Source organism: Billgrantia pellis (assembly GCF_008297955.1).
Classification (GTDB): Bacteria; Pseudomonadota; Gammaproteobacteria; order Pseudomonadales; family Halomonadaceae; genus Halomonas; species Halomonas pellis.
The window spans coordinates 454,660-500,604 of sequence record NZ_VTPY01000002.1 but is presented as its reverse complement, the minus strand read 5'-3'; the positions used below and the strand labels follow the sequence as shown (position 1 = coordinate 500,604).

Annotated in this window: 49 protein-coding genes and 1 riboswitch (1 of these 50 only partly in view); of the genes, 20 read left to right on the top strand and 29 right to left on the bottom strand. The window is 62.5% G+C overall.

Annotated features, from left to right (window positions below; genetic code table 11):
- The 11 genes from F0A17_RS05900 to F0A17_RS05850 form a co-directional block, all read right to left on the bottom strand.
- On the bottom strand, positions 1 to 750 hold a 750-nt coding region (locus tag F0A17_RS05900; RefSeq protein WP_149327411.1), incomplete at its 3' end, for an aldehyde dehydrogenase family protein.
- A 35-nt stretch (positions 751 to 785) separates the two neighbouring features.
- Entirely contained in the window at positions 786 to 1,514 is a 729-nt protein-coding gene (locus F0A17_RS05895) for a FadR/GntR family transcriptional regulator (RefSeq protein ID WP_149327410.1), read from the bottom strand.
- Positions 1,511 to 3,052, bottom strand: a complete 1,542-nt coding sequence (locus tag F0A17_RS05890; RefSeq protein WP_149327409.1) for a tripartite tricarboxylate transporter permease — start codon at positions 3,050 to 3,052, stop codon at positions 1,511 to 1,513. Before F0A17_RS05890 ends, F0A17_RS05895 begins: the two co-directional genes overlap by 4 nt.
- A gap of 2 nt (positions 3,053 to 3,054) precedes the next feature.
- Positions 3,055 to 3,531 carry a tripartite tricarboxylate transporter TctB family protein gene (locus F0A17_RS05885; protein WP_149327408.1) on the bottom strand — a complete coding sequence of 159 codons (477 nt, stop codon included), beginning with the start codon at positions 3,529 to 3,531 and terminating at the stop codon, positions 3,055 to 3,057.
- A gap of 50 nt (positions 3,532 to 3,581) precedes the next feature.
- Positions 3,582 to 4,547, bottom strand: a complete 966-nt coding sequence (locus tag F0A17_RS05880; protein ID WP_149327407.1) for a Bug family tripartite tricarboxylate transporter substrate binding protein — start codon at positions 4,545 to 4,547, stop codon at positions 3,582 to 3,584.
- 44 nt (positions 4,548 to 4,591) lie between these two features.
- The gene (locus F0A17_RS05875) at positions 4,592 to 5,509 is read right to left on the bottom strand and encodes a dihydrodipicolinate synthase family protein (RefSeq protein WP_149327406.1); all 918 of its coding nucleotides are present in this window, start codon (positions 5,507 to 5,509) and stop codon (positions 4,592 to 4,594) included.
- Between the two features lie 193 nt (positions 5,510 to 5,702).
- Entirely contained in the window at positions 5,703 to 6,620 is a 918-nt protein-coding gene (locus tag F0A17_RS05870; protein WP_149327405.1) for an N-acetylmuramoyl-L-alanine amidase, read from the bottom strand.
- 2 nt (positions 6,621 to 6,622) lie between these two features.
- On the bottom strand, positions 6,623 to 7,381 hold the full coding sequence (locus tag F0A17_RS05865) for a DUF3307 domain-containing protein (RefSeq protein ID WP_149327404.1): 759 nt from the start codon (positions 7,379 to 7,381) through the stop codon (positions 6,623 to 6,625).
- The gene (locus F0A17_RS05860; protein ID WP_228716823.1) at positions 7,381 to 8,034 is read right to left on the bottom strand and encodes a hypothetical protein; all 654 of its coding nucleotides are present in this window, start codon (positions 8,032 to 8,034) and stop codon (positions 7,381 to 7,383) included. Before F0A17_RS05860 ends, F0A17_RS05865 begins: the two co-directional genes overlap by 1 nt.
- Before the next feature lie 213 nt (positions 8,035 to 8,247).
- Positions 8,248 to 9,426: a vWA domain-containing protein gene (locus F0A17_RS05855; protein ID WP_149327403.1), complete on the bottom strand. Its 1,179-nt coding sequence runs from the start codon at positions 9,424 to 9,426 to the stop codon at positions 8,248 to 8,250.
- A gap of 3 nt (positions 9,427 to 9,429) precedes the next feature.
- Positions 9,430 to 10,284: an AAA family ATPase gene (locus F0A17_RS05850; protein ID WP_149327402.1), complete on the bottom strand. Its 855-nt coding sequence runs from the start codon at positions 10,282 to 10,284 to the stop codon at positions 9,430 to 9,432.
- Positions 10,285 to 10,430: 146 nt separating this feature from the next.
- Between F0A17_RS05850 and F0A17_RS05845 the strand changes: the two genes are divergently transcribed.
- A complete protein-coding gene (locus F0A17_RS05845) occupies positions 10,431 to 11,276 on the top strand; it encodes a sterol desaturase family protein (protein WP_149327401.1) in 846 nt (281 codons plus the stop codon).
- Here F0A17_RS05845 and F0A17_RS05840 read toward each other — a convergent pair.
- Both F0A17_RS05840 and F0A17_RS05835 read right to left on the bottom strand, forming a co-directional pair.
- Positions 11,273 to 12,157: an NAD(P)-dependent oxidoreductase gene (locus F0A17_RS05840; protein ID WP_149327400.1), complete on the bottom strand. Its 885-nt coding sequence runs from the start codon at positions 12,155 to 12,157 to the stop codon at positions 11,273 to 11,275. The two genes, F0A17_RS05845 and F0A17_RS05840, sit on opposite strands and share 4 nt — an antisense overlap.
- A 118-nt stretch (positions 12,158 to 12,275) precedes the next feature.
- On the bottom strand, positions 12,276 to 13,094 hold the full coding sequence (locus tag F0A17_RS05835; RefSeq protein ID WP_149327399.1) for a DUF1206 domain-containing protein: 819 nt from the start codon (positions 13,092 to 13,094) through the stop codon (positions 12,276 to 12,278).
- 183 nt (positions 13,095 to 13,277) lie between these two features.
- Between F0A17_RS05835 and F0A17_RS05830 the strand changes: the two genes are divergently transcribed.
- The gene (locus F0A17_RS05830) at positions 13,278 to 13,751 is read left to right on the top strand and encodes an SRPBCC family protein (RefSeq protein ID WP_149327398.1); all 474 of its coding nucleotides are present in this window, start codon (positions 13,278 to 13,280) and stop codon (positions 13,749 to 13,751) included.
- Positions 13,752 to 13,888: 137 nt separating this feature from the next.
- Here the strand turns inward: F0A17_RS05830 and F0A17_RS05825 are convergent, their stop codons facing one another.
- Entirely contained in the window at positions 13,889 to 14,464 is a 576-nt protein-coding gene (locus F0A17_RS05825; RefSeq protein WP_149327397.1) for a hemerythrin domain-containing protein, read from the bottom strand.
- 162 nt (positions 14,465 to 14,626) lie between these two features.
- On the opposite strand from F0A17_RS05825, the gene F0A17_RS05820 reads away from it, so the two are divergent.
- Positions 14,627 to 15,391 (top strand): metallophosphoesterase, encoded by a 765-nt coding sequence (locus tag F0A17_RS05820; protein WP_149327396.1) that lies wholly within the window; start codon positions 14,627 to 14,629, stop codon positions 15,389 to 15,391.
- A 172-nt stretch (positions 15,392 to 15,563) separates the two neighbouring features.
- Here F0A17_RS05820 and F0A17_RS05815 read toward each other — a convergent pair whose 3' ends face one another.
- Entirely contained in the window at positions 15,564 to 16,046 is a 483-nt protein-coding gene (locus tag F0A17_RS05815) for a 6,7-dimethyl-8-ribityllumazine synthase (RefSeq protein WP_149327395.1), read from the bottom strand.
- Between the two features lie 103 nt (positions 16,047 to 16,149).
- Positions 16,150 to 16,321, bottom strand: a riboswitch (FMN riboswitch).
- Between the two features lie 111 nt (positions 16,322 to 16,432).
- Positions 16,433 to 17,914 carry a sodium:proton antiporter NhaD gene (nhaD, locus tag F0A17_RS05810; protein WP_149327394.1) on the bottom strand — a complete coding sequence of 494 codons (1,482 nt, stop codon included), beginning with the start codon at positions 17,912 to 17,914 and terminating at the stop codon, positions 16,433 to 16,435.
- 231 nt (positions 17,915 to 18,145) lie between these two features.
- On the opposite strand from nhaD, the gene F0A17_RS05805 reads away from it, so the two are divergent.
- Complete coding sequence (locus F0A17_RS05805) at positions 18,146 to 18,427, top strand: DUF503 domain-containing protein (RefSeq protein ID WP_149327393.1); 282 nt, start codon at positions 18,146 to 18,148, stop codon at positions 18,425 to 18,427.
- A gap of 540 nt (positions 18,428 to 18,967) precedes the next feature.
- Entirely contained in the window at positions 18,968 to 19,927 is a 960-nt protein-coding gene (locus F0A17_RS05800) for a patatin-like phospholipase family protein (protein WP_149327392.1), read from the top strand.
- A gap of 229 nt (positions 19,928 to 20,156) precedes the next feature.
- On the opposite strand, the gene F0A17_RS20990 is transcribed toward F0A17_RS05800, so the two are convergent.
- Positions 20,157 to 20,582 carry a con-10 family general stress protein gene (locus F0A17_RS20990; RefSeq protein ID WP_149327391.1) on the bottom strand — a complete coding sequence of 142 codons (426 nt, stop codon included), beginning with the start codon at positions 20,580 to 20,582 and terminating at the stop codon, positions 20,157 to 20,159.
- 304 nt (positions 20,583 to 20,886) lie between these two features.
- Here F0A17_RS20990 and F0A17_RS05790 point away from each other — a divergent pair, with 304 nt between their 5' ends.
- Positions 20,887 to 21,906: a potassium channel family protein gene (locus F0A17_RS05790; protein ID WP_149327390.1), complete on the top strand. Its 1,020-nt coding sequence runs from the start codon at positions 20,887 to 20,889 to the stop codon at positions 21,904 to 21,906.
- 21 nt (positions 21,907 to 21,927) lie between these two features.
- Here the strand turns inward: F0A17_RS05790 and F0A17_RS05785 are convergent, their stop codons facing one another.
- The gene (locus F0A17_RS05785) at positions 21,928 to 23,703 is read right to left on the bottom strand and encodes an ABC transporter transmembrane domain-containing protein (RefSeq protein WP_149327389.1); all 1,776 of its coding nucleotides are present in this window, start codon (positions 23,701 to 23,703) and stop codon (positions 21,928 to 21,930) included.
- Between the two features lie 98 nt (positions 23,704 to 23,801).
- Positions 23,802 to 26,276: an NAD-dependent epimerase/dehydratase family protein gene (locus tag F0A17_RS05780; protein ID WP_149327388.1), complete on the bottom strand. Its 2,475-nt coding sequence runs from the start codon at positions 26,274 to 26,276 to the stop codon at positions 23,802 to 23,804.
- Positions 26,277 to 26,539: 263 nt separating this feature from the next.
- Here F0A17_RS05780 and F0A17_RS05775 point away from each other — a divergent pair, with 263 nt between their 5' ends.
- Positions 26,540 to 27,265, top strand: a complete 726-nt coding sequence (locus tag F0A17_RS05775; RefSeq protein ID WP_149327387.1) for a glutamine amidotransferase — start codon at positions 26,540 to 26,542, stop codon at positions 27,263 to 27,265.
- An 8-nt stretch (positions 27,266 to 27,273) separates the two neighbouring features.
- Here F0A17_RS05775 and yejK read toward each other — a convergent pair whose 3' ends face one another.
- The 7 genes from yejK to F0A17_RS05740 form a co-directional block, all read right to left on the bottom strand.
- The gene (yejK, locus tag F0A17_RS05770; protein ID WP_149327386.1) at positions 27,274 to 28,284 is read right to left on the bottom strand and encodes a nucleoid-associated protein YejK; all 1,011 of its coding nucleotides are present in this window, start codon (positions 28,282 to 28,284) and stop codon (positions 27,274 to 27,276) included.
- 101 nt (positions 28,285 to 28,385) lie between these two features.
- Complete coding sequence (locus tag F0A17_RS05765; protein ID WP_149327385.1) at positions 28,386 to 29,603, bottom strand: GGDEF domain-containing protein; 1,218 nt, start codon at positions 29,601 to 29,603, stop codon at positions 28,386 to 28,388.
- A 234-nt stretch (positions 29,604 to 29,837) separates the two neighbouring features.
- The gene (locus tag F0A17_RS05760) at positions 29,838 to 30,599 is read right to left on the bottom strand and encodes an ABC transporter permease (RefSeq protein ID WP_149327384.1); all 762 of its coding nucleotides are present in this window, start codon (positions 30,597 to 30,599) and stop codon (positions 29,838 to 29,840) included.
- Positions 30,596 to 31,594 (bottom strand): ABC transporter ATP-binding protein, encoded by a 999-nt coding sequence (locus tag F0A17_RS05755; RefSeq protein ID WP_228716822.1) that lies wholly within the window; start codon positions 31,592 to 31,594, stop codon positions 30,596 to 30,598. Before F0A17_RS05755 ends, F0A17_RS05760 begins: the two co-directional genes overlap by 4 nt.
- A 223-nt stretch (positions 31,595 to 31,817) precedes the next feature.
- Positions 31,818 to 32,096, bottom strand: a complete 279-nt coding sequence (locus tag F0A17_RS05750; protein ID WP_149327383.1) for a peptidylprolyl isomerase — start codon at positions 32,094 to 32,096, stop codon at positions 31,818 to 31,820.
- Positions 32,097 to 32,165: 69 nt separating this feature from the next.
- On the bottom strand, positions 32,166 to 32,486 hold the full coding sequence (locus F0A17_RS05745) for a hypothetical protein (protein ID WP_149327382.1): 321 nt from the start codon (positions 32,484 to 32,486) through the stop codon (positions 32,166 to 32,168).
- 44 nt (positions 32,487 to 32,530) lie between these two features.
- Positions 32,531 to 33,163 (bottom strand): glutathione S-transferase N-terminal domain-containing protein, encoded by a 633-nt coding sequence (locus F0A17_RS05740; protein ID WP_149327381.1) that lies wholly within the window; start codon positions 33,161 to 33,163, stop codon positions 32,531 to 32,533.
- A gap of 179 nt (positions 33,164 to 33,342) precedes the next feature.
- Between F0A17_RS05740 and trxC the strand changes: the two genes are divergently transcribed.
- The 4 genes from trxC (at position 33,343) to F0A17_RS05720 (ending at position 36,102) form a co-directional block, all read left to right on the top strand.
- Positions 33,343 to 33,783 carry a thioredoxin TrxC gene (gene trxC / locus F0A17_RS05735; protein WP_149327380.1) on the top strand — a complete coding sequence of 147 codons (441 nt, stop codon included), beginning with the start codon at positions 33,343 to 33,345 and terminating at the stop codon, positions 33,781 to 33,783.
- A gap of 64 nt (positions 33,784 to 33,847) precedes the next feature.
- On the top strand, positions 33,848 to 34,318 hold the full coding sequence (locus F0A17_RS05730) for a GFA family protein (protein WP_149327379.1): 471 nt from the start codon (positions 33,848 to 33,850) through the stop codon (positions 34,316 to 34,318).
- A gap of 37 nt (positions 34,319 to 34,355) precedes the next feature.
- Entirely contained in the window at positions 34,356 to 34,919 is a 564-nt protein-coding gene (locus F0A17_RS05725; RefSeq protein ID WP_149327378.1) for a hypothetical protein, read from the top strand.
- Positions 34,891 to 36,102, top strand: a complete 1,212-nt coding sequence (locus F0A17_RS05720) for a methyltransferase (RefSeq protein WP_149327377.1) — start codon at positions 34,891 to 34,893, stop codon at positions 36,100 to 36,102. The genes F0A17_RS05725 and F0A17_RS05720 overlap by 29 nt, the downstream gene beginning before the upstream one ends.
- 137 nt (positions 36,103 to 36,239) lie before the next feature.
- Here the strand turns inward: F0A17_RS05720 and F0A17_RS05715 are convergent, their stop codons facing one another.
- The gene (locus tag F0A17_RS05715) at positions 36,240 to 36,461 is read right to left on the bottom strand and encodes a zinc metalloprotease (RefSeq protein WP_187774631.1); all 222 of its coding nucleotides are present in this window, start codon (positions 36,459 to 36,461) and stop codon (positions 36,240 to 36,242) included.
- Between the two features lie 185 nt (positions 36,462 to 36,646).
- Between F0A17_RS05715 and F0A17_RS05710 the strand changes: the two genes are divergently transcribed.
- The 9 genes from F0A17_RS05710 (at position 36,647) to F0A17_RS05670 (ending at position 45,160) form a co-directional block, all read left to right on the top strand.
- Positions 36,647 to 36,964 (top strand): hypothetical protein, encoded by a 318-nt coding sequence (locus tag F0A17_RS05710; RefSeq protein ID WP_149327376.1) that lies wholly within the window; start codon positions 36,647 to 36,649, stop codon positions 36,962 to 36,964.
- A gap of 162 nt (positions 36,965 to 37,126) precedes the next feature.
- Positions 37,127 to 38,230 carry a heparan-alpha-glucosaminide N-acetyltransferase domain-containing protein gene (locus F0A17_RS05705; RefSeq protein WP_149327439.1) on the top strand — a complete coding sequence of 368 codons (1,104 nt, stop codon included), beginning with the start codon at positions 37,127 to 37,129 and terminating at the stop codon, positions 38,228 to 38,230.
- Positions 38,231 to 38,259: 29 nt separating this feature from the next.
- Positions 38,260 to 39,396: a serine hydrolase gene (locus tag F0A17_RS05700; protein ID WP_187774630.1), complete on the top strand. Its 1,137-nt coding sequence runs from the start codon at positions 38,260 to 38,262 to the stop codon at positions 39,394 to 39,396.
- A 186-nt stretch (positions 39,397 to 39,582) separates the two neighbouring features.
- Positions 39,583 to 40,659 carry a TRAP transporter substrate-binding protein gene (locus F0A17_RS05695; protein WP_149327374.1) on the top strand — a complete coding sequence of 359 codons (1,077 nt, stop codon included), beginning with the start codon at positions 39,583 to 39,585 and terminating at the stop codon, positions 40,657 to 40,659.
- 61 nt (positions 40,660 to 40,720) lie between these two features.
- Positions 40,721 to 41,311: a TRAP transporter small permease gene (locus tag F0A17_RS05690; RefSeq protein WP_149327373.1), complete on the top strand. Its 591-nt coding sequence runs from the start codon at positions 40,721 to 40,723 to the stop codon at positions 41,309 to 41,311.
- Positions 41,312 to 41,314: 3 nt separating this feature from the next.
- Positions 41,315 to 42,598 (top strand): TRAP transporter large permease, encoded by a 1,284-nt coding sequence (locus F0A17_RS05685; RefSeq protein WP_149327372.1) that lies wholly within the window; start codon positions 41,315 to 41,317, stop codon positions 42,596 to 42,598.
- A gap of 14 nt (positions 42,599 to 42,612) precedes the next feature.
- A complete protein-coding gene (locus F0A17_RS05680) occupies positions 42,613 to 43,125 on the top strand; it encodes a gluconokinase (RefSeq protein ID WP_228716821.1) in 513 nt (170 codons plus the stop codon).
- 114 nt (positions 43,126 to 43,239) lie between these two features.
- On the top strand, positions 43,240 to 44,235 hold the full coding sequence (gntR, locus tag F0A17_RS05675; RefSeq protein ID WP_149327371.1) for a gluconate operon transcriptional repressor GntR: 996 nt from the start codon (positions 43,240 to 43,242) through the stop codon (positions 44,233 to 44,235).
- Between the two features lie 19 nt (positions 44,236 to 44,254).
- A complete protein-coding gene (locus F0A17_RS05670; RefSeq protein ID WP_149327370.1) occupies positions 44,255 to 45,160 on the top strand; it encodes a DMT family transporter in 906 nt (301 codons plus the stop codon).
- Here F0A17_RS05670 and F0A17_RS05665 read toward each other — a convergent pair.
- On the bottom strand, positions 45,138 to 45,887 hold the full coding sequence (locus F0A17_RS05665; RefSeq protein ID WP_149327369.1) for an ABC transporter ATP-binding protein: 750 nt from the start codon (positions 45,885 to 45,887) through the stop codon (positions 45,138 to 45,140). The genes F0A17_RS05670 and F0A17_RS05665 overlap by 23 nt on opposite strands.
- Positions 45,881 to 45,945, bottom strand: partial view of a FecCD family ABC transporter permease gene (locus F0A17_RS05660; RefSeq protein WP_149327368.1) — the 3' end only. 1,006 nt of this gene lie beyond the right edge of the window; only the last 65 of its 1,071 coding nucleotides appear in the window; the start codon falls outside the window, past its right edge; its stop codon occupies positions 45,881 to 45,883. The genes F0A17_RS05665 and F0A17_RS05660 overlap by 7 nt, the downstream gene beginning before the upstream one ends.

Here is a 45,945-nt window from a genome sequence, read left to right as displayed (position 1 = left end):
CATCAGCGCCGTGCCGCCGCCGCGCGAGCCGGTGAAGCCGACGGCTTGAATGCGCGGGTCACTGACCAAGGCCTGGCCGATCTCGCTGCCCGAACCGAACAGCAGCGAGAAGGTGCCTTCCGGCAGGCCGCGCGTCTCGACCGCGCGCTGCACCGCACGCCCCACCAGCTCGGAGGTGCCGGGGTGGGCGGAGTGGCCCTTGACGATCACCGGGCAGCCGGCGGCCAGCGCCGAGGCGGTGTCGCCGCCGGCCACGCTGAAGGCCAGCGGGAAGTTGCTGGCACCGAACACCGCGACGGGGCCGAGCGGAATATGGCGCTGGCGCAGGTCGGCGCGGGGCATCGGCTGACGCTCCGGCAGGGCCGGGTCGATGCGCACGTCGAGCCACTCGCCGGCGCGCACCACGGCAGCGAACAGGCGCAGCTGGCCGCAGGTGCGGCCGCGCTCGCCCTCCAGGCGCGCCCGGGGCAGGCCGGTCTCGGCGATGGCGCGCTCGATCAGTTCGTCGCCGATCGCCTCGATCTCGCTGGCGATCGTCTCGAGAAAGGCGGCGCGCTCTTCGAGCGACGTTTCGCGGTAGGTGGCGAAGGCCGCCTCGGCGAGTTCGCAGGCACGCTCGACCTCGGCCTTGCCACCGCCCACGTAGGTGGGCTCGAGGGTCTCGCCGGTGGCGGGATTGACGGCGTGGATGGGCTGGGAACTGCCGCTAACGGCGTCGCGGCCGATCAGCATCTGGCCATTGATTGGCATTTCATTTGCTCCTTATGTCCAGGGCTGTAACCGGGTCAGGTATCGCTCAAATTGTCAGTGACACGCTTTCGGACTCGATTGATATGGTGTCGCATGGCGAGGCGGGCACCTTCGGCATCGTTCTGCTCGATCGATTCATAGATCATGCGGTGCTCGCCCAGTACCCGATCTATACGTTCCTGACTCGCGCTTTTGGTAATGCTTAGTGCCATGGTCATGGCTTTCTCGATATCAATATGTATCGACTCGAGAATTTGAGGGAACATGTCATTGCCAGTGGCTTCGGCGATTACCCTATGAAAGTTGAAGTCCGCCTGGCTGGCGATGCGGCCGCGGGTGAAATCTTCCTTCATGCCCTCCAGAGCCTGACGCAGTTGGGCGAGCTGTTCCTCGCTGCGCCGCACTGCGGCCAGGGCGCAAGCCTCGCACTCTATGGCCATGCGCACTTCGTAGCTCTTCAGCAGCATTGCAATATCGGATGCGTCGGCATACTGGGTTAGGCCTGCTGGTGGGATGCGCTGGATATAGCTACCGGACCCTTGGCGAGAAACGACAATGCCATCCGCCTGCAGCCGCATGAGCGCTTCTCGTACTACCGGTCGCGATACTGAGTAGTGCTCGCAGATACGATGCTCTGACGGCAGCTTCTCGCCTTTCTTGAAGTTACCGTTGATGATGGCCTGCATAAGCTTGCCGTAAAGCTGATCGGCAAGCTTTTCCTTTCTGGGAGAAGGTTCCAGGACCTTGTTCTTGTTGCGATTCATTTGGCTATCCGACCCGACTCGCCAATTGCCCCAGGCTGAATGGGCTTTCTGATGGCAAGGAAATAAACGAAGAAGACAGTCAATAGGATGAAGAAGAGACTGTCCAGGCTAGTGATGAATACCAACGGGTTGCCGTTGGAGAGTGCCAGGGCCCGGCGCAGAAATTCTTCCAGGTTCGGTCCAAGAATGAAGCCGAGCAGTAGGGCGACGACGGGATAGCCATAGTGACGCAGGAAATAAGCGAGTATGCCCAGAGCTAGGGTCAGGCCCATTTGGTAAGCCGAATAGGTAGCAACGTAGCTGCCGACGACAGCAAGCAGGGCGATGGCGCCGTAAAGCATGTCCTTGCGGATCGAGACGATACGAATGAAATAGGGGCCGATCAGGAAAAGCGTCAACGGTATCAGCACCAGTGCGCTGAACAGCAGCGAAGCTAGCATGGGAGCTATCAGGCCGGCCTGATCGGTCATAAGTTGCGGTCCCGGCTGGATACCATTGATGATCAATACGCCCAGTACGATAGCCGTGATCGGATCCCCCGGAATGCCGAAGGTAAGCATGGGCACCAGCGCACCGCCGCAGACGGCATTATTGGCGCTCTCCGAAGCGGCAATGCCCTCAGGATTGCCTTTGCCGAAGCGCTCGGGGCACTTGGAGGTACGCACGGCTTCTGCATAAGCCAGAAAACTGCCCATAGAGCCGCCCGCCCCAGGCAGGGTGCCTACCGAGTAGCCGATCAGAGAGGACTTGAGGTAGCACCACAGACCAATCCCTCGTATCGCCGAGAGCGGCGGAAGGAAGTCGCGACGACGTATGGTCTGCGATTGTTGAAGCTCTTGGCGCAGGCGGCGATGCTCAGCGATCGAACTGGCCTGTATCAGCAGCTCACTGATAGCAAAGGTACCGATGATGACTGGCATCAGGTCGATGCCCGCCGTCAACCCCTCCATACCGAAGGTGAAACGTGCTACCGGCAGCATGGTATCAAGTCCGATGGTAGCGAGCATTAGCCCCAGGCAGGCTGCCATGGCGGATTTGACGATTCGATCTCGCTGGGCGATGACGATGACGATCAGAGCAAAGGCGATCAACGAAAACTTGCCCGCCGTTTGCACCAGCAGCGAAGCCTTGGCCACGAACGGGGCCAACACTATCAGTAGGATAGCGCCTATACCGCCGCCGACCATGGAGGCAAAGGAGGCGTGACCCAAGGCCAGGGCACCTTGGCCGCGCTGCTGCATGGGATAGCCCTCCAGCGCAGTCATCATCGACGAGGGGGCGCCGGGAATGTTGATCGTGGTAGCGGTTATACTGCCGCCGCACATGCCGGCCATATAGATGCTGGCGCAGGCCATCAGCGCGGTGGTGACGTCCAAGGTATAAGTAAGGGGAAGTAATAAGGCCAGAGCCAGGGTGGCGGTCAAACCAGGAATCGCAGCGAAAACGGTGCCGATGAGGAAGCCGGCCACCACATATAAGAGGGTGACGGGATCAAGCAATAGCGTGAAGCTGGCGAGAACCAGAGCGGTGAAGTCCATGATCATCCCCAGAGTGTCGGGAGGCGCACACGGAAGATCTGCTCGAATAGCAGGTAGCCGAGCAGTGTGAGGGAGACGGCAATCATTATCTTGCCGAGCAGCCGACTGAAGTCGGAAAACAGCAGAATGATGGCGAGCACATATAATACTGAAGCCAGGAAGTAGCCGAGCGTCGTGAATGCAAGGATATAAGCCAGCGTGGCGACCATGACCAGTATGGGGCGGAACCGAGCGCGCGATAGATTATTCGTTTGGTGGACCTCGCTAGATGCTGACAGGGCACGGACCAGTAGTGTGACCGCTAGCGCCAGTGACACACTGCCCACTACGAGAGGAAAGAATGAGGCGCTCGGGCGGCCATTACTGATAGGTGAGTCAAGTAGCATGGCAGAAATTAAATAGATGATGGATACGCTGCACAGGAGCAAGGGGAACGCCGAGGAAGCGCCTTGTCCTTTCAAGCTGTTATGCGTCGACATGTAAAGTTACCTCGAATGGGCCCTCGGCATACCGAGGGCCGTATCTATGGTCAGAGGTCCAGTTCGTCCATAAGCGCAAAGGTTTCCGCCTGCCTGGCTTCTATCCACTCATCCACCTCCTCGGAGCCGAGCCAGCTCGGAGTGACGCCGACCTGCGCTACCCATTCCTGGAACTCATCGCTAGCGAAGGCTTCGTGATAAGCGGTTTCAAGGGTTTGGATGGCTTCATCGGGCGTGTTCGCCGGGGCGACTAGTATGATGAAACTACCTGATTCGAGATTCATGCCCAGGTCGCTAATGGGAGGCACACCTGGGTAGGAGGGGTTCTGCTCTGACGAGAACTCCACCACGCCAAGAAGATCGCCAGAGTCGATCAGACCGGCAAAATCACCCAAGCTGGCGATAGCCGCATCTATTTCGCCGGATAGCAGGGCTTCTGATTCGGCTGCCGCGGCACCCGGGTAGGTAATGATATTGAAGCTGGCTCCGGTCATTTCCTCGAGGCGACGCGCGGCTAGGTAGGGGCCTGAGCCCTCCGGCATCACGCCGATTCGCACCGAGCCCGGTTTGGCCTTGGCCGTTTTGATTAACTCCTCGAAGCTGGTGACGCCGGAACGCTTCGAGACCACAATAGCATCGGCTTCCTGGGTAATGCGGGCGATCGGTTTCATCTTGTCGAGCGAATAGCCCGGGACCAATTGGGAGCGCGGCACGGTGATGACGCTGTCATAAGTTAGTACACTCAAGGTATGCCCATCGGGACGCGCCCGCATCATCTGAGTCAAGCCGGTAGCGCTAACCGCGCCGCTGATATTCTCGGCATAGATCGAGACCGGAAGTTGTTCTTCGGCAAGGTTGCTGATCTTGCGCGATATACCATCGGTACCTCCACCTGCTGACCATGGCACGATCAGGCGGATGTCACGGGTGGGAAAGTCCTCGGCAGCCACGGAGGAGGCTAGCGTCAGTGCGGCCAGGGTGCTGATGAGACCTTTCTTGATGGTATGAGTTGGCATGGGATTTCTCCACTTTTGTTGTAGTGCAGTGATGACTGCTGAATTCAGTGTTGTTGCTTCCATTCTTCAAGAATGCTTGCCAGGCGCTCCACCTGGGGCGTATTCAGTCGATCGACGCCGGGCGAGCGCACGAATCCGACATCCTGTCCGACCAGTCGCATGGCCTCCTTGACGACAGTGACATTGGTTCCGTTCTGCTCAAGGGTGCGCATGTCTTCGAAATCTGCGATGGCGGCGACCAACTGCCTGGCTTGTTTCCAGTCGCTATTCTCCAACGCCTGATGAAAGCGCATGGAAAGGGCGGCGTTGATATTTACCAGACCTGAAGTGAAGCCGCGGGCACCATAGGCGTAGAAGGGGAGAGCCCAGCTTTCTGCCAAGCCGCATATCCATTTCATAGAGGAGCCCTGTGTGGCCCGCATGCATTCAGCCATGCGAAGCGGGTCGGGAACTGCGTACTTGATGGCCACCACGCTCTCGATCTCGGCCAGACGAGCAAAATCGGATGGCGTCAGCCCGGCATTACGGGCGTAGGCGATAATCGGTAGGCCGGTCACGCTACTGATGTCACGAACGTACTGGACAAGCATGCGTGGAGAGGCAAAGGGATCTGGCGGCTGGTGAATCATGATGGCATCAACGCCTGCCTTCTCGGCTGCTTGGGCCATCTTCATCGCTTCATGAAGACTGCGCCCTACACCGGCGGTGATCAGGCTGCGCCCTGCGGCGGCGTCCACGGCAATTTGATAAGCATGCGTAATTTCGTCAGGCGTGAGGGAGTAGAACTCGCCGGTATTGCCTCCGCTGACGATATTATGAACACCTGCATTTGCAATATTGTTCACGACCTGACGTAGCAGATCGTCATTGATGCGACCGTTGGGCAGATATGGGGTCACATGGACACCCGAAACCCCTTCGAGGGCTTGCTCGACCCGTGAACGGGACGCTGTGGTGATCATCGTTGTTTGCTCCTTCCTGTAGGTGCGGTGAGTCACTCGGGATACAGGAAGACTATTGTTCGATTTGCAATGTTGTCAAACAAATTTTAATTAAGTTATGGGAATTTGAAAATAAAAAGCACTTAAAATCAGCGTATTAAGAAAGTAGATTGGCCTTTAGTCTTATTACATGTTTACAAATTTGGCTGACATGTCAGCAAGGTGGATGATCAGCAGAGAGCCAGGGGCGCTGCTCGGGGCGATACGTTTCCAGCAGCGCCCAGAGGATGGCGGCGGTTTCAGCGTCGGGTAGGCCGCGGTAGTCGGCGGGACGGAAGCGCATCTGGAAGGCGCGCAGCACCGCGCGGGTCTGCCGATCGAGCTCGCCGGTGATGTCGACCGGATAGCCCCAAGCCTCGAGCGCTTCCTGCAGTTCCGCCATCGGCAAAGGGCTTGCTTTGAAATGTGTCTCGAGCGCCGCCACCCGTTCTTCGTCGGGCCACACGCCGATACCCGCTTCATGGAGCTTACGCCAGGGAAACCGAGGCCCGGGATCGATCTTGCGCGTCGGCGCGATGTCGGAATGCGCCACCACATCGGTGGGGTGGATGCCGTGGCGCTCGATGATATCTCGCGACAGTGCGATCAGCGCATCGATCTGCTCCTCTGGGTAAGGCGCCCAGTCCACCGCCACCGCAGCCTCGGGGTGCGCTTCCAGTAGTCGCTCCACCTCGGCGTAGGGCCGGTCGGGCCCGGAATTGACGATTTCGATGCCGATCGAGGTGTCGTTGACGTTGGTTCGGTCTTTCCAGGCGCTGGCGCCGGCATGCCAGGCGCGGCGATTCTCATCGACGAGCTGATAGACCAGCGGTCGTCCGTGCCGCTCTCGCGCCGGTAGCGGCAGCACGTAGTGGGCGCTGACATGGGGCCCGGTGAGCGCGGCCAGCGATTCGGCCTCGTTCACGTCGGTATAGTGCAGTACCAGATGGCGTACGCGGCTGTTATGCGAGGGCGAGGTGAAGCGATGCTCGACGCCATATCCCTGGCGCGCCTCGAACGTGGGTGAGGCGCAACCGGCCAGCCATGCGCCCGTGAACGCTATGCTCGTCACGGCGGTCCAGCAACGGGACATGCTCAGCCCCCCTCCGCCACGAGCCGTATCAGCAAGCCGAGCACCATCGCAGTCGAGACGCTGAGCAAGGTACCCATGAGCACGTACTCGGTCAGTTTGCGGTCCTGCGCGCCACGCAGTTCACCGAAGCGCAACACCGACTTGGCGGCCAGCAGGAAGCCGATGGCCGTCAACTGGTCGAGCAGCACCAGGGTCAACACCAGCACGCGCTCGGCCATGCCGATGCGTGCCCCGGCGGCGATGAGTGTGCCGGGGTTATCGATTTCGGCACTCCAGCGCTGTATGACCAGGGCGATGACGATCGACAGCGGTCGGGTGACGACCAGATACGCGACGATGATGCCGAGCACCGACGGAGTGAACAACCATTGCCAGAACGCGATCAACGGCCGCCAGTCGCCTAGCCAGGCCAGCCAGACCCCCAACAACACCAGCAGATGCAGTGCCTGGTCGAGCATGAACCAGCGCAACCTTCCCGGAGACAAATAGGCCTTTCCTAGGTCGATCAACGTATGGCTCACGGCGACGGCAAGCGCGCCACCCAACACCATGGCCCAGGAACTGCCCGATGAGTGGGTGAGGGTAGCCGCGCCCAGCACCGCAAGAGCCAATCCGCCATGTAGCGCAGCGTGTAGGTAGAGTTGTGGGGACCGGACTTTACGCCTATAGCGGGCTTCGACCCAGCGGCGTGGCTGCAGGGCGAAGTCGCCGAGCAGATGGACCAGCACTAGCCCCAGCAATAGCGAGAGATCGGCGTTCATTACGGGTCGTCCTTGAATCGTTGGCCGAGGTAGCGGAGGTATTCGTCGAGCAGCGACCAACGGGCGGCACGCAACCGTTTGTGCACACTGGGTTGGCTGATGCCGAGCCGCTTGGCGAGTGCTTGCTGGGATTCCTCGTGCCACAGGCTCAGGTAGACGGTCTCGGCCGAATAGCGCGACCAGCCGTCGATCAGGTCATCGACGAAGCGGGTCAGCAGGGCTAGGCATTCGTTCCCGGACGCCTCGGCCAGGCTGAGGCAGAGGTGGGAGGAACCTGCGCTCATGGCATCCAACGCCTGGCCGGAGCGTACGAACACTTCGCCGTTGGCTTCGGTCACCCGCTGTTCGGGTTGCCAGCGATCCTCGCCGATGGCGACAGCGATACGCGCATCCCAGCGCTGATGTTCCTCCGAATGGCGAACCAGTGCCGCACGTAATAGCACCGCAGCGGGTAGGGCAGCCACTGGGTCGGGCAAGGCGATTTGAAAGCCATCGCCACGGTATCGCTCGCCTTGGCCGCCGAAGCGATCGCAGATCGCCTCCAGAGCGGTATCGAGTACCTGGAAGAGTCGCTTCGGGTCGCTGGCCTTGCGCGAATCGACAAGGTCACCCGTGAGTACGGCAATACGCTGCGCCATAGGCTTGTTCTGCATGAAGGTCTTGCCAGGATAATAACCTCTGGGGGTTATTTTTCAATTTAATAGCCATAAAAGGCTATAGCGACCTGTTCGCTATCGTCGTTGCCTCGGATCATGCGGACGACATGACGTGTCGCACGAAAGCTGTATTAATATACAGTATAGAGAGCCGCCTCAGTATGAGCAAGTGATCTCAGGGTGTAGCGAAACCCTATCCCGGCATTTCCCTCAGCGTGCCAGTTCGCGCATGGCGTTCTCCAGCCCCTCCAGGGTCAAGGGATACATGCGGTCGTCGATCAACTGACGAATCAGCTGGGTGGAGTGAGTGTATTCCCAGGTTCGTGGCGGCATGGGGTTGAGCCAGGCCAGGCGGGGGAACGTGTCGGCCAGGCGCTTCAGCCACACCGCGCCGGCCTCGTCGTTGAAGTGTTCCACGCTACCGCCGGGGTGGGTCACCTCATAGGGCGACATGGCGGCATCGCCGACGATCACTACCTGATAGTCACGCCCGTAGGTGTGCAGCACGTCCAAGGTGGGGATGCGTTCGCTGGTGCGGCGATAATTGTCGCGCCAGAGACCTTCGTACAAGCAGTTGTGAAAATAGTAGTGCTCCAGGTGCTTGAACTCAGAGCGGGCGGCGGAGAACAGCTCCTCGCACACTCGGATGTGATCGTCCATGGAGCCGCCCACATCGAGGAATAGCAACACCTTCACCGCATTGTGGCGCTCGGGGCGCATGCGCACGTTGAGCAGGCCGGCATCGCGGGCAGTGTCGCGAATGGTGGCGTCGACGTCGAATTCTTCGGCCGCCCCCTGGCGAGCGAACTTGCGCAGCCGGCGCAGCGCCATCTTGATGTTGCGAGTGCCGAGTTCGAGCGAGTCGTCATAGTCGCGGAAGCGGCGCTCATCCCACACCTTGATGGCTCGGCGATGGCGCGAGCCCTCCTGGCCGATGCGGATGCCTTCGGGGTTGTAGCCGTAGGCGCCGAAGGGGCTGGTGCCGCCGGTGCCGATCCACTTGTTGCCGCCGGCGTGGCGCTCCTTCTGCTCTTCCAGGCGCTTCTTGAATGTCTCGATCAGCTTCTCGAGCCCGCCCAGCGATTCGATCTGGGCCTTCTCTTCCTCAGAGAGCCGCTTCTCGAACTCGCGGCGCAGCCAATCGTCGGGTATCAGCGCCTCGATGGCGGCGTCGAGGTTCTCCAGACCGTCGAACCAGGCAGCGAAGGCGCGATCGAAGCGGTCGAAGTGACGTTCGTCCTTGACCAGCACGGTGCGCGCCACCCGGTAGAACGCCTCCATGTCGGCGAACACCACGCCGCGCTCGACCACCGCGTGCAGATCGAGCAGTTCGCGCAACGATACCGGCACGCCGGCACGCTTGAGGGTTTCGAACAGGCCGATGAACATGGCTCAGCGCCTCTGGTTGCCTTGGCGACGCATCATGAAAGCCAGCCGTTCGAGCAGTTGGGTATCCTGCTCGTTCTTCACCAAGGCGCCTGCCAATGGGGGGATCGCCTTCACCGGGTCTCGGTGGTAGAGCGCCTCGCGGGCCAGCTCGTCGGCCATCAGCAGTTTCAGCCAGTCGACCAGTTCCGAGGTGGAGGGCTTCTTCTTCAGCCCTGGTGCTTGGCGCAGATCGAAGAACACTTCCAGCGCTTCGCTGACCAGCTTCGGCGCGATGTCGGGGAAGTGCACATCGACGATGGCCTGCATGGTTTCGCGGTCGGGGAACTCGATGTAGTGGAAGAAGCAGCGGCGCAGAAAGGCGTCGGGCAGCTCCTTCTCGTTATTCGAGGTGATGACGATGATCGGCCGGTGGCGGGCGGCGATGGTCTCACCGGTCTCGTAGACATGGAATTCCATGCGATCCAGCTCCTGGAGCAGATCGTTGGGGAACTCGATGTCGGCCTTGTCGATCTCGTCGATCAAGAGCACCGCACGCTCGTCGGCGGTGAAGGCCTCCCACAGCTTGCCGGGCTTGATGTAGTTCTCGACGTTCTCCACGCCTTCGACGCCGAGCTGGGAGTCGCGCAAGCGGCTCACCGCGTCGTACTCGTAGAGTCCCTGCGCCGCCTTGGTGGTGGACTTGATGTGCCAGGTGATCAGCCGCGTGTTCAACGAGCTCGCCAGCTCCTCGGCCAGCAGGGTCTTGCCGGTGCCCGGTTCACCCTTGATCAGCAGCGGGCGCTCCAGCGTCACGGCGGCGTTTACCGCCTGCTTCAAGGCATCGGTAGCCACATAGGTAGAGGTCGAATCGAAAGCCATGGTCGTGCCTCGGCGATTAGCGTCTGGGGAAGTCAAACAAGTGTACGGAAGGGTGGGGCAGGGGACAAATCCCGCTCGAAAGCGATACCATCGGAAAAGGCAATCGGCTGATCTGCCGCTGGCATGCCGGCAGGGGAGCCACGAATATGCACGAGACACTTCAAACTCACGAACCGCTGATCCGCCTCGGCATCTTCCTGCTGGTACTGGCGGGGATGGCGCTGTGGGAAATGCTCGCCGCGCGTCGTCAGCAGCGAATCCGGCGCTGGCAGCGCTGGCCGGGAAACCTGTTGATCGTAGCACTGGATACCCTGGCGGTTCGCCTGGCCTTCCCCCTGGCGGCGGTGGGGGCCGCCCTGGTGGCCGCCGAGCGCGGCTGGGGGCTGTTCCATCTGCTTTCGGCACCGCTGTGGCTGGCGCTGCCGCTCTCCGTGCTGCTGCTGGACGCGGCAATCTACTTCCAGCATCGGCTGTTTCATGCCGTGCCCTGGCTATGGCGCCTGCATCGCATGCACCACGCGGACCTGGAATTCGACGTGACCACCGGGCTGCGCTTTCATCCGCTGGAAATCCTGATCTCGATGGGTATCAAGATCGCCGTGGTCATGCTACTGGGGGCGCCGGCCGTGGCGGTGCTGATCTTCGAAGTCCTGCTGAATGCCACCTCCATGTTCAATCACGGCAATGTGCGCCTCTCCGAGCGGGTCGACCGCCGGCTGCGCCTGCTGGTGGTGACGCCGGACATGCACCGTGTTCACCACTCCATCGTGCACCGCGAAACCGACAGTAACTTCGGCTTCAACCTGCCCTGGTGGGACCGGCTGTTCGGCACCTATCGCGATCAGCCCGGTGCCGGCCACCATGGCATGACGCTCGGCATCGAGGCGTTCCGCGAGCCCCGTGAGCTGAGGCTGCACCGCATGCTGATCCAGCCTTTGTTGAATCCCAAGCCCCACGCTGGGCAGATTCGCGAGCAGGAGTCGCAGGGTTAGTCCTCCTTTCGGCGATACGCTTCCACCAGCGTCGCCGGGTCGTGCTCGGCGTGGCCATGGCTGGCGTGAGCGCGCATCAACTGGGCCGCAAGGCCGCTCATGGGCGTGGCGCTGCCGGTGCGTTGGCTCTGGGCCATCGCCATGTCGAGGTCCTTGAGCAGGGTGCGCAAATGCCAGGCCGGGCTGGCGTATTCGCTGGCCGCCATGCGCGGGGTGAGAATCTGGAACGGCTTGGAATCGGCGAAGCCGCCGGCCAGTGCCTCAGTCAGGCGGCTGGCCTCTACGCCGCTGGCCTCTGCCAGGGCTACCATCTCGGCGATCACCGCCGTCTGGCAGCCGACGATCATTTGGTTACACACCTTGGTCACCTGGCCCGCGCCCACCGGCCCCATGTGCGTCACTCGCGCCGAGAGCGGGGCGAGCAAGGGGCGTACTGCCTTGACGTCCGCTTCCGTGCCGCCACACATGATCGCCAGGCTGCCGGTCTCGGCTCCCGCCACGCCACCGGAAACCGGCGCATCCGTCCAGCTCATGCCGCAGGACTGCTGCAGGCGCTCGGCGAATTGCCGCGTGGCGGCCGGGTCGCTGCTGGAGAGATCGACCAAACGCTGACCCGCACGGCCATGCGCCGCCACGCCGCCTTCGCCGAAAACCACGCCCTCCACCGCCGCCGTATTGGCCAGGCACAGCATCACCACGTTCACGGTTTCCACCAGCTCGCCGATGGAATCGGCGACGCTCACGCCGGCTTCACGCAGTGCATCCGCCTTCTCGTGAGTGCGATTCCATACCGTGACCGGAAAACCAGCGGCCCGAAGGCGACGTGTCATGGGGGCGCCCATCAGGCCGATGCCGATGAAGCCGAGACGAGGCTGTGTCATACCGTTGACTCCGGTGAGCGGGTAGGGAGGCGAAAGGCTTCTAGCATGCTCCATGGAAGGGTTTTCCATCAACACCGGTATTCGCGAACCCGCACATAAGCGCGAGCTATCGACATGGCTAGGATGGCGGATCCACGCGACGGTAGACGGCCTCCAAGAGACTGTAGAGGCCGAAAGCGAACAAGCCGAACGCAACGAACGCCAAAAGCCATTGGCCGAACCATTGACGACGCAGTGTGTTGAACACTTCGGCAAGGCCGCCGGCTTGATCGGGGTTCATCCGATAAGCGGCGATGAGGAAGAACGCACCGATGAGCAGGAATACCAGACCACGAATCACCAGGCCGAAGCGGCAGATGGGGTAAGCCCAGCGCTGGGTTCGAGGTGGCATGTCGAAGTGGCGATGGAATTTCGTTTTCCAGCCCTTGATGCCATGCGCGACCCCGGCGCCGATGATGGCCAAGCCCACGGCACCTGTCAGCCAGCGCCCGTAAGGTTGTTGCATCAGCCAGCCGGCCAGGCCCTCCGAACCGCCACCGGAATCGCCGGCACTGCCGCCTGGTGCGAAGAGCAGGCTGGCGGCAAAGAACGCCAGCAGCGTATGCGTGACCGCGCTCACCAGCAGGCCCGCCCGAATGGCCACACCCTTGGCATCGTTGCCGTGGCGGTCGGTGTCCTTGATGGCCTGGACACAGCGCCAGATGGCGTAGCCCACGAGACCCACACAGATGACACCAAGAAGCATGTCGCCCCACGGAGCAGTCATTAGCCGCTCCAGCGCGCCGCGGCTGTCCGTGGTTTCGCCGCCTTGGCCAAGCGCCGCCAGCGCGGCCAGGCCGCCGACCAGGAGATACACGATGCCGCGAGCCGCATAGCCCCAGCGCGCAAGCAGGGCGAGAGCATTCCCACGATCGGGGAGGGTGGTCCTGTCCGTCATGAGCTCCTCCTGGCGGAGCATGGTATCCGTGGCGTTTTCTCAATGACCACTCTAGCAGCTCGGCCATGGCATTTAGCGAGAGGCTTGCGCGGCTTGGCATGAAAGAGCAGGGGAGGAGGAGTTGCCGCAACTGGCTTCGGTGTGGCTACGCTTCAAGGCAGCCGCAGGAAAAGGGAGTCCGCCATGATAGTATCGAGCGATTCGGCCGCGCACGAGATCGTCCTTCCCCTGGCCCGGGATCGAGCCTTCCTATTGTTCGTCGAACACTTCGCCGACTGGTGGCCGGCGGAATACACTTGGTCCCAAGAGGGACTGCAAACGATTGGCATCGAGCCCCGGCAGGGCGGACGCTGTACCGAAGTGGGGCCGCATGGTTTTCAGCTCGACTGGGGGCGCGTTCTGGCGTGGGAACCGCCCGGGCGCTTGATCATCACCTGGCAGATCGGCCCGAGCCGAGTGCCTCAACCCGACCCCAAGCATGCCAGTACGGTAACGTTTCTTTTCCACGAGGACGGGCCGGATACAGCTCGCCTCGAACTCGAACACCGAGACTTTCGGCGTCATGGCGACGGTGCCGAGGAGTATCGCGCTGCCATGTCCTCCGAGTACGGCTGGCCTTACATTCTAGGGTGCTATCGTAGGTTGATCTTGAGCTAGGCGAAGAGAAAGAATGTTCGGCTTAATCATGAACTCGCCTGCGTCTCTTAGCCCTGGCGCTTCAGCCGGACTTGATGGAACGAGTGTCCAGGCGCCATAGCGAACCGGCGCCTGGGCAAAGCCACGGTTCTGTGGAATCAGCCCGTCATCCGTCCACTGAGCTTGTCGCGAAGGCGATCGATCATGCCGACGCCGGGACCGACCGTCTTATGGAAAAGTTCGGAGTGGGGGGCGCTGGGGTGGGGGCGGGTCGGGGCCAACTGCTTGGCGGTCTCGACCTTCCTGCCCATGTCGACGAGCTGCTCGCCGGGAATGTGCGACCGAAGCTTCGGGAACTGTTCGCCTTCCTCGTCACTGGCATGGTGGCGTAGAAGGCCATCCAGCTTGCGAACGTGATCCATGAAGGTCGGGTCGGAAGTATCGGCATCCTCCAACTGCTTCATCACCTGCACGATCTCGTCATGCTCCTGCTTGTCGTGCTGCACATCGTCGGTGCCGTTCGGCACGTACTTCTCGATCACCGGGTAGACGTGCATTTCCTCGGCGACGGCATGACGCATCACTTCGGCTATCAGCGTATCGGCCAGCTCGCGTCGCTGGTCGGGTTCCGGCGTGTGCTGGATTCGGCCGAGCAGTTCCTCCATCTGGCGATGGTCGATGGTGAGAATGTCGACCACATCCGCCACCGTTCCGTTCCGGGGATGTTCGCTCATGAGACTCCCTCCTTTGAGTCGTTGCGCCTTTGGCAACAAGCTCTCTCAACATAGTCGTGAGTGAGGACATCGGCCAAACTTGGCGAAGCCCATATCACCCGCTCCGCTCGGGTGATCGTCAAGGCGGCGCCTGCCAATGCGTCACGAAACGAGGAGATGGCCATGCGACTCAGGGTGCTTTCCGACCTGCACCTGGAACACTTCGATGGGGACCGCGTGCTGCCTGAGGTGGCGGCGGACGCGGTAATCCTCGCCGGCGACATCCACCGCCAGACGGAGGGGCTGGCCTGGGCGGCCGAGCGCTTTGCCGGCCTGCCGATCCTCTACGTGCCGGGCAATCACGAATTCTACGGTACCAGCATGCCGGCGCTGCGCCGTGAGCTGGCCGCTGAAGCCGAGCGATTCGGCATCGACTTGCTCGATAACCGTTCACTGACGTTGGGTGGCGTCCGGTTTCATGGCACCACGCTATGGACCGATTTCGCTCTCTACGCTGACGCTCCCGACCACGACGACGCGCTCACCGAACGCAAGGCGCTCGGGCTGATGCCGGATTTCAGTATCATCGAGCAGCCGTCAGGAGAGATCTTCACCCCCTCGGCGAGCCGGCGGCTGCATGCCGAGGCCTTGGCCTGGCTTGCCGTGGAGCTGGCTGAGCCCTTCGCCGGACCGCGGGTGGTGATCAGCCACCACGCGCCGCTGGCCGACTGCATTCCGCCGCGTTACCGAGGCGATGCGTTGTCGCCGGCTTTTGCCTCGCATCTGCCGGCCATGATGGGGCGCATGGACCTGTGGATTCACGGTCACGTACACGAGCCGGTGGACCTCGAGTTCGCCGGCACACGCGTGTTGGCCAATCCCGGCGGCTATCCGGGGGAATTCGAGCCACCGCTGTTCGCGCCGGACTTCATCATCGACGTTCGATAGGGCCCGACATGATCGAACTGCCTCGAAAGTTGGACCTCTATCCAACCTTCGGGCCGTTCAGCGTTGATGCGACAGCTGGGCGAGAAGTCCTGGTTCGCCCAAGCGGTATCGTGCCTACCGAGGCGCGGAAGGCAACTGCTTGGATAATGCTGCGAGGGAGAGTTTCTTCGGCTCAGTCCGCGTACAGCTTGCGCGCCTCGCGGTGGTTCTCTAGGGTCATGGCACAGGCATCGGCCGCTTCGCGCCCCTTTTCCACGAAGTGCTCGCGGAAGAAGTCGCTGTGCGTGGCATGTTCGTGGAAGTGGTGTGGCGTCAGCACCACGGAGAGCACTGGCACTTCGGTGTCCAGTTGGACCCGCATCATGCCGTCGATCACTGCCTGGGCGACGAAGTCGTGACGATAGATACCGCCGTCGATCACGAAACCGGCACCCACGATGGCAGCATAGCGGCCACTATTGGCCAGTAGTTTGGCCTGTAGCGGGATCTCATAGGCGCCGGCGACGCTGAAGACGTCGACTCGAGAGGCCTCGATGCCATGCTTCTCGGTGAGAGTGGTCATAAAGGCTTCCCTGGCCTGAGCGACGATCTCGCGATGCCAACTGGCCTGGACAAAGGCAATACGGGGGGATTGATTCATCTTGGGCTGATTCATGGTCTTCCTCGAAAAAGTTACCAGAATCAGGGCATGCGGAACCCATGCCGAGACGTCGAGGCGAGCGGCGCTGACTGCGAGCACACGTTTGTCTCGTCTAAGGTGCCGTTCTCTTCCATCCGGACTATCACCGTCGGCTTCGGAATCTCACCGAATCTGCTGACCCCGGTCGTGGCTAAGATGCCATCGAGACCGAGCGCTCGCGGGCTTGGACCGCTCCTTCGAGGAGGGCGCTCACCGCCGGTGGGGACTTTCACCCCGCCCTGAGAACAGTGGCCATGTCATGGCCGAAGCCTATTTTATGTGCCCCCTTGGCAGGCGCCAAGGCGGAGTTCGAAATAAAAGGGCACGACCGTCCCACTATTGTCAGATGCCGGGCCCCCGAGTTAGCCGAACGCGCGAAAGCTGTCGGCATTCAGCCATAGGTGGGCGGCGATGCTGGCGGCATAGCCGAGTGCTATCACCGGTGTCCAGCGCAGATGCCCCACGAAGGTATAGTAGCCGCGGGCCTGGCCCATCAGCGCCACGCCGGCGGCGGAACCGATGGAGAGCAGGCTGCCGCCGACACCGGCAGTGAGCGTGATCAGCAACCAATGTCCATGGGACATTTCCGGCTGCATGGTCAGCACCGCGAACATGACGGGAATGTTATCGACCACCGCAGAAACCAGGCCCAGTGCAATGTTGGCCCAGGTCGCGTCCCAGCCCTGGTAGAGCGTGTCGGATAGCAGACCGAGATAGCCCATGAAGCCCAGTCCACCGACGCACATCACCACACCGTAGAAGAACAACAGGGTATCCCATTCCGACCGCGCAATGCGATTGAACACATCGAAAGGCACCACGCCACCCAACTGGGCCAGTCGGCGCTCGTCGCCGTCTCGAACGTAGCGTTCACGCTTGCGCTCCAACGAACGAGGCAGGGTACGGCGCAGGTAATAACCGAAGAATTGCAGGTAGCCCAGCCCCGTCATCATGCCCAGTACCGGCGGTAGGTGCAGCAGACTGTGGCAAGCCACGGCGGTTGCCACGGTGAGCAGGAAGAGCAAGATGATACGTCGTGCACCGCGCTTAAGGTCGATCTCCTCCTCGATGCCCTCCGGGGTGCGGTTGCCGATGAACAGGCTCATGGCCACCGCCGGCACCAGGAAGTTCACCAGCGAGGGCACCAGCAGGGCGAAGAACTCGTAGAACTTCACCATACCGGCTTGCCACACCATCAGCGTGGTGATATCGCCGAAGGGACTGAAGGCACCGCCGGCGTTGGCCGCCACCACGATGTTGATACAGGCGAGGTTGATGAAGCGCTTGTCGCCTTCGGCCACTTTGATGACCACGGCGCACATCAGCATGGCAGTGGTCAGGTTGTCCGCTACCGGGGAGATCACGAAGGCCAGACCTCCGGTCAACCAGAACAGCTGCCGGTAGCTGAACCCCTTTCGCGTCATCCAGGTGCGCAAGGCGTCGAACACGCGGCGCTCCTCCATGGCGTTGATATAGGTCATCGCGACCAGCAGGAAGAGCATCAGTTCGCTGAATTCGAGAAGCGTCTCGCGAAAGGCGTGCTCGGCCTCATCGGGCATGCCGGCCTGCACGTAGACCCAGCCGATCACGGCCCAGATGATGCCGGCGGCAACCAGCACCGGCTTGGACTTGCGCATGTGCAGCTTTTCTTCGCACATGACCAATGCATAGGCGAGAACGAACAAGAAAAGGGCGAAGAAGCCCGCTGCGGAATTCGTGAGATCGAGACTTCCGGTGGCGGCCTGAGCCGCAGGGCTGGCGAACCCTAACAGAGAAACGAGCAATAAGGTGCCTGGTCGACGGAGATACCGTGACCAGACAGGATCATGATAGCCGATAGGCATGATGGGATTCCTGAAGAAGGAAGAAAACACCGCCTATATATCATGCCGTGTTGCGCTGCGGTATCGCTCCGCGAGCCTTGCCCTATGCCAGTTCGGTATGGAGGCGGAGGGCTTTCGCCGGTGTGCCGCCGTTTCTCTCGCCGACGCGAAGCGGTGACGATGTGATAGCGTTTCCCGGCATTGTCAGACCAGCGGAATGACCGTGGAATCCGATCGAAGAAAGGAGGGGCCATGCATATCGGCATTTTGACTCTGCGTATCTCCCTGCCAGGCTGCACCTCGCTGAAGGAGAAGCGCCAGCGCATGGGCGGCCTGCACGCGCGCTTCGGACGTAACCCGGCGGTGTCGGTCTGCGAGAGCGGTGATCAGGAACGACTGGAATCGAGCGAATGGTCGTTCGTGGTGGTGGGCGCCGTGCGGTCGAAGGTGGAATCTCTGTGTAGCGAAATCGAGGATAAAATGCAGCGTACGGTGGACGGCAGGATAATGGAAACGTCGCGGGAGTTTTTGTGAGGCTTCGCCGGTACTGCAATGCCCCATAAGAAGGCACGGCGGGCTCTCATGCGTTGTGATGGTGCAGATAATGTTGCCAGGCACACGGATCGCAGTGCTGTTTCATGAAGAACTAGAGTTAACTTGCTGTTATTAAAGGAATAAGAAAAAGTTGGTGTAGTAATCGCAATACACAGGTCGAACGAATGCTGTATCGGGAAGCCGAAATTTCGCTTTCCGGTCACATCGCCGAGTGCCGGCGATAACCCGAGTGAGCTGGCGTGCTCCACCTGGTCCCCTTCGGGGGACCTTTTTTATTCGCTCTCCTTGCGGGCTGCCAAGCGGCCCGCAAGGAGAGAAGGCTTGGCGCGCTCCGCCTGAACCTGCGGAGTCGTTGTTGTTGGTACGCTCAGAGATTGTTGTTGTTGCGTTCAGAATGAGCAATCCCGTGCCTGGTCGCAACAAGACCTTCGTGGGGGATAGGTCAGTGGCAAGGCTCATGCACTATCCTTGGAGAACTCTGACCGTGATGACGGCGGCGGGCTTTCACAGGGAGGTGGAATGGAGAGAATTCTACTCGTGCTCAATGGCGGTGGGGCATTGGGCGCTTACCAGTGCGGTGTCTATCGTACGTTGGTTCGTCATTTGGGCGCTGAGGGCTTGCGCCGCACGACCATCGTCGGCGCATCGATCGGAGCGGTGAACGGCTTTCTCATCGCCGCGCACCACCATCGGCCGGACAAGGGATTGAAAGTGCTGGAGCGATTCTGGCGCGAAGTGGCGCAGCCCTCGGTGCCTTTCCTCCCGTTTCCCGAGACCCGTAGCTGGCGCCTGAATGCCACTCTGACCGGACTGTTGTGGGGTAATCCACCCATTTTCCATGGCGTGCCCGGAGGATTTCTCGCCGGACTGGCGTGGTATCCCGCCATGGCGGGATACGACAACCGCAGCCTGGTCGAAACCGTGCGTCGCTATGCGACGCATTACAGCCCAGAAGACGAAACTTCCCCCCGCTTGTTGATCCGTGCCATCGATATCGCGGCGGCGGCCCCGACCTGGTTCGACAGCGACGAGCAACCTATCGTGCCGTCCATGACGGGCGCCAGCAGTGCCATTCCGTTGCTGTTTCAGCCAGGATGGCACGAAGGGCGAGCCTACTGGGACGGTGACGTCTGGCATCAGGGACTGCTGTTGCCCGCTTTGCGGCGGTTGCTGGGAGAGGCACCGGAACAGCGGCTGCATGCCATTACCGTTGAGCTGTTCAGGCGCAGCGCAGGCAAGCCGAGCGGTTTCGGCCAAAGCCTCGACCATTTCCGACGGTTATTTCTGGGGGCGCGTAGTGATGACGAGGCGGAGGAGGCGACCGAACGTTACCCTTCGCTACGGCTGACCCGAATAAGACGGGCCCCCCACCCTGGCGAAGAAGCATCGCTGTGGCTGATGGATTGGGGATCGGATCGTCTCGCTTACTTGCTCGAGCAAGGGGAGAAGGATGCCGAGCGGGCATTGAGAGGGCATTGATCGCAACGAGTCGTCAACAAGAAAAAGGCTGCCATTCCATGGCAGCCTTGTGGCAAAACTTGTCGAAACAACGTGTATCGAGACGGATCCTCGTCTATATGCCGCATCACCTTTCCATGGCGTTGACGTCATCCCTGACGGACTTCCCTGTCCGTATTGCCTTGCCTTCCTGGCGTGTTGTCAGCTGAGTTCTGATAGGCCGTCATTCCGTTGACGGCCCGCGAACCGCTTAGTGGCCCTGATTCTTGCCGCCCTTGCGACCGGCTTCGGAGGCCTTTTGCGGATCGTTGGCGAAGTTGCCGCCGCTCTCGTGGCCACCTTTCCTGCCGGCTTCGGAGGCGCGCTGCGGGTCGTTGGCGAAATTGCCGCCGCTCTCGTGGCCGCCTTTCCTGCCGGCTTCGGAGGCGCGTTGCGGGTCGTTGGCGAAATTGCCGCCGCTCTCGTGACCACCTTTTCTGCCGGCTTCGGAAGCACGCTGCGGATCATTGGCGAAATTGCCGCCGCTCTCGTGGCCGCCTTTCTGGCCGGCTTCGGAAGCACGCTGCGGATCGTTGGCGAAGTTGCCGCCGCTCTCGTGTCCACCCTTCTGGCCGGCTTCGGAGGCCTTCTTCGGATCGTTGGCGAAATTACCTGGATTCTGGTTGCGCTGTGCCATGTCAGATCTCCTTCCCGTTAGCTATTACAGCGAGATCGTATTTCCTTATACCGGCTTTCCGGCACTGCTGGCGTCTGTGCCATCACGATTAAACTTAGGTAGGGGCTAGCGAACCATCAAGGAAAATCAGGTTTCTTAATGAAACGAATAGTTGAGTTTCCTAACGCAGGGTTGCTCACAGCGGGTGGTAATTACGAACAAACGGCACGAGCGAAATACCGAAACCTTGCTGGGCCATTGGATCGATTGCCACATCCGGCTAGGGTGGTAACAGGAACTCATCGAAACGGCTAGGGAACAAGCCATGTCTCTTTTTATTGCCTTGAGCGGCTTCCTGCTGGTGGGGCTGGTGGTCTTTGACGCCGTACAGACCACGCTGACGGGCTCGAAGTCGGGGCCTATCACCCGCCTACTCTGCCAACTGGCCTGGTATCCCGCCTTGCGGCTGCATCGCCGCTATCGGCTGCACGGCTTGCTGGCGAGCATGGGTCCGTGGAGTACGGTGGCGCTGATCACCGTGTGGTTGGGACTGGTCTGGCTCGGCTGGTGGCTGGTCTTCAACAGCCAACCGCAAGCAGTGTTTCACCCCGATTCGGGGACCTTCGCCAACCCCACGGAACGGCTCTACTTCATCGGCTATACCATTACCACGCTGGGGTATGGCGATTTCGTGCCGGGTGGCGCCAAGTGGCAGGTTTTTGCCGTGATGGCGGCGGCAAGCGGTTTCTTTCTACTGACGCTGGCGGTGACTTACTTCCTTTCTATCGTATCCGCCGTGGTGCAGAAGCGACAGCTGGCGATTTCGGTTCATGCGCTTGGTGATACCCCCGAAGCGATCGTGCGGCACCTGGGGGAGGAAGAGGATTTCGCGGAGTTGGCCAGCCAGGTCGATGACCTGAAATCCACCATCATCCGCTTAGGGCAACAGCATCTGGCCTATCCGGTATTGCACTACTATCACGAGGTCCGTCCCGACCGGGCGCTGCCGGTAGCCTTGTGCAAGCTCTACCAGGCGCTGACGATCGTTCTTCATGCCTCGCCATCGCTGGCGCCATCGGTGCGATTCAAGCTGACAACGACACTCTCGGCGCTCGAAAGCTTCCTGGCCGTACTGGACAGGAACTTCGTTTCTCGTTCGGATCAGTTACCGATGATCGAGCCGGCTTGGCTACCCAGGCATCCTACGTTCTCCCGGAACCCGACGGAGATTCGTCGATACCTCGAGGGCTTGGATAGTCAGCGCGTATGGCATGCCTATATCGAGAAGGATGGCTGGCGCTGGGAAACGGTCTGGCAGGGCAGCAGTGACCAGGCCGAAAGATGAAAACGCGTCGGCGATCTTCGCTCAGGCTTCTTCCCTGTGCCGGCCGAACTGCAAGTTCGCCAGGTGGCGGTAGAGCGGGCTGGTTTCGAGCAGGTCCAGGTGTCGCCCCGCGGCCACCAGTTGGCCCTCGTCGAATACCAACAGGCGGTCGGCAGCAGTCACCGTGGCCAAACGGTGGGCGATGACCAGACTGGTGCGGCCGGCCATCAGCCGATCCAGGGCCTGCTGCACCAGGCGCTCGCTTTCGGCGTCGAGCGCGCTGGTCGCTTCGTCGAGTAGCAGAATACGGGGATTCTTGAGCAGCGCCCGAGCAATCGCCAGGCGCTGACGCTGGCCGCCGGAGAGCTGTACGCCGCCAGGGCCGAGCGGGGTGTCGAAACCGTGGGGCAGGGTCTCGACGAATCCTAGGGCATTGGCATCGCGGACCGCAGCGCGCAGCTCGTCGAGCGTGGCGTCGGGTTTGCCGTAGCGCAGGTTATCGGCCACCGTGCCAGTGAACAGTACCGGCTCCTGGGCGACCAGGCCCATGCGGGCGCGGAGCTGTCGCGGATCGAATTCGCACAGGTCGATGTCATCAAGGGTGATTCGCCCACGGTCGGGGTCGTGAAAGCGCAATAGCAATCCCAGCAAGGTGCTCTTGCCGGCACCCGAGGGTCCTACCAGGGCGATACGCTCGCCGGGGCGGATCCACAGATCGAGTGCCTCGAGGGCAGGGGCGTTTCGGCCAGGGTAAGCGAAGCTCACGCTCTCCAGGCGAATTTCGCCGCGCAGTGGCGAGGGCAGGGGAGTCGGCTCGTCCGGGGGGCGTATACCCGGCTCGGCGTCGAGCAGCTCCAGCAGCCGTTCGGCGGCGCCGGCTGCCCGCTGTACGTCGCCAGCGACTTCGGCCAGGGTGGCCACTGCACCGGCGGCAAGCACTGCATAGAAGACGAAGGCCGAAAGCTCTCCCGCGCTCATCTCGCCGGCCAGGACCGCCTGGCCGCCTTGCCACAGCATCAAGCCCACGGCGGCGAACACCGCTAACATGGACGCTCCGGTGAGCCAGGCGCGCTGGCGGGTGCGTACCACAGCGGTAGCGAAAGCTTGCTCGACGCGTTCTTCGTAGTGATGTCGGTCGATGTCCTCGTGAGTGAACGCCTGCACGGTGCGAATGCCGGCGAGGGTCTCGCTGGCGTAGCGGCCGAGTTCGGCCACTCGATCCTGGCTGTGACGCGATAAACGGCGTACCCGACGGCCGAACCACAGGATCGGCAGCACCGTGACGGGAATGCCGATCAGCACCAGAGCCGAGAGCCACGGCTGGGTGACCAGCATCAACGCCACGGCGCCGAGTAGCATCACCAGGTTGCGTAGTGCCAGCGAGATCGACGAGCCGAACAGCGTCTGCAGCACGCTGGTGTCGGTGGTCAGGCGGGAGGCGATCTCGGCGGGCCCACGGTCACGGTGGGCCGCGCTTTCGAAGAAGGCCGGCTCGAGGTCGAGCAGATGGTCGTATACCCGGCAGCGCAGATCAGCCGCCAGCCGCTCGCCGATCCAGCTTACCAGGTAGTAACGCAGCGCCGAGGCGGCGGCCAGCACACTCACGACGAGCAGCATGAGGGCGAGGGTTTGGTTGAGCCGTGTGGCGTTCTCGGCCAGGAAACCTTGGTCGATCACCAGGCGCAGCCCCTGGCCGAGAAGCAATACGCTGGCGGACGCCGCCAGTAGCGCCAGGGCGGCGATTGCCAGCCGGGCACGATAAGGGGCCAGCAGCGCAAGCAGTCGCAGCAAGACCGTGGGGTCGGGACGTGAGGTCATCGGTTCTGTCGCTCGTGGCAGGCATCCCGTCACGATACCAGCGCCGACCTGACGCTGCATGCGGCCAGGCGCCTCCAGGAGGGCGACTGGCCGCGATGTCAGACCAGTAGCCGGCTCCAGCGTCCGTACTCACCGTGAATCGGCCCGCGGCGCAAGCTGAGCGCGATCACTGCGGCACCGCAGGCCAGGCTGTTGAACAGGGCCGGCATGTCGGCGCCATGCAGGAACGGGGTCAAGAACAGCATGGCGCCGAGTGGAATGAACAGCCAACGTGCCGGGCGTGCCGATTCGGCCATGGCGACCACGGCCACGGTGATGATCAGCGCGCCGATCAGGTGATCCCAGTTGGCCAGGGTGCCTTCGGCGCCGAACGTCACGCGCGTGAACATCAACCAGGTGCCTATCAGCAGGCAAAGCGCCAGGTTCCAGGGCAGGTTCACCCCGGTGGATAGCGCATCGCCGATAATGGCCTGCGGCTTGCGCTGAAAGTTTTCCCTGACGCCTTCGTTGGGGCCTTCGTCGGTGTCCCCGGTAAAGAAGATCTTGAGCACCGGCGCGCCGGCCCTGTGGCGACGCCTGAGGAACTCCCCGGTGGCGACGAATTCGTTGAAGGCATAGGCGATCTGCAGCAACATCGCGCCGGCCTGGATCAGGCACAGCGTGCACCAGGTGCCGATCAGGATCGGCTGGATGATGATGAAGGTCACCGACACGACCCCCAGTGGCACGATCAGCACACCGAACGAGGCCACGATCCAGGGCATGGTGCGCCAGCGATTGGCGGCGCCGATGAAGCCGAGCAGGATCTCCAGCATGTAGACGATGCCGCCCAGCCCCGCGTCCGGCACCGGCCATGCCTCGGAGGCCGCGGAGGTAATGATGTCCTCGGTGCCGTTGAGCCCGCCGCGGGTGCCGTCGAAGAACGGATCCCATACGGCGTCGATATGCCCTAGCTGATAGGCGGCCAGGTAGCGCGACACGAAGAAGCCGATGAACGCCAGGGCGATGATCGGCATGCGCTGGAACCAACTCGAGGGGTTGTTGTTCCAGCCGGGCGGGGTGGTCGGGCCGGTCATCGCCGCTGCGGGCGACATACCGGGCATCGGCCGCACCAGGGCCGAGAAGCCGATGGCCAGGGTGCCGACGATAGTGCCGTTGAGGTAGGCGGCCGCGCTTTCGCTCCAGAAGACCAGAGGAGCGAACATCACCCACAGACCGATGACGGCGCATAACCAGCGTGCCCAGGCATGCTGCCGCGACAGCGAGATGGCGCCGAACACGGCCAGCAGCAGCCCGGCACCGATGTCGCTGTAAGCCATGCCACCGCCATAGCCCAGGATCGGTGGCGAGACAACCAGCCATATCCCGAGGGCAATATTGAAGAAGTGCGCCCATAGAAACTGAAAGTGCTGCCGTTGGCTGTGAGCCTGGTACTGTTCCAGCACTCGCTCGGGGTTCTGACCCTTCTCCTCGGCTTCCTCGACCCAATCGGGCGGGGTGATGCCGTTGGCCCGATACCAGCCGTGGGGATCGGCGAGCAGGTTGTCGACCATGGCTTCGAGCGTGTTGAAGACCTCGTGGCGGGGTTCCCAACCCAGCTGCTCCCGGGCGCGGCGGATGTCGAGTTCGTAGTGGTCGTCGGCCATGTCGATCATGAACGGCCGTATGAAAGGTTTCTCGCCCTTGTCGAAATCGTCCGGTACCAGGGGCTCGCTCTTCTCCTCGAGCAGGGCACCGGTCTTGGCCAGCGGCTTGGGCATCACCACGGTCTTCCACGTCTTCTTGCCGTGGATCAGCTCGCCCAGCCGGTTCTGCAATGCTTCATAACTGACGGCGTGCTCCTCGCCGATGAGGATTTCATTCTCCCGCGGCAGTTCACGGCGCCGATCGATGGTGCGACGGAAGGCATCAATCATATCCTCCTTATGCACACAGGCCTGCCCGGCATTGGTGTTGCCGGAATAGAAGTGGCTCTTGAAGGTATGTTCGTAGATACGCGCGATCTGGTGCGATAGCGTAGGCACGCTGGTCTTCTCATCGTACATGCCGGCCAGGCGCAGCAACGTATAAGGCATGGCGGCATGCTCCCGGATCACCGCCTCGGTCCTTGCCTTCGATTTAGGATAAGCCCAGGTAGGCGCGATCGGCGTCTCTTCGGTGATCCTTCGCCCCGGTACCTGGGGTTCGTGGACCAGCATGGTGCTGGAGTAGATGAAGCGCTCCACGTTCAGGTCTTTCAGTGCGTCGAGCAGGTTTCGCGTGCCCTGTTCGTTGACCTTTTCGTACAGGGGCGACTCTTCGCCGGTGAAGTCGAAGTAGGCGGCGAGGTGAACCACGGCGGCAATATCGCGTCCGTGACGTTCGGCTATCCGATCCAGCGCTTGCTTGGTCGAGTCGACATCGGTGAGGTCGAACTCGTAGCTCTCATCGGCCTCCTCCGCCTTGTTCCTGTCGAGGGCGATGATCCGGTAATCACGATTGAGACTACGGGTCAGGGCCGTTCCCACACCGCCCGAGGCCCCCGTGATGATGACCAGCGGTTTCTCCTGGGTAGCCGCATCCTTGTCTGGCATGACTAGGGTTCCCTCCGAGCTCCATAAAGACGCATCACGATGCATGGCACTGATTCAAGCTAGTCGGGTTGGGGCCGGTACGGCAAACTCGACTTGTCGCTTCGTGCCATGCTCTGTACAACATCAAGTGAATCGCGCCGCGGCAATGTAGCGTTCAAGTATCGGCGTGCGCTTTCGTGTCTGGCATCTCACCGTTGCGATAGCGTCGTTTGAGTGTGTCGTTTCGGTGGCGAGCCGCTTCGATGAAAGGGAGTTTCCGCTAGATGAAGAGTGTCGTTGCCATTCGCCATGTCGCTTTCGAGGATTTGGGTATCTTCGAACCGGTCCTCGAGGAGTTCGGCTATCGCATCCGCTACCTCGACCCGGGCCTGCTGGGGTCCGATGCCCTCGAGGCACTGGATGTCGACAGCCCCGAATTGATGGTGATTCTCGGCGCGCCGATAGGTGCCAACGACGAGGCCTTGTACCCGTTTCTCACCGCGGAGCTGGATGCCATCCGGCATCGGCTCGACTCGGGCCGGCCGCTACTGGGCATCTGCATGGGGGCGCAACTGATCGCCCGGGCCCTGGGGGGGCGGGTATTCCCCATGCCGGAAAAGGAAATCGGCTTCGCCGACCTCAGCCTGACCCGTGAAGGACAGGAGGGGCCGCTTCGCCATATCGGTAACCCTGACACGGTGCTTCACTGGCACGGCGATATGTTCGAGACGCCCCCAGGAGCGACCCGGCTGGCCTACAGCCACCCCTGTGCGCACCAGGCCTTTGCCGTGGGTAAGCATGTGCTAGGGTTGCAGTTTCACCTGGAAGTCGATCCGGCGCATATCGAGCCGTGGTTGATCGGTCATGCCGCTGAACTGGCCGCCGCCGAGAGGGACCCGGTGAGGCTGCGAGAGCAGGCGAAGCGCTTCGGCCCAGGGCTCAAGCAGCGTGGCCAGCAGGTTTTTCGCGAATGGCTGGCGGCGGCAGAGGTAGCCCAGGGCATCGAGTAACGCGAGGATCACCCCTGGCGCTGCTTGAGCTGTTCCTTCAATTGCTTGGGCACTTGCTTGATGATCAGCCGGTCCTGGGTTTCGTCGTACTCGATGCTGGAGCCGAGCAGGTGGGAATCGAAGCTGATCGAAACGCCACCGGCGCGTCCGGTGAAACGGCGGAACTGCCGCAGGGTGCGCTTGTCCGGCGGAATCTCGGGAGAGAGTCCGTAATCGGCGTTACGAATATGCTCGTAGAATGCCTTGGGCTGCTGTTCGTCGAGCAGTTCCGAGAGTTCCTCCAAAGTGATCGGTTCGCCGCGCCGGGCCTGGTCGTTGGCGTAGTCGATTAGCGCTTCGGTCTTCTCCCGACTCTCCTCTTCCGGCAAGTCCTCCTGCTCTACGTAATCGCTGAACGCCTTGAGCAGGGTGCGGGTTTCGCCGGTGGCGTCGATGCCCTCCGTGGCTCCCATCAGCTCGGCCATCTCTTCGGCGAGCTTCCTTCCGCCGCGATCGTGCACCCAGGAGAGATAATGCCGGGAGGCGGCGCCGTCGCGCCATTGGGTCAGGTTGAGGCGCGCGGCCAGGCTCATTCGCGCCAGGTTGAGCTGAGGCGCTGCGATCGGTTCGAGCGACGATGCGATGCCGAAGCCTTCGCGATGGTGCAGAAGCGCCAGGCTCAGGTAGTGGGTGTCGCCCTGGCGGTAGTCGACGAACAGCAGGTGGCCCGACAGCGAGAGATGGGCATCGATCAGTGGCAACAGGCGTCCGGCGATGTCTCGTGTGAAGGCGACGAAGTCGCTGCGGGCCTCCAGGTAATCCTCCAATGCCTGTACGAACGCCTGCTGGGTTTCGCCATCCTCTCCCGCTCGGAAATGCCCCCAAGACTTGGTCTTGCCGTGGTAGGCCTCGTGAAAGGCGGCCAGCAACGCCTCCATCCTGTCCGAGCCCGGCAGCTCGGAACTCGCCGCGTGCAAGGTGGCCGGCTGGTCGCTCGAGGCCTTGTCGATGCGATGAATGACGCTGTGCAGAATCGGCATGATGTCTTCGCTATAGAAGGAGCGCGGGAAAGAACCCTGTGCAGGGCGAGGAAGCGATGATACCCGCATGTCCTTCGAGTTCAACCCGTACGACCGGCGTCTCAGACCTGCGCGGTGAGCTGCGATGGCGAAGCGCCGGCCACCATCACGCAGTTTCGGCCGCGGGCCTTGCCCTTGTAGAGCGCTTCATCGGCTCGCTGCAGGGCGGGTTCGAGCCGGGTGTCGCCGGGCTCGACCTGGCTGATGCCCACGGTGACGGAAAGCCGCGCATCGTCATCGAGCATGGGAAGTCGCAGGGAAGTGACCCGTTGGCGTAGACGCTCGGCGACCTGGGTTGCCGTTTCGAGATCGGCCTGGGGCAGGGCGATGACGAATTCTTCACCGCCGTAACGGCCGACAATGTCAGTATCGCGCAGCACCGAGACGCAGCATGCCGCGACGGTGGTCAGCACCAGGTCGCCAACCGCATGGCCATGGTGGTCGTTGAGCGACTTGAACAGATCGATATCGACCATACAGATCGCCAGCGGGCTCTGCTCGCGATGAGCGCGGCTCAGCTCGCGCTCGGCCAGCTCGAAAAAGCGTCGCCGATTGGCGATGCCGGTGAGCGGATCGGTACTGGCCAAGTGCCGCAGTTGGACTTCGAGCAGTCGACGCTCCTCGATCTCGACCTGCAGCTTGCGGTTGGTTTCGTGCTCTTCTCGCCACAAGGCGTACTGCTTGCGCTGCAGGCGATGGATGCGAACGAGGCTCCAACCGCCCACCAAATTGGCGAAGCCCAGCAGCAACAGGCCAGTCGTCATCATTCCGGGGGGGAGCGAGTGCCGCGACATCATCGCCACGAAGCCGGCTGCCAGGTAACCATTCCAGAGCAGGGGCCAGGGCAGCCGATTGGGAACCAGCAGATAGATCGTCATGCTCGCCATCACTGCGGTGGTGATATGCAGGGCGGGAGGCTCGGGCTGGAGCGCTATGGTCGCGAGCAGGCTGCTGATGCCGAAGAAATACAGCATATTGAGCAGGAGGGGAAAGTAAGCTCGCACAAGGCGGCGAGTCATGACGAGCGTCAACGCCACGCAGCTCAGCGCAATGGCGATGCGCAGGGTCCAGAGCGCCGGGTGGGTATCGCCGGGAACCCGCAGGGCGTAATCCGCCAGGCAGAGAGAAAGGAAGATGGCAGCGATCAGCCATAGCGCATGGCGCAACTGCTGTTCGTCCTGTACCCGCATGGCATCGCGATAGCGGGATTCCAGCAGCGAGTCGCGAAACTCGTTGCGCCAGTCGAGCGAAGCTCTCGCCTCAGTCCTGCCAAACGTCATTCGTTTGTCCCTTGCAAGAAGGGCACCGGGGCAACAGGTGGAATCTACGGTGCCATCAGTCGGTCATTGTTATGCGCGCGACTCCGCAGGGTACCGATCGGAAGCGCTTTATCCTTGCGAAACACTGGCTTGCAATAAGTGCTGGACTTCCGGTCCATGAGCATCGATGCGAGCATAGGCTGAAGGATGGTCAATAAAACCGGATTGCGCCAGTATCGGCCCAACATATGCGGCTCACGGTTTGAGCCGATAGCCGGTTCTGAATATCCAGTTGACCACCGCCAGGGCAGCGCCCAGGAACAACGCGATGGTACCGAGGCTGGCCCAGATGCTGACGTCGCCACTGCCGTAGAAGCTCCAACGAAATCCGCTGACCAGATAGACCACCGGGTTGAGTAGCGTCAGCGATTGCCAGAAGGGCGGCAGCATGTCGATGGAATAGAAGGTGCCGCCGAGGAAGGTGAGCGGCGTGACGATCAGCAGCGGCACCAGCTGCAGTTTCTCGAAGCCATCGGCCCAGATGCCGATGATGAAGCCGAGTAGGCTGAAGGTCAGCGCGGTGAGCACCAGGAACAGCAGCATGACCAGCGGATGCGCGATCGAGAAGGGCACGAACAGCCGCGCGGTGGCGAGTACGATCAACCCCAGGATGACCGACTTTGTCGCGGCGGCACCGACAAAGCCGAGCACGATCTCAAGGTAGGAGATCGGCGCCGAAAGAATCTCGTAGATCGAGCCGGAAAAGCGGGGAAAGAAGATCCCGAACGAGGCGGTGGAAACACTCTGGGTCAGCAGCATCAGCATGATCAGCCCGGGCACGATGAAAGCGCCGTAGCTCACGCCGTCGACCTCGCTGATGCGCGAGCCAATGGCGGCGCCGAACACCACGAAGTAGAGCGAGGTGGAGACCACCGGCGAGACGATGCTCTGCAGCACGGTACGTAGGCTGCGGGCCATTTCGGCCAGGTAGAGGGTCTTGATCGACTGTAGATTCATGCATTCCCCCTGACCAGGTTGACGAAGATCTCTTCCAGTGAGCTCTGCCGCGTATGCAGGTCCTTGACGCGGATGCCGGTCGCTTCCAGATCGGCCAGCAGCCCGGCAATGCCGGTGCCTTCATCCAGGCGTGTGACGTCGTAGGTGTACACCAGCGCATGGCCATCTTCCGCCAGCGCCAGATCGTGGCCGGCCAGCGTCGCGGGCACGCCATCCAGCGGAGTCGCCAGGTGAAGGGTGAGCTCCTTGCGCCCGAGCTGTTGCATCAGCGCGTTCTTCTCTTCCACCAGCACCAGTTCGCCCCGGCGGATCACGCCGATGCGATCGGCCATCTCCTCGGCCTCCTCGATGTAGTGGGTGGTGAGGATGATCGTTACGCCCTGGTCGCGCAGGCCACGCACCACCTCCCACATCTCGCGGCGCAGTTCCACGTCGACCCCGGCGGTGGGTTCGTCGAGAAACAGCACCTGCGGCTGATGCGACAGCGCCTTGGCAATCAGGACACGGCGCTTCATGCCGCCCGAGAGCTCCAACAATCGGTTGTCGCGCTTGTCCCATAAGGTCAGGGCGCGCAACACGTTCTCGATATGGGCCGGGTCCTTGGGCTTGCCGAACAGGCCCCGGCTGAAGCTGACCGTATCCCAGACCGTAGTGAAGGCTTCGTTGGTCAGCTCTTGGGGCACCAGCCCGATGCGCTCGCGCGCCTGACGGTACTGAGCCACGTTGTCGTGCCCGTCGACCAGCACTCGGCCGCTGCTGGCGTTGACCAGGCCGCAGATCGCGCTGATCAGCGTGGTCTTGCCGGCGCCATTGGGGCCGAGGAGGGCGAAGATCTCGCCGCGGCGAATCGTCAGGTCGACTTCCTTCAACGCCTGGAAGCCGTCGCCGTAGATCTTGGAGAGCTTCTCGACATGGATGACCGGCGTGCCGGGTTCGCCACCGCCATTGGCGCCGTGCCCCGCCAGGGTGTGCGAAGAAGGAGTCGTTAAGGTCATGAGGTGTCCCGTGTGCTGAGAGAGCGTCAGCCACTATCCTAACGCTTGCCGGAGAGCGGTGCGTATCTCAGCCACCCCTCCCGCCACTGGGAGTACAGAGAGCGCGGTGACACCCACTGTGCCGTTGACGCAGCGCTGACTTTCGTCTCTAGGCAAGCCGGCGCGAAAACGCCGCCGTGACGGGCACGGCGGCGTTTTCGAGCGGAACGGGGCCTGGGCCGGATCAGCTGCGGCTGGTAATTTCCAGCAGATGGTAGCCGAATTGGGTCTTCACCGGGCCGTGTACCTTGTTCAGCTCACCGGAGAAGACCACGTCGTCGAATTCGCGAACCATCTGCCCCGGGCCGAAGCTGCCCAAATCGCCACCCTGACGACCGGAGGGGCAGGAGGAGTGCTCGCGTGCCACGTCGGCGAAATCGCGACCGCCCTCGATCTCGGCCTTGAGAGCCTCACATTGCGCTTCGCTATCCACCAGAATATGCCGTGCGGTTGCCTGGGCCATGATGTGCTCCTGTCGCTGTCGGAATGAGAGGAAGGGAAAGTCGGCATCATAACACGACGACCCGGGGGCTTATTCATTCTCTCCGAAGCGAAGCCGCAACGCCTGCAGCCCTTCCAACTGGATGCGTATTTCGTCCGAGAATAGCGGATGACCTTCGAGGCGCACGGTGACGGTGGCTTCGGCGCCGCGATAGTCGAGCTCGGCGGAAATCGTCGCTTCGTTGCTCAGCGGAGCCATGAAACCGTAATCGATCTGCTCCACCTCCACGGCAGTCAGGCCGCGACGCTCGAGTTGTGCCTCGATCGCATCCTCCACGATCACGCCGTAATAGATATAAAGACCGCCATAGGCGAGGCCGGCAATCAGAACAAGTGAGAGTAGACGCCCCATGATGTCATCTCCTCGAGGTTGGCTGTGTGGCGGCACTCGGTTGGCTAAGGCAGCGGAATCTCGTTGACCTTGTTGGGGCAGTGGTAGCCGCGCTGGACGGCCGGCCGCTCGGCGATGGCGACGTACCAGCGCTTCACGTGAGGGTAGCGATCGAGGTCGATGCGCTGCCACGCGTAGCGCGACACCCACGGCCAGATGGCCATGTCGGCGATGGTGTAGTCGTCGCCCGCCACGTAATCGTGACCGGCCAGTCGAGTGTTCAGCACGTCATACAGGCGTTGTGCCTCCTGATGGAAGCGCTCTTCCGCATAAGGGGCCTTCCCCGGGTTGAACTGGAGGAAATGGTGAGCCTGGCCGAGCATGGGACCCGCGCCGCCCATCTGCCACATTAGCCACTCCAGGGTGCGATAGCGGCCTTCGGGGTCGGTGGGCAGGAAGCGTCCGGTCTTCTCGGCCAGATAGATCATGATCGCCCCCGATTCCATCAATGCCATGTCGGCCTCGTCATCGCGGATGGCGGGAATCTTGTTATTGGGGCTGATTTCAAGAAACGCAGGAGCCCATTGTTCGCCCTGGGTGATATCCACCGGATGGACTCGATAGGGTAGACCGAGCTCCTCCAGCAGGATCGAGACCTTGCGGCCGTTGGGCGTGGTCCAGGTCCAGAGATCGATCATCGCAATGTCCTTTCGTCGAAACCGGTTTGCATGGCCCCAACCCTAGCATTTCGTCGCTTGCGAGCGTAAGGCCGGCCAGGCACTGGCAGGCCAGGCAGTCACGCCGCTTGATGGCTCGCGGCATAAGCGCCATCTTAGGACGATCTTCCTACGTTTCCAGCAATGGGAGCCTCTCCGACATGTCCGATTCCCTGACTCTCGGCTGCCCCCGCTGCGGCGCCGTCAATCGCGTCGTCCAGGCCCGCTTGGACGACGGGCCGCGTTGCGGCAAATGCAAGCAGGCACTGTTCAACGGCGAGCCGGCGGAGCTGACCGGTGGCAATTTCCACGCTCTGGTCGTGCGCAGCGAGATGCCGGTGGTCGTCGACTTCTGGGCCAACTGGTGCGGCCCGTGCAAAGCGATGGCGCCGACCTTCGCCGAGGCCGCACGCGAGCTGGAGCCGCGAATGCGCTTCGCCAAGCTCGATACCGAGGCCGAGCCCGGGTTGGCGGGGCAGTTCGGCATTCGCAGCATCCCCACGTTGATCGTGTTTCGCGAAGGCCGGGAACTCGCTCGCCAGCCGGGCCTGCTGCAGGGTACCCAGCTGCGCCAATGGCTCCAGCCGCACTTGCTCGGCTAATGGGCCGGTCGACGCAGCAGACGCTACGCTGAAGAAACCTGTCAACCTGATCGTGAGGGATGCCATGCTGCTCGAAGGTTCCTGCCACTGTGGTGCGGTGCGCTTTCAAGTGGATTCGCCGCACCCGTACCCCTATCAACGCTGTTACTGTTCCATCTGCCGCAAGACGGCGGGAGGCGGTGGGTATGCCATCAATCTCGGCGGTCGCTACGAGACGCTGAGCGTCGAAGGCGGCGAGCAGATAACGATTTACCATGCGCTGATCGAGGGCGAGGAGAGCCCGGGCGAACGCCACTTCTGTTCGCGCTGCGGCAGTGCCCTGTGGGTCTACGATCCGCGATGGCCGGAACTCGTTCATCCCTTTGCCTCGGCGATCGACACGCCGCTGCCCGTGCCGCCCGAGCGGGTCCACCTGTTGCTCGACAGCAAGGCCAGCTGGATCGAGCCCCATGTCGGACCGCACGACCAGTGCTTCTCGCACTATCCTCAGGAGAGCCTGGCGGAATGGCACGAGCGATTGGGCCTTGTCAGGTAGCCGACCGCCCCCGAGAATGACCGCCAGGTGGCGCAGCTTGCGCACCGTCAACACGCAGGGGGGCGCCATGTTCGATACGGGGAGAAAGCCGCAATGGCTGGGGGCGGCAGCGCTGTTGGCGGCCATGCCGGTCATGGCCGAGACACCCGAGGAATTCGAGCTTGCCGGCCGCATCACGGGCCTGCTCGCCGGCGAAGAGCGAGAGTGGCACATCCTGCGTCAGGGCACCGACTCCCATGCCACCTTTACCGATCAGGGCGAGCACTACACCATCGATCTCACCGGGTTCGTCGAACCGGATAGGATCGAGCACCTGGATTCGCTCTCGCTCAGCATCACACTGGTCGACGGTGAGGTCACGGCCCTCGACGTGCTGCATCCGATCGGCACCTCCCCGATGCCGCCAGTGTTCACCTCGGATGGCGGTGACGTCCGGCTGGAACTGAAAGCGTTCTCTGTCGAAGGCACCGTGGCACGGGTTGCCGGTCGGTTGGAAGGCTCTCTGGCCCTGCAGAAGTCGCTGGAAGACGCACCAACGCTCGATGAGGGCATCGATATTTCGGTGGCGTTCGATGCCGAAGCCTCCAGAATCGAATACTGACTACCGGTTTCGCCGTCTCACCGAGCACCTGGCCGAATGGCAACTGCTCTGGCGACCCTTGCCGTTCATGCATCGGCAGTTGCCCTGGCGCGAGCGCTACCCCGGCCTGGCCGAGTGCCTGCTCGGCCTTGGGGAGAGCGAAGTTGAGCGGCTGCAGGCCGATCCATGGCGGAATTCGCCGCTACGCGACTGGTTGCCGGTCGACGAGCTTGCCGAGCTGGTGGCCCTGCCTTCCCTGGATGCCGCCGGCGCGACGCTGCCCGAAGCCTGGGGGCGGCACGTTGGGGGGCGCAAGTGGCGTCAGATCGATGCCTTTGTTCGACGTTTGCCACTATCGCCCGGAGAGAGCGTAGTGGAGTGGTGCGCGGGCAAGGGACATCTGGCGCGCGCACTGGTGCGCCGGTATGGCATCGAGGCGACTGGCCTGGAGTGGCAGCCTGCGCTATGCGAGAAAGGGCGCCGACTCGCGACCGACCAAGGCGTGGCCCTGCAGATGCAGGAACAGGACGTGCTGGCATCCGATGCCGCTCGCTGGCTGGGGCCGGGCACGCACGTGGCGGCATTGCATGCCTGCGGCGACTTGCATCTGCACCTGCTCGAGCTGGCTGCGGCCACGGGGAGTTCAGTCTCGCTGGCACCATGCTGCTACCAGCGCACCCGGGATGCGACTTACCGGCCGCTCTCGCGGCGAGGGGCATCGCTGTACGCCGAGCATGCGCTGTCCTTTTCACGGGAGGATCTCGCCCTGGCCGTGCAGGAAACCGTGACCGCGCCGCAAGGAGTGCGTCGCAACCGCGAGCGGGCCAGCGCCTGGCGTCTGGGCTTCGATGCGTTGCAGCGGCAGCTGCGTGGCGTTGATGCCTACCTGCCGGTGCCGAGCCTGGCCTATGGCCGAGTGCCCCAAAGCTTCGAAGCGTTCTGCCGTTGGGCGGCTGCGCGCAAGTCGATACCTCTGCGTGGCGACGTGATGTGGGAGCGTTACGAACGGGAGGGGTGGCGACGTCAGGCCGAAGTGGCCCGTCTGGAACTGGTGCGTCACGTGTTTCGTCGTCCGCTCGAGATCTGGCTGCTTCTGGATCGCCAATGCCGCATGGAAGAGGCGGGTTTTCGAACGGAATTGGGAGTCTTCTGTGCGCCGGAACTGACACCGCGAAACCTGCTTTTGCGTGCTTCCAAGGAATAAGCGGGATTCGGTGCGCATGACAGAACGCATGGAAACCGATCGGCTGAAGGGCTCTCAGCGCTTCACTTGCATGTGAATCTCGATAATCCGCAGCAGGCGCTGTCGATCGATCCAACCGCTGACACGACGCCCGTCCATCACAGGCTTTGCCCCAATTCGTGCGCGACGATCGAGGCGAAGAATAGCAGCGAAGTGACCAGCGCCGTGACGATCGAGGTAGTCATCGTCCAGTCGGGTTGCAGACGCTGGAAGCCCGTGCTCATGGTGGAAAGCAGCAGCACGAAGATAATGAGCCAACTGATATGCACTTCCAGACGAATGCCTCGGAAATGGCCGACTACCAGTGCGGATCTGAACATGACACGCCTCTCACGGTTTCGCTCCAGTGTGTGCGCTTGCGGACGATGGCGCCAGCGGGGCGGGACATCCCCGCGAACTGTTCAGCGCGCGTCGCTGCCCCTATGCTGATGAATGCCTCATTGCCCCTGCCTGGGTGGCGTAGGCGGCATGGAGTGGAACGAACCGGACGTTCGGGAGGGAAGTCATGGACGAGCGATGGCGTTTGGGAGCGAATCATGGGCGCAAGTGGCACAGCCGCCCAGGCATCGAAGCCCGGGCGATTCAGGCCCGCGAGGCCGAGACGAGGCGTGGTAGGGCGCGCAGGCTGCTGATGGGAGTGTTGGCCTCATGGCTGTTGTTGCTGCTGATGGCGCTGCTCTGCGCTTACTGGCTCCTCTTGTACCTGCCGGAAACGAACCGTGAGGCACCGCTGCCGTTGGACGAAGCGAGCGTCGTGTTGCACGAACGCGGGGCGGACGGGTTCGCCATCGAATTCTCGATCCCCCTGGGGCGAGATGAGTGACAGGCGATCGGGGAAAAAAGCGTGGTGGCCAGGAGGCTCTCGCATCCGGGTCGCCGGTTTCGCGGCGCAGGATCGGCAGGCCGTCTCCTTCACTCGTGCCGGGCAGTTGCATCGTGGCGTGAGCCAGGAGGTCGGTAACGTGCGAGAGATAGCCCGTTGAGCATGCTTGCGCAGCGGCCGGTGCTGCCGCCCCTGCGAGCTCGGGTAGAGGCCATCGACCTGGCCCGTGGCATCGCTATCGCGCTGATGATCCTCAGTCATGCGGTCAGCGGGCTGCTGGGACTCTCAGAGGTGCCCGACTGGGGAATGGTGCCGATTCATTTGTTGACCAAGTTCTCCTCGTCGCTGTTCATCCTGGTCTTCGGCATTGCCCTGGCGGTCGCCTTCCTGCCCAAGGTGGGAACGTCGGACTGGCCACGGCGCCGGCTCAAGCTCGTGTTGCGCGGCCTTGAGGTGATGTTCTGGTACAAGGCGCTGACCGTTGTCGAGATGCTGCCGATCTTTCCGCGCGAGGACATCGTCGCCGCGTTGCTCTACCAGCGTTTTCCGATCTGGGTCGAAATCCTGGGTTTCTACGCCCTGGCCCTGCTGTGGCTGCCCTGGGTATTGCCGTTGTGGTATCGCATGCCGCTCTGGTCGCGGCTGGTGCTGCCCGTGGCGGTGGGGGCGCTGTCTGTCGCATTGGAGCGCCACTTCCATTTCTGGGGTATCGAGCCGCTCAAGGCGATCCTGGTGGAGGATGCCGATCACTATACCTGGGGCCAGTTGGCGCGCTTGCCGCTGGTCATGCTGGGGCTGTTGATCGGCGAGGGTGTGCTGCGCTGGTATGGCGATGCCGCTACCCGGCGGCGGCTGGTACTCGGGCTGGCCGGCGCGGGGGCGATACTGCTCGCAGGTTTCGTGGCGCTGGTGCTGACGACGACGACGTTCGACGAGGCGCTGACGGCCGTGGCGTGGAATGCCGGCAAGCACCCGCCCGAGGCGCCGTTCATGCTGTTCAGCGTCGGCGGCGCGCTGGCGATATTGGCGCTGTGCCTGTTGGGGGGCGGGCGCGCCGCCGCCTGGCTGCGCCCGATCACGGTGATCGGCAGCGACGCGCTGCGCGCTTTCATTTTTCATATCGTGGTGATCTTCCTGGGCTTGCGCTTGCTGATGGAGGCCTGGCAGGTCTACAGCTATCCGCAGGTGTTGGGTATCGGGATGGCATTGATTCCCCTTACCGCCGGCTGGATCGCTTTCATTCGCTGGTTTCGCGAGCGTTCGTGATGCGTCTTGACTGGAGTCGAGGAGGCAGCATGGAAGGGCGGTGGCGTAATCGCCGGTGGCGTGGCGTCGTGCATTGCCTGCTGAGCGCAAGTTTCCTATGGCTATCCTCGTCTGCGCCGGCAGGGGCCGAGCCGGACTGGACCGAACGCGCGGTGTTGCGTGTCGAGCCGGCCTGGGGAAATCGCCTCCAGGCCAGGCTGGCACTGCTCGAGGCCGGTTTCGGTGGCAAGCTGGGCGTTCATGTTCGCGATCTCGGGAATGGCGCGCGCTTCGGCTGGCATGACGACGAGTTCTGGTACCTGGCTTCGATGACAAAGGTTCCGGTAGCCGTCGAGCTGATGGCCCGGGTAGAGGCGGGGGAGACGACGTTGAACGAGCGCCTCGAAGTGCAACGGAGCGACTACGTGGACGGTGCCGGCGCCACCAACTGGGCGTCGCCAGGGAGTCGGTTGACGCTGCGACAACTGCTCGAATCGATGCTGATCGTCAGTGACAACACCGCCACCGATATGCTGATTCGCTACCTGGGGCTGGAAAGCGTCAACCGCCGGGTCCGGCAATTGACGCCTCCGGGCGGAGTGGGGCCCATCACGACGCTTGTCGACGTACGGCGCCACGTCCATGCCAACCTGCATCCGGATGCTTTTGCGCTGGGCGGCATGGATTTCATCGAGCTGCGCAAGCGCAACGACGAAAACGCCCGGCTGGCCTGGCTGCAACAAAGGCTGGGACTGTCCTCGGCGAACCTGCATCTGTCGAGCCTGGACGAAGCCTACCGCCGTTACTATGCCACCGATCTCAACAGCGGCCGTCTCGATGCCATTGGCGACATGTTCGCCGACATTGCCGAGGGCAGAGCGTTGGGACCGGATACCACCGCCGAGCTACTGGCGACGATGGCGCGCACCACCAGCGGTGAGCGACGTCTGAAAGCGGGGCTGGGGCGCGACGTGCGCCTCACCCACAAGACCGGTACCCAGCATCGGCATGCCTGCGATGCGGGCATCGCCACGCAGGGCCAGGGCAGCGAAGCGCGCCGCGCGGTGATCGTGGCCTGCGTACGTGGCGAACTCGACCTGGCCCGCAACGAGCAGATGCTGGCAGCCATAGGGCGTGCCATACGCGAGGCCGGCGTGCTCGAGCCGGCACGACAAGCTGCATGGTAGCTTGCGACGAACGTCTAACATTTGCGCTGCGGATAGGCGTTGACAGCCCAGAAGGGGCTGTCTAGCCTTTCCTAATCGAATGTTACCGGTAACAACCGGCGTTCGACCCCGGGAGCGTCAGCTGCGCAGCTCGGGATGATGCGACGAAGCGTAAATTCACAACGATAACGTCCAATGGAGTCCGCCATGACCCTATTCTGGCGCAACACCCTCACGCTAGCCGGTGCGGCTACCTTGTCCCTGGGCCTCGCTCATGCCCAGACCCCCGATCTTTCCGATCCGCCCGCCATCGAAGGCGATGTGCTGGAAGACCACGGCAGCCATACTTTGCGCATGGGCATCGGCCTGGCCGAGAGTTCACCGCAATATCTCTCCAGTCAGTATTTTGCCGATATTCTCGAACAGCGCACCGATGGACGTCTCACCGTCAACATCTTCCCCAACAGCCAGCTGGGCGACGACGTGCAGATGATGGAGATGCTTCAGACCGGCTCGCTGGACATGACCTATCCCTCCAGTTCGCCCGCCACCACCTATGTCGAGGAACTGGCGGTCTTCGATCTGCCGTTCCTGCTGCCCAATCGCGAGGCGGCCATTGCCGTCATGCAGAGCGATACCGCCCAGCGCATGCTAGACGGCTTCGAAGGCTCCGGCATCAAGGCCCTGGCCTTCTCCGAAAACGGCTATCGTCAGCTCACCAACAGCGCTCGTCCGGTCGAATCGCCCGAAGACGTGGCCGGCCTGGATGTCAGCGGCCTGACCATCCGCACCATGGAGAACCCGGTGCATCTATCGATCTGGCAGACCCTGGGCGCGAACCCCACGCCGATGGCGTTCGGCGAGCTGTTCTCGGCCATGGAGCAGGGCGTGGTCGATGGACAGGAGAACCCCTGGAGCACCATCCTGACGTCCAATTTCCATGAGGTACAGGATTACGGTTCGGAGACTCGTCACGTCTACACCCCGTTCATCATGATGATTTCCGAGCGCACCTGGGAGCGCCTGGCGCCGGAATACCAGGAGCTGGTACAGGAAGCGGCGCGTCAATCCGCCGAATACGAGATCCAATTGGCCACCGAATACGACGACTGGTCGCGCGAACAGCTCGAAGAGAAGGGCATGCAGATCACACGGCTCAACGACGAGCAGATCGCCGCCTTCCAAGAGGCCGTGCAGCCCGTCTATGACGAGTGGGCGCCGCGCATCGGTGAGGATCTGATCGCCGAGATCCAGGACATCGTCGAGTCCACCTCCAACCCCTAAACCTTCCCTTCGATCGACTTGTCAGGGCAGGGGATTTCCCTTGCCCTGCACGGAGCGCTGCATGACCACGCCCAATCCACCACCGGCCGATCCCGGCGTCTATCTCGACGACCCCAATCGCGAGCCGCTGGAACTCGATATCGAGGGCCGCCGTGGCCCGGCGGCCTTTCGCTGGCTGACCGTGGCCATGGAACACCTGATCGCCACGATTCTGGTCGCTCTGATCGTTTCGGTGTCGGCCAACGTCATTGGCCGTTCCATGTTCAACCGATCACTGCCATGGGCCGACGAACTGGCGCGCATGCTCTTCATCTGGCTGATATTCGTCGGTGCGGCGGCGGCCTTCGCCCGCTACGAACATATTGCCGTGGATTTTCTGGTTCGCCGGCTCAAGCCGCGTGCCGCCTATGCGCTTTTCCTGCTTCAGCATCTGATCATCGCTGCCCTGATGGGTATCATGGTCTGGGGCGGTTACCTGGTGATGTCGCGTTCCACCGGCCGTACCGCCATCCTCGGCGTGCCATGGAATCTGATCAATGTCTCCCTGGTGCTGTGTTCGTTGTTCATCGTCGCGGTGGCGCTCTGGCGCTGCTGGCTGTGCCTGCGCTTCATCCGCGACCCCCAAGCCGCTAACCGGCAAGCGGGAGACTGACCCATGCTGTGGATTTTCCTTGCCATCCTGTTCGCCTCCATCATCCTGGGGCTGCCCATCGCCTTCGGGCTCGGCATCGCCGCCGTGGTGATGGCGGTGCTCTCCGACATCCCGCTATCGATCCTGATCGAGCAGTCGATTCGCGGCGTCAACAATTTCCCGCTGCTGGCGATCCCTTTCTTCATCCTGGTGGGGGAGGTAATGAGCGCCGGCGGCATCGCCCGGCGGCTGATGGAGCTCGCCGGGGCACTGGTCGGCTTCATGCGCGGTGGGCTGGGCCAGGTGGCCATCACCGGTTCGATGTTCTTCGGCGGCATCAGTGGTTCGGCAGTGGCCGATACCGCGGCCACCGGCGCGATGATGATCCCCTCGATGAAGCAGCAAGGGTACTCGGCACCCCACGCCACTGCGATCAATACCGTGTCGTCGGTCATCGGTATCATCATCCCGCCGTCTATCCCGCTGATCCTGTTCGGTATCGTCACCGAAACCTCGATCAGCCGCCTGTTCATCGCCGGCATCGTGCCGGGGCTGCTGATCGGCTTCGCGCTGATGGTCACCACCTTCATCATGGCCAGCATCGAGCACGCCGGTCAGACCCGCAAATTCGAGCTGGGCCGCCTGTGGCAGGCCTTCAAGGCCGCCTGGTTGGCGCTGGTGCTGCCGGTGATCGTGATCGGCGGCATCCTCGGTGGGGTGTTCACCGCTACCGAGGCCGCCGTGGCCGCACTGCTCTATTCACTGTTCATCTCGCTGACGGTCTACCGTGAATTCCGTCCGCGGGAGCTGTGGGGCATGCTGATCCGAACCGCGCGCCTGACCGGCATGGTGCTGCTGCTGCTGGCGTTCGCCACCGTCATTGCCTGGTTCCTGACCATCAACATGGTGCCGCAGACCTTGGTGCGCCAAGTGCAGGCGATTACCCAGGAGCCTTTCCTGCTGCTGCTGATCGTGGCCGGCCTGCTCCTGCTGGTGGGCTTCGTGATGGACCTGACCCCGGCAATGGTGATCATGGCGCCGATGCTGACGCCGATCGTCACTTCGGTAGGCGTCGATCCGGTCTATTTCGGTGTGCTGATGGCCTTCATCCTCGGTATCGGCCTGCTGACGCCGCCGGTGGGGACTTGTCTCTATGTCGGCTGCGGCGTGGGGCGGGTCACGATGGAGCAGCTGGTGCGCGCCATGCTGCCGTATTATGGCGCCCTTCTGGTGGTATTGCTGGTGCTGATCGCGTTTCCCGGTCTCGTGACGTGGTTGCCCGACCTGGCCGCCGTGCGCGGCAACTGACGACCGGAGGAATCGTGAAAGAAGGCACAGTCCGGATCGTGGTGATGGGGGTGTCGGGCTCGGGAAAATCCTGTATTGGCGAATGCTTGGCCGAGCGTCTGGGCGTTGTCTACATCGACGGCGACGATTATCACTCGCCGGCCAATATAGCCAAGATGGCGAGCGGCATCCCGCTCGACGACGACGACCGGCGCGAGTGGCTGGAAACCTTGGCCGAGCACATCGCCGCCTACCGCCGCCGCGACGTCTCGCTGGTGCTGGCCTGCTCGGCGTTGAAGCGGCGCTATCGCGATCTGTTGCGACGCGGTGATCCCGCGCTGCGCTTCCTCTACCTCGAGGGTCGTCGGGAGCAACTGATGCAGCGGCTGACCGAGCGTGAAGCGCACTTCTTCCGCGGCGAGACGATGCTCGACAGCCAACTGCGCGACTTGGAAGTGCCGGGGGAGAATGAGGCGGTCAAGCTGAACATCGCCGATGCGCCGGAAGCCATCGTCGAGGCGTTCGTGGCATCGCTGGAGCGCCGCTGAGGCGTCGATGGCTCCCGTCGGCCCGCCGGGCGACGATTACGGTATGCTAATGCCGCATGTCGCCTGGCGTCGTGGCGCCGCAGGGCGCGTCGGATCACTGGGAAGCGGGGCAGCGTGAAAAAGAAACGGCCGACATTGCAGGACATCGCCGATCGGGTCGGGGCGACCAAGATGACCGTGAGTCGTTGTCTGCGGGACCCGGCGACCGTCTCGGAGGGGCTGCGCGAGCGCATCTTCGCCGTAGCGGAGCAGATCGGCTACATTCCCAATCGCGCTCCCGACTTGCTATCGCGCGCGACCAGTCACTCCATCGGCGTACTGGTACCGTCGCTGACCAATCAGGTCTTCGCCGATGTGCTGGTGGGCATCGAAAAGGTCACCCGTCCGGCGGGTTATCATCTGATGCTCTCGCACTACGGTTACAACAAGGAGCTCGAGGAGCGCAGCCTGGCCTCGTTGCTTTCGTATAACGTCGATGGGCTCATACTCTCCGACAGCCAACATACCCAGCGCACTCGCCGCATGCTGGATACCGCGGGCATTCCCACCATCGAAATCATGGACTCGCTGACCCCGCCGCTGCATCAGGCGGTGGGCTACGACAATGTCCGGGCCGCCTACGACATGGTCAGCGAAATGATCCGCCATGGTCGTCGTCAAATCGCTTATCTGGCCGTGCGCCTGGACGCGCGCACGCTTCAGCGCGAGCACGGCTACCGGCAAGCCATGGAAGAGCACGGCCTGGCGCCGCTGACGCTTCAGCGCAGCCAGCGCTCCTCTTACAGCGTGGGGGCGGGGCTGCTCGATGAGCTCCTGGCGCAGCATCCCGAAACCGAAGGCATCTTCTGCACCAACGACGATGTCGCCATCGGTGCCTATTTCGAATGCCTGCGGCGTGGCATTCGCGTACCCGAACGGATGGCTATCGCCGGTTTCCATGGCCACGACGTGGGTCAGGTAATGATGCCCCGTCTGGCCAGCGTGGTGACGCCGCGGGAATCGATCGGGGAGCGTGCGGCCAGGGAACTGCTGGCGCGCATCCAGGGGGGGAGCGTCAAGGAAAAAACCATCGATTTGGCCTACAGGATCGAGCCTGGCATGACGCTCTGATTCGTTAATCAGGATGAACATGAACCACAACGTAGACAGGCCGACGGCCGGTATCTTGCTCAGGCTGCTGTCGGGGCTTCTCTTCGCTGCCATGATGGTGAGCATCAAGGCGGTGGGCGATGAAGTACCGCTGGGGCAAACGGTCTTCTTCCGCTCGGCCTTCGCGCTGTTGCCCATCGTGATCTTTCTCGTGCTGAGAGGGCAATTTCCCGCCGGCCTGGGCACCCGACGCCCCATGGGGCATCTACTGCGCTCGGGGCTGGGCGCTGCGGCCATGTTCGCCTCCTTTGCATCGCTCGCCCTGTTGCCGGTGGCGGAAGCGACCCTGCTGATGCAACTGACTCCGGTGCTGATGGCCTTCGGCGGTGTCGTTCTGCTGGGAGAGCCATTCACTTGCCAGCGTGCGGGAGCGTTGATGCTGGCGGTGGCGGGCATCGCCGTGTTGATCTTGCCCAGTCTTGGAAGCGATGCGGGTAGCATGCGTTTCGAGGGCTATGTCCTTGGGCTGCTCGCGGCGCTGCTATCGGCGGGGGCGCTGCTCACCGTGAGGCGTATCTCACGCACCGAAACGGCCGCATCGATTGCGTTCTACTTCGTGGTGATCTCGACCCTGGCGGGGCTGGCCACGCTGCCCTGGGGGTGGGCAGCGTTGACCGGGTCGCAGTGGTGGCTGCTGGTGCTTTCGGGGCTGTTCGGTGGCGCTGCGCATATTGCCATGACGCTGGCGCTCCGCTACGCCGAGGCCTCTCGGTTGGCGCCGTTCGAGTATGTTGCCATGGTCTGGCCGGTGCTGGCCGACCTGCTGATTTTCGGCTTGCCGCTGGCCAGTGGCTTTCTGCTGGCATTGCCGCTGATCCTGGGTGGGGCAGGCCTGGCGGCGTTGGAGGGGCGCGGACTGAGACTCAAACGCTCTCTTCGACGATGAGCTGGGGTTGGCCCTTGGAACAGGGCTCGATACGGGCGGCGACCCGATAGACCCGGTGCAACAGCTCGGGCGTGACCACATCGCAGGTCTCGCCGCAGGCGATCAACTGGCCGTTCTCCAGCACCATGGCTTCATCGGTGAAACGCAACGCATGGCCCAGGTCGTGTAGCGCCACCATGATCAGCATCTCGCGCTCCCGAGCGAGCCGCCGCAGTATGGTCAGCAGGCTGATCTGGCGGTTGAGGTCGAGGGCAGAAGTGGGCTCGTCAAGCAGCAGAATCTCGGGCTCCTGGACCAGGGCCTGGGCAGCACTGACGAGCTGGCGTTGGCCGCCGCTGATGTCGCCGATATCGCGCGCTCCGAGCGGTGAGATCCCCAGCTCGTCCAGCGCCTGGTCGACCTTGGCCAGGTCTTCTGGCCTGACCTTCAGAGAGCGCCCCTGCATACGCGCCATCAACACCGATTCGTACACCGTCAGCACCGCATTGACGCCGGTATCCTGGGGCATGTAGGCCACGGGCCTCTCCGAGGCAGCGCCCGTGATCCTGACTTCGCCACCGCCCTTGAGCAACCCGAAAATGCGCCGGAACAGCGTGGACTTGCCGGCGGCGTTGGGGCCGAGCAGCGCCACCACCCGGCCGCCCTCGAAGCGGGGCGTGGAAATTTCCGCCAGGATTTGGCGACGGCCATAGCGAGCCGATAGGCGGTCGAGCTGAAGCGTTACCATGAGGCCTTCTTGTGATTGAGGATCAAAAACAGGAAGAAGGGAATGCCCACCAGTGACG

Bases quoted from the DNA above. Each gene is read 5' to 3' on its own strand.
- F0A17_RS05870 (WP_149327405.1), bottom strand. From the start codon at position 6,620: ATGTCCCGTTGCTGGACCGCCGTGACGAGCATAGCGTTCACGGGCGCA.
- F0A17_RS05670 (WP_149327370.1), top strand. From the start codon at position 44,255: ATGAACCACAACGTAGACAGGCCGACGGCCGGTATCTTGCTCAGGCTG.
- F0A17_RS05845 (WP_149327401.1), top strand. From the start codon at position 10,431: ATGCACGAGACACTTCAAACTCACGAACCGCTGATCCGCCTCGGCATC.
- F0A17_RS05805 (WP_149327393.1), top strand. From the start codon at position 18,146: ATGCATATCGGCATTTTGACTCTGCGTATCTCCCTGCCAGGCTGCACC.
- F0A17_RS05835 (WP_149327399.1), bottom strand. From the start codon at position 13,094: ATGACGGACAGGACCACCCTCCCCGATCGTGGGAATGCTCTCGCCCTG.
- F0A17_RS05690 (WP_149327373.1), top strand. From the start codon at position 40,721: ATGACCACGCCCAATCCACCACCGGCCGATCCCGGCGTCTATCTCGAC.
- F0A17_RS05800 (WP_149327392.1), top strand. From the start codon at position 18,968: ATGGAGAGAATTCTACTCGTGCTCAATGGCGGTGGGGCATTGGGCGCT.
- F0A17_RS05750 (WP_149327383.1), bottom strand. From the start codon at position 32,096: ATGGCCCAGGCAACCGCACGGCATATTCTGGTGGATAGCGAAGCGCAA.
- F0A17_RS05840 (WP_149327400.1), bottom strand. From the start codon at position 12,157: ATGACACAGCCTCGTCTCGGCTTCATCGGCATCGGCCTGATGGGCGCC.
- F0A17_RS05730 (WP_149327379.1), top strand. From the start codon at position 33,848: ATGCTGCTCGAAGGTTCCTGCCACTGTGGTGCGGTGCGCTTTCAAGTG.
- F0A17_RS05830 (WP_149327398.1), top strand. From the start codon at position 13,278: ATGATAGTATCGAGCGATTCGGCCGCGCACGAGATCGTCCTTCCCCTG.
- F0A17_RS05890 (WP_149327409.1), bottom strand. From the start codon at position 3,052: ATGGACTTCACCGCTCTGGTTCTCGCCAGCTTCACGCTATTGCTTGAT.
- F0A17_RS05880 (WP_149327407.1), bottom strand. From the start codon at position 4,547: ATGCCAACTCATACCATCAAGAAAGGTCTCATCAGCACCCTGGCCGCA.
- nhaD (WP_149327394.1), bottom strand. From the start codon at position 17,914: ATGCCTATCGGCTATCATGATCCTGTCTGGTCACGGTATCTCCGTCGA.
- F0A17_RS05785 (WP_149327389.1), bottom strand. From the start codon at position 23,703: ATGACCTCACGTCCCGACCCCACGGTCTTGCTGCGACTGCTTGCGCTG.
- F0A17_RS05850 (WP_149327402.1), bottom strand. From the start codon at position 10,284: ATGGCTTTCGATTCGACCTCTACCTATGTGGCTACCGATGCCTTGAAG.
- yejK (WP_149327386.1), bottom strand. From the start codon at position 28,284: ATGCCGATTCTGCACAGCGTCATTCATCGCATCGACAAGGCCTCGAGC.
- F0A17_RS05695 (WP_149327374.1), top strand. From the start codon at position 39,583: ATGACCCTATTCTGGCGCAACACCCTCACGCTAGCCGGTGCGGCTACC.
- F0A17_RS05740 (WP_149327381.1), bottom strand. From the start codon at position 33,163: ATGATCGATCTCTGGACCTGGACCACGCCCAACGGCCGCAAGGTCTCG.
- trxC (WP_149327380.1), top strand. From the start codon at position 33,343: ATGTCCGATTCCCTGACTCTCGGCTGCCCCCGCTGCGGCGCCGTCAAT.
- F0A17_RS20990 (WP_149327391.1), bottom strand. From the start codon at position 20,582: ATGGCACAGCGCAACCAGAATCCAGGTAATTTCGCCAACGATCCGAAG.
- F0A17_RS05710 (WP_149327376.1), top strand. From the start codon at position 36,647: ATGGACGAGCGATGGCGTTTGGGAGCGAATCATGGGCGCAAGTGGCAC.
- F0A17_RS05895 (WP_149327410.1), bottom strand. From the start codon at position 1,514: ATGAATCGCAACAAGAACAAGGTCCTGGAACCTTCTCCCAGAAAGGAA.
- F0A17_RS05775 (WP_149327387.1), top strand. From the start codon at position 26,540: ATGAAGAGTGTCGTTGCCATTCGCCATGTCGCTTTCGAGGATTTGGGT.
- F0A17_RS05790 (WP_149327390.1), top strand. From the start codon at position 20,887: ATGTCTCTTTTTATTGCCTTGAGCGGCTTCCTGCTGGTGGGGCTGGTG.
- F0A17_RS05705 (WP_149327439.1), top strand. From the start codon at position 37,127: ATGCTTGCGCAGCGGCCGGTGCTGCCGCCCCTGCGAGCTCGGGTAGAG.
- F0A17_RS05720 (WP_149327377.1), top strand. From the start codon at position 34,891: ATGCCGAAGCCTCCAGAATCGAATACTGACTACCGGTTTCGCCGTCTC.
- F0A17_RS05875 (WP_149327406.1), bottom strand. From the start codon at position 5,509: ATGATCACCACAGCGTCCCGTTCACGGGTCGAGCAAGCCCTCGAAGGG.
- F0A17_RS05685 (WP_149327372.1), top strand. From the start codon at position 41,315: ATGCTGTGGATTTTCCTTGCCATCCTGTTCGCCTCCATCATCCTGGGG.
- F0A17_RS05865 (WP_149327404.1), bottom strand. From the start codon at position 7,381: ATGAACGCCGATCTCTCGCTATTGCTGGGGCTAGTGCTGGTCCATCTG.
- F0A17_RS05815 (WP_149327395.1), bottom strand. From the start codon at position 16,046: ATGAATCAGCCCAAGATGAATCAATCCCCCCGTATTGCCTTTGTCCAG.
- F0A17_RS05665 (WP_149327369.1), bottom strand. From the start codon at position 45,887: ATGGTAACGCTTCAGCTCGACCGCCTATCGGCTCGCTATGGCCGTCGC.
- F0A17_RS05820 (WP_149327396.1), top strand. From the start codon at position 14,627: ATGCGACTCAGGGTGCTTTCCGACCTGCACCTGGAACACTTCGATGGG.
- F0A17_RS05765 (WP_149327385.1), bottom strand. From the start codon at position 29,603: ATGACGTTTGGCAGGACTGAGGCGAGAGCTTCGCTCGACTGGCGCAAC.
- F0A17_RS05715 (WP_187774631.1), bottom strand. From the start codon at position 36,461: ATGTTCAGATCCGCACTGGTAGTCGGCCATTTCCGAGGCATTCGTCTG.
- F0A17_RS05760 (WP_149327384.1), bottom strand. From the start codon at position 30,599: ATGAATCTACAGTCGATCAAGACCCTCTACCTGGCCGAAATGGCCCGC.
- F0A17_RS05745 (WP_149327382.1), bottom strand. From the start codon at position 32,486: ATGGGGCGTCTACTCTCACTTGTTCTGATTGCCGGCCTCGCCTATGGC.
- F0A17_RS05780 (WP_149327388.1), bottom strand. From the start codon at position 26,276: ATGCCAGACAAGGATGCGGCTACCCAGGAGAAACCGCTGGTCATCATC.
- F0A17_RS05700 (WP_187774630.1), top strand. From the start codon at position 38,260: ATGGAAGGGCGGTGGCGTAATCGCCGGTGGCGTGGCGTCGTGCATTGC.
- F0A17_RS05860 (WP_228716823.1), bottom strand. From the start codon at position 8,034: ATGCAGAACAAGCCTATGGCGCAGCGTATTGCCGTACTCACGGGTGAC.
- F0A17_RS05825 (WP_149327397.1), bottom strand. From the start codon at position 14,464: ATGAGCGAACATCCCCGGAACGGAACGGTGGCGGATGTGGTCGACATT.
- F0A17_RS05855 (WP_149327403.1), bottom strand. From the start codon at position 9,426: ATGTTCATCGGCCTGTTCGAAACCCTCAAGCGTGCCGGCGTGCCGGTA.
- F0A17_RS05755 (WP_228716822.1), bottom strand. From the start codon at position 31,594: ATGACCTTAACGACTCCTTCTTCGCACACCCTGGCGGGGCACGGCGCC.
- F0A17_RS05885 (WP_149327408.1), bottom strand. From the start codon at position 3,531: ATGTCGACGCATAACAGCTTGAAAGGACAAGGCGCTTCCTCGGCGTTC.